General features: G+C 52.3%; 60 protein-coding genes (2 of these 60 only partly in view). 13 read left to right on the forward strand and 47 right to left on the reverse strand.

Annotation, left to right across the window (positions count from 1 at the left end; translation table 11 throughout):
- From murG to KNP80_RS04025, 12 genes are all read right to left on the reverse strand, one after another.
- Nucleotides 1–963, reverse strand: the 5' portion of a protein-coding gene (gene murG / locus KNP80_RS03970; RefSeq protein WP_214719483.1) for an undecaprenyldiphospho-muramoylpentapeptide beta-N-acetylglucosaminyltransferase. The gene continues 114 nt to the left of window position 1, outside the view; the window shows 963 of its 1,077 coding nt (coding positions 1–963); the start codon lies at nt 961–963; its stop codon lies off the left edge, out of view.
- Nucleotides 960–2,297 carry a UDP-N-acetylmuramoyl-L-alanine--D-glutamate ligase gene (murD, locus tag KNP80_RS03975; RefSeq protein WP_251130303.1) on the reverse strand — a complete coding sequence of 446 codons (1,338 nt, stop codon included), beginning with the start codon at nt 2,295–2,297 and terminating at the stop codon, nt 960–962. The genes murG and murD overlap by 4 nt, the downstream gene beginning before the upstream one ends.
- A 15-nt stretch (nt 2,298–2,312) precedes the next feature.
- Nucleotides 2,313–3,272: a phospho-N-acetylmuramoyl-pentapeptide-transferase gene (mraY, locus tag KNP80_RS03980; protein ID WP_214719485.1), complete on the reverse strand. Its 960-nt coding sequence runs from the start codon at nt 3,270–3,272 to the stop codon at nt 2,313–2,315.
- Nucleotides 3,273–3,293: 21 nt separating this feature from the next.
- Nucleotides 3,294–4,601 carry a UDP-N-acetylmuramoyl-tripeptide--D-alanyl-D-alanine ligase gene (locus KNP80_RS03985; RefSeq protein WP_251132322.1) on the reverse strand — a complete coding sequence of 436 codons (1,308 nt, stop codon included), beginning with the start codon at nt 4,599–4,601 and terminating at the stop codon, nt 3,294–3,296.
- A gap of 58 nt (nt 4,602–4,659) precedes the next feature.
- Nucleotides 4,660–6,768 (reverse strand): penicillin-binding protein, encoded by a 2,109-nt coding sequence (locus KNP80_RS03990; protein WP_353047961.1) that lies wholly within the window; start codon nt 6,766–6,768, stop codon nt 4,660–4,662.
- A 38-nt stretch (nt 6,769–6,806) separates the two neighbouring features.
- Complete coding sequence (ftsL, locus tag KNP80_RS03995) at nt 6,807–7,169, reverse strand: cell division protein FtsL (RefSeq protein WP_021067039.1); 363 nt, start codon at nt 7,167–7,169, stop codon at nt 6,807–6,809.
- A gap of 23 nt (nt 7,170–7,192) precedes the next feature.
- On the reverse strand, nt 7,193–8,125 hold the full coding sequence (gene rsmH, locus KNP80_RS04000) for a 16S rRNA (cytosine(1402)-N(4))-methyltransferase RsmH (RefSeq protein WP_021067038.1): 933 nt from the start codon (nt 8,123–8,125) through the stop codon (nt 7,193–7,195).
- 168 nt (nt 8,126–8,293) lie between these two features.
- Complete coding sequence (bshC, locus tag KNP80_RS04005) at nt 8,294–9,850, reverse strand: bacillithiol biosynthesis cysteine-adding enzyme BshC (RefSeq protein ID WP_286038162.1); 1,557 nt, start codon at nt 9,848–9,850, stop codon at nt 8,294–8,296.
- 24 nt (nt 9,851–9,874) lie between these two features.
- Complete coding sequence (locus KNP80_RS04010; protein WP_021067036.1) at nt 9,875–10,234, reverse strand: DUF3397 domain-containing protein; 360 nt, start codon at nt 10,232–10,234, stop codon at nt 9,875–9,877.
- Nucleotides 10,228–11,067 carry a ketopantoate reductase C-terminal domain-containing protein gene (locus KNP80_RS04015; protein ID WP_214832357.1) on the reverse strand — a complete coding sequence of 280 codons (840 nt, stop codon included), beginning with the start codon at nt 11,065–11,067 and terminating at the stop codon, nt 10,228–10,230. The genes KNP80_RS04010 and KNP80_RS04015 overlap by 7 nt, the downstream gene beginning before the upstream one ends.
- Before the next feature lie 108 nt (nt 11,068–11,175).
- On the reverse strand, nt 11,176–11,349 hold the full coding sequence (gene rpmF, locus KNP80_RS04020; RefSeq protein ID WP_015881300.1) for a 50S ribosomal protein L32: 174 nt from the start codon (nt 11,347–11,349) through the stop codon (nt 11,176–11,178).
- 22 nt (nt 11,350–11,371) lie between these two features.
- Nucleotides 11,372–11,899 (reverse strand): YceD family protein, encoded by a 528-nt coding sequence (locus KNP80_RS04025; RefSeq protein ID WP_029595742.1) that lies wholly within the window; start codon nt 11,897–11,899, stop codon nt 11,372–11,374.
- Nucleotides 11,900–12,056: 157 nt separating this feature from the next.
- Between KNP80_RS04025 and KNP80_RS04030 the strand changes: the two genes are divergently transcribed.
- Nucleotides 12,057–13,187: a tRNA(Met) cytidine acetate ligase gene (locus KNP80_RS04030; protein ID WP_214719488.1), complete on the forward strand. Its 1,131-nt coding sequence runs from the start codon at nt 12,057–12,059 to the stop codon at nt 13,185–13,187.
- Here KNP80_RS04030 and KNP80_RS04035 read toward each other — a convergent pair.
- The 5 genes from KNP80_RS04035 to KNP80_RS04055 are packed head-to-tail and all read right to left on the reverse strand — an operon-like array spanning nt 13,166 to nt 15,970.
- Nucleotides 13,166–14,158 carry a SepM family pheromone-processing serine protease gene (locus tag KNP80_RS04035; protein WP_021067032.1) on the reverse strand — a complete coding sequence of 331 codons (993 nt, stop codon included), beginning with the start codon at nt 14,156–14,158 and terminating at the stop codon, nt 13,166–13,168. The genes KNP80_RS04030 and KNP80_RS04035 overlap by 22 nt on opposite strands.
- Nucleotides 14,155–14,652, reverse strand: a complete 498-nt coding sequence (gene coaD, locus KNP80_RS04040) for a pantetheine-phosphate adenylyltransferase (RefSeq protein ID WP_214719489.1) — start codon at nt 14,650–14,652, stop codon at nt 14,155–14,157. Before coaD ends, KNP80_RS04035 begins: the two co-directional genes overlap by 4 nt.
- Nucleotides 14,653–14,656: 4 nt before the next feature.
- Entirely contained in the window at nt 14,657–15,223 is a 567-nt protein-coding gene (gene rsmD, locus KNP80_RS04045; RefSeq protein WP_214719490.1) for a 16S rRNA (guanine(966)-N(2))-methyltransferase RsmD, read from the reverse strand.
- A gap of 53 nt (nt 15,224–15,276) precedes the next feature.
- Entirely contained in the window at nt 15,277–15,540 is a 264-nt protein-coding gene (locus KNP80_RS04050) for a DUF2129 domain-containing protein (RefSeq protein WP_286038161.1), read from the reverse strand.
- Entirely contained in the window at nt 15,524–15,970 is a 447-nt protein-coding gene (locus KNP80_RS04055) for a YlbF/YmcA family competence regulator (protein ID WP_034777059.1), read from the reverse strand. The genes KNP80_RS04050 and KNP80_RS04055 overlap by 17 nt, the downstream gene beginning before the upstream one ends.
- A gap of 130 nt (nt 15,971–16,100) precedes the next feature.
- Between KNP80_RS04055 and KNP80_RS04060 the strand changes: the two genes are divergently transcribed.
- Entirely contained in the window at nt 16,101–16,856 is a 756-nt protein-coding gene (locus KNP80_RS04060) for an ATP-grasp domain-containing protein (protein WP_214719491.1), read from the forward strand.
- Nucleotides 16,857–16,959: 103 nt separating this feature from the next.
- Nucleotides 16,960–17,322, forward strand: a complete 363-nt coding sequence (locus KNP80_RS04065; protein WP_021067026.1) for a YugN family protein — start codon at nt 16,960–16,962, stop codon at nt 17,320–17,322.
- 60 nt (nt 17,323–17,382) lie between these two features.
- Here KNP80_RS04065 and KNP80_RS04070 read toward each other — a convergent pair whose 3' ends face one another.
- The 10 genes from KNP80_RS04070 to cyoE form a co-directional block, all read right to left on the reverse strand.
- Entirely contained in the window at nt 17,383–17,874 is a 492-nt protein-coding gene (locus KNP80_RS04070) for a cysteine hydrolase family protein (RefSeq protein WP_214719492.1), read from the reverse strand.
- Between the two features lie 133 nt (nt 17,875–18,007).
- Nucleotides 18,008–18,280 carry a hypothetical protein gene (locus KNP80_RS04075; protein WP_021067024.1) on the reverse strand — a complete coding sequence of 91 codons (273 nt, stop codon included), beginning with the start codon at nt 18,278–18,280 and terminating at the stop codon, nt 18,008–18,010.
- 5 nt (nt 18,281–18,285) lie between these two features.
- Nucleotides 18,286–18,900 carry an SCO family protein gene (locus tag KNP80_RS04080; RefSeq protein ID WP_214719493.1) on the reverse strand — a complete coding sequence of 205 codons (615 nt, stop codon included), beginning with the start codon at nt 18,898–18,900 and terminating at the stop codon, nt 18,286–18,288.
- Nucleotides 18,901–18,920: 20 nt separating this feature from the next.
- Entirely contained in the window at nt 18,921–19,382 is a 462-nt protein-coding gene (locus KNP80_RS04085; protein ID WP_034777049.1) for a DUF420 domain-containing protein, read from the reverse strand.
- A 23-nt stretch (nt 19,383–19,405) separates the two neighbouring features.
- Nucleotides 19,406–20,329: a cytochrome c oxidase assembly protein gene (locus KNP80_RS04090; RefSeq protein ID WP_214719494.1), complete on the reverse strand. Its 924-nt coding sequence runs from the start codon at nt 20,327–20,329 to the stop codon at nt 19,406–19,408.
- Between the two features lie 134 nt (nt 20,330–20,463).
- Nucleotides 20,464–20,793, reverse strand: a complete 330-nt coding sequence (locus KNP80_RS04095) for a cytochrome C oxidase subunit IV family protein (protein ID WP_021067020.1) — start codon at nt 20,791–20,793, stop codon at nt 20,464–20,466.
- Nucleotide 20,794: 1 nt separating this feature from the next.
- Nucleotides 20,795–21,421 (reverse strand): cytochrome (ubi)quinol oxidase subunit III, encoded by a 627-nt coding sequence (locus KNP80_RS04100; RefSeq protein ID WP_021067019.1) that lies wholly within the window; start codon nt 21,419–21,421, stop codon nt 20,795–20,797.
- A complete protein-coding gene (gene ctaD / locus KNP80_RS04105; RefSeq protein ID WP_051627797.1) occupies nt 21,422–23,260 on the reverse strand; it encodes a cytochrome c oxidase subunit I in 1,839 nt (612 codons plus the stop codon).
- Nucleotides 23,261–23,328: 68 nt separating this feature from the next.
- Nucleotides 23,329–24,345: a cytochrome c oxidase subunit II gene (coxB, locus tag KNP80_RS04110; protein WP_021067017.1), complete on the reverse strand. Its 1,017-nt coding sequence runs from the start codon at nt 24,343–24,345 to the stop codon at nt 23,329–23,331.
- Nucleotides 24,346–24,402: 57 nt separating this feature from the next.
- Nucleotides 24,403–25,329 (reverse strand): heme o synthase, encoded by a 927-nt coding sequence (cyoE, locus tag KNP80_RS04115; protein WP_021067016.1) that lies wholly within the window; start codon nt 25,327–25,329, stop codon nt 24,403–24,405.
- Between the two features lie 331 nt (nt 25,330–25,660).
- Here cyoE and KNP80_RS04120 point away from each other — a divergent pair, with 331 nt between their 5' ends.
- Nucleotides 25,661–26,563, forward strand: a complete 903-nt coding sequence (locus KNP80_RS04120) for a COX15/CtaA family protein (RefSeq protein WP_058763310.1) — start codon at nt 25,661–25,663, stop codon at nt 26,561–26,563.
- 50 nt (nt 26,564–26,613) lie between these two features.
- Here the strand turns inward: KNP80_RS04120 and KNP80_RS04125 are convergent, their stop codons facing one another.
- The 4 genes from KNP80_RS04125 to KNP80_RS04140 form a co-directional block, all read right to left on the reverse strand.
- Nucleotides 26,614–27,969 carry a cryptochrome/photolyase family protein gene (locus KNP80_RS04125; RefSeq protein ID WP_214833730.1) on the reverse strand — a complete coding sequence of 452 codons (1,356 nt, stop codon included), beginning with the start codon at nt 27,967–27,969 and terminating at the stop codon, nt 26,614–26,616.
- 52 nt (nt 27,970–28,021) lie between these two features.
- On the reverse strand, nt 28,022–31,459 hold the full coding sequence (locus KNP80_RS04130) for a pyruvate carboxylase (RefSeq protein ID WP_214833733.1): 3,438 nt from the start codon (nt 31,457–31,459) through the stop codon (nt 28,022–28,024).
- Between the two features lie 31 nt (nt 31,460–31,490).
- A complete protein-coding gene (locus KNP80_RS04135) occupies nt 31,491–32,726 on the reverse strand; it encodes an FtsW/RodA/SpoVE family cell cycle protein (RefSeq protein ID WP_214833736.1) in 1,236 nt (411 codons plus the stop codon).
- Nucleotides 32,727–32,812: 86 nt separating this feature from the next.
- On the reverse strand, nt 32,813–33,091 hold the full coding sequence (locus KNP80_RS04140) for an Fpa/YlaN family protein (protein WP_021067011.1): 279 nt from the start codon (nt 33,089–33,091) through the stop codon (nt 32,813–32,815).
- A 173-nt stretch (nt 33,092–33,264) separates the two neighbouring features.
- Here KNP80_RS04140 and KNP80_RS04145 point away from each other — a divergent pair, with 173 nt between their 5' ends.
- Together KNP80_RS04145 and KNP80_RS04150 are read left to right on the forward strand one after the other, a co-directional pair.
- Nucleotides 33,265–33,732, forward strand: a complete 468-nt coding sequence (locus tag KNP80_RS04145) for a hypothetical protein (protein WP_214833739.1) — start codon at nt 33,265–33,267, stop codon at nt 33,730–33,732.
- Between the two features lie 92 nt (nt 33,733–33,824).
- Nucleotides 33,825–35,036, forward strand: coding sequence for a multidrug efflux MFS transporter (locus KNP80_RS04150; protein WP_353047962.1), 1,212 nt, complete (start codon nt 33,825–33,827; stop codon nt 35,034–35,036).
- 28 nt (nt 35,037–35,064) lie between these two features.
- Here the strand turns inward: KNP80_RS04150 and KNP80_RS04155 are convergent, their stop codons facing one another.
- Nucleotides 35,065–36,381 (reverse strand): PhoH family protein, encoded by a 1,317-nt coding sequence (locus KNP80_RS04155; RefSeq protein WP_214833742.1) that lies wholly within the window; start codon nt 36,379–36,381, stop codon nt 35,065–35,067.
- Nucleotides 36,382–36,413: 32 nt separating this feature from the next.
- Nucleotides 36,414–36,863: a PNPOx family protein gene (locus KNP80_RS04160; RefSeq protein ID WP_214719499.1), complete on the reverse strand. Its 450-nt coding sequence runs from the start codon at nt 36,861–36,863 to the stop codon at nt 36,414–36,416.
- Nucleotides 36,864–36,975: 112 nt separating this feature from the next.
- Between KNP80_RS04160 and KNP80_RS04165 the strand changes: the two genes are divergently transcribed.
- Nucleotides 36,976–37,176, forward strand: a complete 201-nt coding sequence (locus tag KNP80_RS04165; protein WP_128122984.1) for a YlaI family protein — start codon at nt 36,976–36,978, stop codon at nt 37,174–37,176.
- A 41-nt stretch (nt 37,177–37,217) separates the two neighbouring features.
- Here KNP80_RS04165 and KNP80_RS04170 read toward each other — a convergent pair whose 3' ends face one another.
- Both KNP80_RS04170 and typA read right to left on the reverse strand, forming a co-directional pair.
- Entirely contained in the window at nt 37,218–37,562 is a 345-nt protein-coding gene (locus KNP80_RS04170) for a YlaH-like family protein (RefSeq protein ID WP_251132323.1), read from the reverse strand.
- Between the two features lie 86 nt (nt 37,563–37,648).
- A complete protein-coding gene (gene typA / locus KNP80_RS04175; RefSeq protein WP_034777027.1) occupies nt 37,649–39,493 on the reverse strand; it encodes a translational GTPase TypA in 1,845 nt (614 codons plus the stop codon).
- A gap of 163 nt (nt 39,494–39,656) precedes the next feature.
- Here typA and KNP80_RS04180 point away from each other — a divergent pair, with 163 nt between their 5' ends.
- Nucleotides 39,657–39,833, forward strand: a complete 177-nt coding sequence (locus KNP80_RS04180; RefSeq protein ID WP_021067003.1) for a hypothetical protein — start codon at nt 39,657–39,659, stop codon at nt 39,831–39,833.
- Nucleotides 39,834–39,894: 61 nt separating this feature from the next.
- Here KNP80_RS04180 and KNP80_RS04185 read toward each other — a convergent pair whose 3' ends face one another.
- The 3 genes from KNP80_RS04185 to KNP80_RS04195 form a co-directional block, all read right to left on the reverse strand.
- On the reverse strand, nt 39,895–41,148 hold the full coding sequence (locus tag KNP80_RS04185; protein WP_214719500.1) for an inositol monophosphatase family protein: 1,254 nt from the start codon (nt 41,146–41,148) through the stop codon (nt 39,895–39,897).
- Nucleotides 41,149–41,227: 79 nt separating this feature from the next.
- Nucleotides 41,228–41,416, reverse strand: a complete 189-nt coding sequence (locus tag KNP80_RS04190; RefSeq protein ID WP_015881266.1) for a hypothetical protein — start codon at nt 41,414–41,416, stop codon at nt 41,228–41,230.
- 246 nt (nt 41,417–41,662) lie between these two features.
- A complete protein-coding gene (locus KNP80_RS04195) occupies nt 41,663–41,929 on the reverse strand; it encodes a UPF0223 family protein (protein WP_021067001.1) in 267 nt (88 codons plus the stop codon).
- 171 nt (nt 41,930–42,100) lie between these two features.
- On the opposite strand from KNP80_RS04195, the gene KNP80_RS04200 reads away from it, so the two are divergent.
- On the forward strand, nt 42,101–43,582 hold the full coding sequence (locus tag KNP80_RS04200) for an aminotransferase class I/II-fold pyridoxal phosphate-dependent enzyme (protein ID WP_029595757.1): 1,482 nt from the start codon (nt 42,101–42,103) through the stop codon (nt 43,580–43,582).
- Nucleotides 43,583–43,690: 108 nt separating this feature from the next.
- Here KNP80_RS04200 and KNP80_RS04205 read toward each other — a convergent pair whose 3' ends face one another.
- Entirely contained in the window at nt 43,691–44,014 is a 324-nt protein-coding gene (locus KNP80_RS04205; RefSeq protein WP_214832370.1) for a DUF3055 domain-containing protein, read from the reverse strand.
- A gap of 74 nt (nt 44,015–44,088) precedes the next feature.
- Here KNP80_RS04205 and aac(6') point away from each other — a divergent pair, with 74 nt between their 5' ends.
- A complete protein-coding gene (gene aac(6') / locus KNP80_RS04210) occupies nt 44,089–44,532 on the forward strand; it encodes an aminoglycoside 6'-N-acetyltransferase (protein ID WP_214719502.1) in 444 nt (147 codons plus the stop codon).
- Nucleotides 44,533–44,549: 17 nt separating this feature from the next.
- Here the strand turns inward: aac(6') and lpdA are convergent, their stop codons facing one another.
- The 4 genes from lpdA to pdhA form a co-directional block, all read right to left on the reverse strand.
- The gene (lpdA, locus tag KNP80_RS04215) at nt 44,550–45,962 is read right to left on the reverse strand and encodes a dihydrolipoyl dehydrogenase (protein ID WP_214719503.1); all 1,413 of its coding nucleotides are present in this window, start codon (nt 45,960–45,962) and stop codon (nt 44,550–44,552) included.
- 4 nt (nt 45,963–45,966) lie between these two features.
- The gene (locus KNP80_RS04220; protein WP_021066996.1) at nt 45,967–47,259 is read right to left on the reverse strand and encodes a dihydrolipoamide acetyltransferase family protein; all 1,293 of its coding nucleotides are present in this window, start codon (nt 47,257–47,259) and stop codon (nt 45,967–45,969) included.
- A gap of 76 nt (nt 47,260–47,335) precedes the next feature.
- Nucleotides 47,336–48,313 carry an alpha-ketoacid dehydrogenase subunit beta gene (locus KNP80_RS04225; RefSeq protein WP_021066995.1) on the reverse strand — a complete coding sequence of 326 codons (978 nt, stop codon included), beginning with the start codon at nt 48,311–48,313 and terminating at the stop codon, nt 47,336–47,338.
- 3 nt (nt 48,314–48,316) lie between these two features.
- Complete coding sequence (pdhA, locus tag KNP80_RS04230; RefSeq protein ID WP_021066994.1) at nt 48,317–49,402, reverse strand: pyruvate dehydrogenase (acetyl-transferring) E1 component subunit alpha; 1,086 nt, start codon at nt 49,400–49,402, stop codon at nt 48,317–48,319.
- 330 nt (nt 49,403–49,732) lie between these two features.
- On the opposite strand from pdhA, the gene def reads away from it, so the two are divergent.
- Both def and KNP80_RS04240 read left to right on the forward strand, forming a co-directional pair.
- Nucleotides 49,733–50,272, forward strand: coding sequence for a peptide deformylase (gene def, locus KNP80_RS04235; protein WP_021066993.1), 540 nt, complete (start codon nt 49,733–49,735; stop codon nt 50,270–50,272).
- Between the two features lies 1 nt (nt 50,273).
- Nucleotides 50,274–51,899 carry an alpha/beta hydrolase gene (locus KNP80_RS04240; protein WP_214719573.1) on the forward strand — a complete coding sequence of 542 codons (1,626 nt, stop codon included), beginning with the start codon at nt 50,274–50,276 and terminating at the stop codon, nt 51,897–51,899.
- A gap of 111 nt (nt 51,900–52,010) precedes the next feature.
- Here the strand turns inward: KNP80_RS04240 and KNP80_RS04245 are convergent, their stop codons facing one another.
- Complete coding sequence (locus KNP80_RS04245; RefSeq protein WP_214719505.1) at nt 52,011–53,468, reverse strand: phospholipase D family protein; 1,458 nt, start codon at nt 53,466–53,468, stop codon at nt 52,011–52,013.
- Nucleotides 53,469–53,533: 65 nt separating this feature from the next.
- Nucleotides 53,534–55,201: a ribonuclease J1 gene (gene rnjA / locus KNP80_RS04250; protein ID WP_021066990.1), complete on the reverse strand. Its 1,668-nt coding sequence runs from the start codon at nt 55,199–55,201 to the stop codon at nt 53,534–53,536.
- A gap of 219 nt (nt 55,202–55,420) precedes the next feature.
- Here rnjA and KNP80_RS04255 point away from each other — a divergent pair, with 219 nt between their 5' ends.
- Nucleotides 55,421–56,197, forward strand: a complete 777-nt coding sequence (locus tag KNP80_RS04255) for a Cof-type HAD-IIB family hydrolase (RefSeq protein WP_214719506.1) — start codon at nt 55,421–55,423, stop codon at nt 56,195–56,197.
- Between the two features lie 31 nt (nt 56,198–56,228).
- Here KNP80_RS04255 and KNP80_RS04260 read toward each other — a convergent pair whose 3' ends face one another.
- Both KNP80_RS04260 and KNP80_RS04265 read right to left on the reverse strand, forming a co-directional pair.
- A complete protein-coding gene (locus KNP80_RS04260) occupies nt 56,229–56,891 on the reverse strand; it encodes a potassium channel family protein (RefSeq protein ID WP_029595762.1) in 663 nt (220 codons plus the stop codon).
- A 107-nt stretch (nt 56,892–56,998) separates the two neighbouring features.
- Nucleotides 56,999–57,149 carry the end of a cytochrome d ubiquinol oxidase subunit II gene (locus KNP80_RS04265; RefSeq protein WP_214719507.1) on the reverse strand. It continues 881 nt past the right edge of the window, so 151 of the gene's 1,032 nt are visible here — the last part of the coding sequence; its start codon lies beyond the right edge, outside the window; the stop codon is at nt 56,999–57,001.

Below are 57,149 nucleotides of genomic sequence, written 5' to 3' on the forward strand. Positions count from 1 at the left end.
GCGGACGAGCGATTCGCCCGTCAAATCCCCTTCTTTAATCAGTTCGGCCGCACCGCTCTCGACGAGCGCCGAGGCGTTTTTCGTCTGATGGTCAGCCGTCACGTACGGGCTCGGAATCAAGATGCTCGGTAAACCGAGCGCCGTCAATTCCGAGATGGTCGAGGCACCGGCCCGTGACACGACAAGACTTGCACAAGCGAGCAGTTCGGGCATGTCGTAAACGTACGGCAACACGTGGACGTTATCGGCTTTCGGCGCCTTCGCCACGACGTTGTCATAATGGACGTTCCCGGTCACGTAGAGCACGTTCACCGGTTCGCTCGCAAGCTCCGGGATGGCCTCGATGACGGCCCGGTTGATGGCCTCGGCTCCACGGCTACCGCCATAAATCAAGACGATTGGACGTTCATCGATACCGTACTCGGCCCGGACGGCGGCTTCATTCACCGTCGTCTTCAACACTTCGCTCCCGCGCGGGTTACCGATGACACGGACGTTTGCATCGGGGAACTGTGATTCCGAACCTGCGAACGACAAGGCGACCCGGTCGGCTTTCTTCGATAAGAATTTGTTCGTCAAGCCCGGGATGCTGTTCTGTTCATGCAGAATCGTCGGGATGCCGAGTTGTTGTGCGGTGAAGACGACCGGACCTGAGACGAATCCGCCCGTGCCGATGACGACGTCCGGACGGAACGTCTTCATCTCTTTACGCAACATCAGGACGGATTGGACAAACCAATAGGCCGTCTTGACGTTGTCTAGCGACAACGACCGTTTGAGCCCGGCGATTCGAATCGATTTGAACGGCACACCAGCGCGTGGGACGAGATCGGCCTCGAGACCGTTCTCAGTGCCGATGTAGAGCACCTCGAGGTTCGGATGGCGCTGTTTGAGCGTATCAAGGAGAGCGAGTGCCGGGTAGATATGGCCACCCGTTCCTCCACCAGAAATCATGATTTTCATCGATTGGCCTCCTCATATGCATGGACGAGGCGGACAAAATGTTCGCCGCGCTCTTCAAACGTCTTATATTGGTCCCAGCTCGCACAGGCCGGTGACAATAAAATCACGTCGTCTGGGGCTGACTGTTCAAATGCGAGCGGTACGGCTGCGTCGAGCGTATCGACCGCGAACGATGGAATCTGCTCGGCTTCACCGAGTGCTTGGAAACGCCCTGCCGTCTCACCGTACGAGATGATGGCTTTGACGCGTCCGAGCGCCGGAATAAGTGAATCCAATTCGGCTCCACGTTCAAGTCCCCCACACACCCAAATGATTGGGGCATCGAATCCGCTCAATGCCGCTTCGGCCGCCACGTTGTTCGTCGCTTTCGAGTCGTTATAAACCCGGCGTCCGAGCACTTGGCCAAGACTTTCCGTTCGGTGGGCCACGCCACCGAACGTGCGCAACACACGATCGATATGTTCGGCCGGGATATCGAACGGTTCGACGAGCAACAAGGCCGCCAACACGTTCTCCACGTTATGGGCCCCGCCGAGGGCGAGATCCTCGACCCGGATGACCCGCTTGCCGTGCAACGTAATCCAGCCGTCGGTGACATGCGCATCCCCGCTGTCGTAACCGAACGTCGAAGCATCGAGATCGGCCGGGACGCGTTTCATCACTTCGGTGTCACTGCCCTTGACGACGACACGGTCTGTTGCCGTCATGTTCCGGAACAAGTTCCCTTTGGCGTCGGCATACGATTCGAAGTCACCATGATAATCCAAATGCGCCGGTGACAAGTTCAACAGTGCCGCCGCTTGCGGATGGAACTGTTCGACGCCCATCAGTTGGAAGCTCGATAGTTCGATGACGATGATGTCGCCCTGCTTCGCTTTCGATGCGACTTCGATTGCCGGGAAACCGATATTCCCTGCCACATGGACAGGACGACTTCCTCCTTTGAGCAATTCATGGACGAGCGTGGTCGTCGTCGTCTTGCCGTTCGAGCCGGTGATGGCGACAAACTTGGCATCGGTCGCCAAGTAGGCGAGTTCGACTTCGGTATAAATCGGGATCTTCCGCTCAAGCGCTGTTTGAAGGAGCGGGATGTGATACGGGATACCCGGGTTTTTGACGATCACGTCCGTCGTGTCGAGCAATTCGAGCGGATGGGCACCGAAAACACCGTTGATGCCGAGCGCTTCGATTTTCATCCGTTCTTCCGTTGACGGTTCGCTCCCGGTGTTGATGGTCACGTTCGCGCCGACATTTCTTAAGTAAGCGGCCGCGGCGATGCCGCTCCGTGCCGCGCCGAGTACGAGAACTCGTTTATCGTTCCACTGTTGTTGCATGTCTTCCACCATCCATTACATGAGTAGTAACGACAAGACTGCCGTGATTAAGCTAATTCCACCGAACGTCAAGACGATGCGCCATTCTGACCAACCGACCATTTCGAAATGGTGATGAATCGGGCTCATCTTAAAGATTCGTTTGCCCGTCGTTTTAAACGAGAGCACTTGCAAGATGACGCTGAGCGTTTCGATGACAAAGATGATTCCGACGAAGACGAGCAACAGCTCGAGCTTGAGCATGAGCGCGAGGCCGGCGACCGCACCACCGAGGGCGAGCGATCCCGTGTCACCCATAAAGATTTTCGCCGGGTATTTATTGAAGACGAGGAAACCGAGCAAGGCGCCGACCGCACTGAAGGCGAACCAAGCGATGCCCACTTCGTCTTGCCCGAGGGCATAGATGCCGAAGAAAGCGAACGTCGGGATGGCCGAGAATGAGACGAGACCGTCGAGGCCGTCCGTCAAATTGACCGCGTTCGAGAAACCGACGAGCCAGAAGATGACGATGGCGACATAGAACCAGCCCGTATCAAACGCGATCGAAGTGAACGGGATTTGAATCGTCGTATCAAGTGCCCCACCGAGTGAGAGGAACCAAACGAACAAGACCGAGACGACGATTTGACCAATCAATTTCTGAAGCGACGTCAAACCGAGGTTGCGTTTGTTGACGACTTTGATGTAGTCGTCGAGGAAACCGATCACCCCGAAGGCGAGGGTCACGAACAAGAGCGTACCGAACCCGGCGACGGCTTCACCGAAGACGACCGAGACGAGAAAACCGATGACGAGGGCGAGCAAGATGACGATGCCGCCCATCGTCGGCGTGCCTGATTTCTTTTGGTGCCAACCCGGACCTTCGTCACGGATTTCTTGGCCAAACTTTAAGTTACGAAGTGCCGGGATGGCCCGCGGCATGACGACCAATACGGTCAATAACGAACTGATTAAGACGATTAAACTGATTAACATGTTCGTACCTCACTACTCTGTTTATTGAACTAGACGCTCGAGCGCCAGTCCTCGCGATGCTTTTAACAATATCACAGTCTGGGGGCGTTGATAACTGCCGAGGAGGACTTTCGCTTCCTCGACCGTCGGCACCATTGTCACGTTCACACGCGGGTCGGTGATGCCTGCCGCGATCCATTTCGCTTTTTCTCCGATGAGGATGCAATCCGTGACCGGGGCCGTGATGCAATGACCGACTTGTTCGTGCTGAGCAATCTCGTCCGTCCCGAGTTCATACATGTCCCCGAGAACGAGGACGCGGCGTGAGAACCCTTCTAGCGTTTTAATCGTCTCGACGGCGGCAATCATCGACGTCGGGCTCGCGTTATAGGCGTCATTGACCAAGTGGGCATCGCCGAACATCCGTTTCTCCATCCGCATCGACGTCAACTGGACGCGGTCAAGACCACGTTGAATCGTGTCATGCCCTAACCCGAACTTGAGACCGCAGGCAATCGCATAGGCGGCGTTGCGGATTTGATGGGCCCCGAGCACTTTCAACTCATACAGCTCGTTATTGTAGCGAAAAATCGAGGCGTCAAACGTCGCCTCCACGACCTCGAGCTTACCGTCCGCAGTCGAATCGTATCCGACGCGGTACCCGCCTGCCTCATTTAGGAGCGGCTCATCGGCATCAACGATTAAGACACCGTCCGGTTTCAACCCGGCTTTAATCTCGAGCTTGGCCTTGGCGATCCCCTCACGCCCCCCTACTTGTTCGCCGTGTGACTCGCCGATATTCGTGACGAAAGCGATGTCCGGTTTGGCGAGCTTCGAAAGCAACTCGATTTGCCCGAACCCGTTCATGCCCATCTCGAGAACAGCGACTTCGGTGTCGCGTGGCATTCGGAGCACGGTGAGCGGCAATCCGACGTCCGAGTTAAAGTTTCCGGCCGTCTTATGCGTCTTGAACGTCTCGCCGAGCACGACGGCAATCATGTCTTTCGTTGACGTCTTCCCGTTCGACCCGGTGATGGCGACGACTTTCGGATTAATTTCCGCCAAGTAGCGGGCAGCTGCTTCTTGAAGTGCTGTTAACGGTGAGGAGACCGGGATGGCGATAATCCCTTCCGGCAACGGACGGTCTTGTTCCCAAAACGTCACGATCGCCCCTTGCTTGATGGCAGCCTCGATGTAATCATGTCCATCGACGCGCGCCCCGATAATCGGGACGAACAAGCCGTCGGCATTGTCGTCTCGCGAGTCGGTCGCGACGTGTCGGACCTCGCGCGAATCATGTATTTCCATCCCAAACCAAGATGCGAGTGTTTGAATCGTCAACTGTTCCATAACCATTTCCTCCTGTGACAAAGGAAAAGAGAGCCGAGGCCCTCTTCATCCCTTTGCGTTAGTTCGACGGTGACGCGAGCTTCACTTTCAGCGTCGCTCCCGTCTTGACGGGCTTGCCTTTCCCAATCGATTGAGATGTGACAAAGCCGGTGCCGTCTATTTCTAAATTCAATTGATAAAGCGTTGCTAACCGCTTCACGTCACGAAGTGACCAGCCCTTGAGCGTCGGCATCGCGAACGAGTCCGCCGTCTTTAACAGCAATCGCTCACCGACGACGTACGGTTGCCCCTCGACCGGACTTTGCGCCGTGACCGTCTCACCGTTGCCGAGTGCCACCGGTGTGAATGCGGCCGCTTTGGCTTCCTTCACTGCGTCATCACGACCTTGGTCGACAAACGATGCTGTCGTTTTCGTCGAGGCGTCAATCGATTTCGCTTGCTTGTCCGGCTCGACGCTCCGATAGCGGAGCGCGACGTCCATCACATCTTTGAACAACGGTGCCATGATGCGTGGTCCCGTCGTCGATGAGTCACCGTTCGGACGATCGACGGCGATATACATGACGAGTTCCGGGTCGTCCTCAGGCGCCATGCCGACGAACGAGTGAATGTATTGTCCACTCAAGTACTTCCCGTTCTCGGCGATTTGCGCCGTTCCGGTCTTCCCGATGACACGATAGTTGTCGAGGGCATACAATTGCCCCGTCCCGACGTCGCTGTTGACGACGCCATCGAGCGCTTCCCGCGTCTGTTTGGCCGCCTCGGCCGTAATCGGTTGTCCGACGATTTTCGGATTCGTCGTCCGAATCGTCTCACCGGTCTCACGGTTGACGACTTTCTTGATGACGTGCGGTTGCTTCATCGTCCCATCGGTCGCGATGGCCGACGTCGCTTGTAAAATCTGCATCGGCGTGACGGCCGTCGATTGGCCCCATGCCGTGATCAAGACGTTCAACGGGCTCTCGAAGTCGAATTGGCTATTGACCTCGCCCGGTAAGTCGACGCCTGTGCGTTGATCAAACTTGAAGGCGTTGAAATAATCCTCATAGCGGCTTAGGCCGAGACGCTCGTTCGCAAGAATCGAGAACGCGACGTTCGACGAATGCCAGACGCCTTCTACCATAGGAATCGTACCCCATCCGGTAATGTTGTAATCATTGAATACGGTCTTGCCATACTTATATGAACCCGATTTATACAGTTCATTCGGATTATAGACGCCTTCGTTAATGGCGGCGGCCAACGTGAAGATTTTCATTGTCGACCCCGGCTCGAAACGAGACGACACCGAGAAGTTGCTATACGAGCTGATTTCGCGCGTGTTCGGGTCAAACGAAGGACGGTCCGACAAGGCGATGATTTCGCCGGTCTTCGGGTCCATGATAATCGCCGTCGCATTCTTCGGTTTGTATTCTTGATACAGTTCTTCCATTTTCGTATCGAGCAGCTGTTGAATCCGGTGGTCGAGCGTGAGTTGCACGTCAGCCCCGTCTTCCGGGTCGATCTTCAATTGTTCGTCGCTCGAGACGATTTGGCGTCCGGCCAAGTCTTTCTCGAAACGGTACAGCCCATACGACTCACTCAAGACATCGTTGAGTGATTTTTCGATACCAAGCTCACCGACGAGTTCGATCCGACCGTTCTGATCGATTTTCTGGGCATAGCCGACGACACTCGAAGCGAACACTTTGTTCGGATAGTAACGTTTCGGCTCTTCGACGAACGTGACCCCTGGAATCTCGAACGCCTCAATCTCTTCTTTTTGATCGACCGTCAAATCGCGGCCCGGTACGCCGAACTCGATTTGACCGCGATCTTTGTTCTGCTCGAGCCGCTTCAAAATATCGGCCTCAGTCATCGGAATGACGGTCGCGAGTTGCTTGGCGGCCTCGGCGAACTCATCGGGCATGAGCGTCTTGTTCTCGACCCGTTCGCCACCGAGTTTCAATACGGCCACGATGCGGTAAGACGGGATGTTGATGGCGATCGGTTGTCCGAACCGGTCATATATCTCGCCCCGCTCCGCTTTTAGCGTACTGACCGCTTTCCAACGCTCTTCCTCAGCGAACGCGAGCATGTTCTCGCCTTTGTACGTCTGGAAGACGGACAAATAGAAGAACCAACCGACAAAAAATAAAAAGAGCGGTGTGAAGCAAACAATCGCCACCCACGCCACTCTTTTTTTACTCTGTTGTAGAGAATTCATCAGTCAATCACCTTGACGTTGTTCTCATTGAATTGCATTCCGAGCTTTTCAGCAATCGCATAGATTCTCTCAGGTGAGCTTAGTTGGGCGATCTCATACTTCAATTCTTCATTCTCTTTGGCGATCGTGTTCGTCTCTTGTGTGATTAAAGCCGTATCGCGCATGATGTTGTACGCTTCGTTATGTTTCGATACCGTGATGCCACCGAACAGGACAACTGAACCAATCATGGTCGGGTACAGGATGGATTCGAACAAAGTCAACGTACGTCGTTTTGGAGCTGGTATTGGTCGTTCTTGCGGAATCGGATTTCGATTCGGCGTAACTTGAGGCTGCAGAGCCTTGCGAGCAGCTTCTGGCATCAGGTATCCCTCCTACGTACAGTCTATTTTTGTTTTTCTGCGACCCGGAGTTTGGCAGAACGGGCCCGGCGGTTGCCTTCGAGCTCGTCGTCCCCGGCTGTGATCGGCTTGCGCGTGATCAATTTCAGTTCGGGTTCAAACTCTTTCGGGATGACCGGCAATCCGGGCGGTAACGGCGGATGCTGGCTTTTCTCTTTGAACACTTGCTTACAAATTCGATCTTCTAACGAATGGAACGTGATGACGCAAATGCGTCCGTTGATGGCGAGCATGTCGATCGCGTCTTGGACGGCACGGTCGAACACGTTCAACTCATCGTTGACGGCGATGCGGATGGCTTGGAACGTCCGCTTCGCAGGATGACCGCCTTTTCGTCGAGCTGGCGCCGGAATTGCGTCTTTAATCAATTCGACGAGTTCGAACGTCGTCTCGATCGGTTTGACGGCACGGGCCTGCTCAATCTTACGCGCAATCTGTTTGGAGAATTTTTCTTCCCCGTATGTAAAGAAGATGCGGGCAAGATCTCCGAACGGCCATTCGTTGACGACGTGATACGCGGACAGCTCGCGTGAACGGTCCATACGCATATCGAGCGGTGCGTCGTAATTGTAGCTAAAGCCACGTTCGGCCTCATCGAGCTGCGGCGACGATACGCCAAGGTCGAACAATACCCCATCGACCTGAGTGATTCCCCGCGCCAACAGTTCGTCTTTCAAATGGACGAAGTTGCTTTTAATGAACGTAACCCGGTCCTCATATGGAGCCAGCCGCTCACTCGCGTGCTTGAGCGCGACGTCGTCTTGGTCGAAGGCGTATAGATGGCCTGTCGTCAAACGCTTGACGATTTCTTCGCTGTGACCGGCTCCTCCTAACGTACAATCGACATAAATCCCGTCTGGCTTAATATTTAGTCCCTCAATGGACTCCATTTTTAATACCGTTTCATGCTCAAACATACAAAAACCCTCTCAACCTACATTTTTCAACTATTTTATTACGTTTACTTTATCATAAAAATGTCAAGCGCCGCATAGCTTTTTAGCGAAAAGAGGAAACAAAAAGGTAACAAACAAAAAATGGTTCCCACAAATTTCTGGGAACCATCTCAATCGAGCACATTTCGGTTACAATTTGACCAAACATCGCTCGAAATCAGCTTGTTCATAAGTCCGGCGTAAACGCTCGAACAAATCGAGACCGTGACGGTTCAACAAAGGGACCATCGACCAAATCCGTTCTTGCGGGGCGTCCATCGGCAAGAGCCGTGTCGATAGATGAATCCGGCGACTGTTCAAGCGATATTGGTTGCGTTTCGCTTCAGCTCGCATCTCGTCGCCAAGGCGTTCGAGCACATGGCGTGCCTTCGCATCAAACCGGTGGCCGTGTTTGCCTGCCTCGCGCCCGATTGCTTCCGTGAGCGTCCGGTACGCATACAGGTTTTGGTCAAACGCTTCATCATCGAACGTGTGATCCGGTAACGGGTCCGCCAAATAGTCGACGAGCGTCACGCCTTCTTGGGCGAGCTTCTTCTCATCGTTCGCCGAGACGAGCACGGCCCCGAGCCGTGGAAGCAACAGTGGCATCTTCCAATCGAGGACATGGAACAAGGGACGAAGTTGAAGCCAATAGGCGATTTCACCAGGACCTGCGATATAGGCGAGTGTCGGGAACAAGTGGTCCTGCATGAGCGGACGGGACACGACGTTGTTCGAGAACCGCTCCGGGTGCGTTTCCACTTGTTGAATCAGCTCAGCCTCCGTGAAGCGGTGGCCCCGCTTCGTCGTGAAGAGCCCGTCCTGTTTCGTCAACAGTTCGCGTGTCCCATCGTGATAGAACAGGTGGGCCGCTTCCCGATTCAACTCGACAATCGGCATCCCGTCCTCGAACGAATCGTGCAGCGCCGCCTGCAAGCGATCGTGTTCCGTGATCAACCGTTTGAACGCGTCGCGCTCGAGGGCCCGAACTTCCGGCTGGTGCGGGTCGAACAGGATGAAGTCCGTGCCGACAAACCGACGCATCATTTGACCGAAGAATTGGGCGAACGAATGGCTCGCTTGAATCACATCGACGAGCTCATGATAGAGCGTCGTCGTATAACGCGTCTCCGTCTCGGATAACAAGAGGCGTTGCAACATTTGCACGAGTTCGATTTTAAGGCGATCGAATTCCAATTCTCCGACCGACGCCTTCCCGGCGAGCGGGACGGTCGACAACGCCTCTTTGCGCAGTTGACGCGACAGCGGTTGGCTCACGAAGACATGATTGATTTCGGCATAATCATGATCCTCCGTCGCCATCCAAAAGATCGGGAGGACCGGTTTGTTCAATTTCGCTTCCGCCTGTCTGGTCTTCTTCAGCACGGTCAACAGTTTATACACCGCGAACAACGGACCACCGAACACCCCGACTTGTTGCCCGGTCACCATCGTGAACGCCTCACCGGCGGCCAACGCTTCGAGTTTTGATTCGAGCGCCGGAGAAATCGGACCGTGGACGGCTTGTTGGTCTCGCAAAATGTCGACGAGCGCGGGCAAATGCTTGAAGGAACGGTTCATCAGTTCGTCCGCCCTCACCTCGAGCTCATCCATCCCTGTATAGTCCAGCCATTTCGAATAGCCCGTCTCCACTTGCATCATCGGAGACGATGGGGCGTACATGGCGTCTAGCGACTCTATCCTCACGTATAACGACTTCCTTTCAAACGATTAATACATCATCTCTCGTGCGATGCCGATCGTAAACAAGACGATGTGGGCCGGGACGAGCACCAGAAACAATAAGCGCCACCCGTGTACGAACATCTTCGAATAGACGACATCCTCATGGCGAATCCGTTGCCAAATCGCGTTGGCCGGGAAGATGGCGGCACAGACCGCAAGCAACAGCCAGATCAAATCGATCCCGACAATCGCTTCGAGCAGAACCGCACATGCATAAAACCAAAGGATCACGCCGGCGTCACAGGCGAGTTTGAACGTATTAACCGATTTCGGCATAATTTTTCTAAGTATCATATACACCATAAACCAAATGACGAGTGGAAATGAAACGATATACACTAGCACGATACGCTCGCTCCTAAAATTAATTTTTGCATGACCGGAATGACGGTCAATGTGACGCCTCGTTCGTCGGCACGTTTCAAGAGCGGCGTCAAGATGGCGTCGACCTCGGTCTGGCGCCCCGCCTCGATGTCACGTAGCATCGAAGAACGATTGTGTGCCGTCTTGTCGATAATCGTGTCGATATATGTATACGGGACGTGACGGTCGAACAACATCGTCAGTTCTTCGTAAAGCGCCGTCGCGATATCGCGGCAAGGCGGTACGGCGACCGCACCGTTCTCGACACGGCAGAGCGCCGTAATCGGATTGATGATTGCGTTGGCGAATAGTTTCTCGGTGACGACTTGTTCGATATCCGTCTCCCACACGACAGTGAGCGGTGACGCGTTGAACGACATCTCTTCGAGCGAGCCGAGGCTGCCGATGCGGATGCGCCCGAGCCCGGTATGCTGAAGCCGATGGCCATCGCGGCTCACACCATGTTCGACCACACCGAGGTGGAATCCTTTCGTACGTGCATAGTCGAGATGCGCGATTCCGTTCGAACAGATGAATACGGGTACGTCGCCGGACAATCGTTCCGTCGCCGCCTCGACCTGATGCGCTTTCGTCGTCACAAAGAACACGTCCTGCTCCGTCTCAATGATTTTCGTCACCGGACAGAGGCGAACCTGAACCGTTCCCTGCGTGACGCCGGTACGTTCGATCGTCACAGTCGATGCCTCGTCAACACGGCCATAGAGGGTCACCGTATAGTCCGGTTCGAACAGCGAAGCCATCAACATGCCGACGGCGCCGTTCCCGATAATCCCAATTCGTTTAATCGGCTTCATTGGCCATCCCTCCACGTCTAGTCTGCACTGAAAAGTTTACCACAATCTGTTTCCACGACCCAATAATGCGAAAAGAAGCGGCCTCCGAGGAGACCGCTTCTTTTCGCATTATTTGCTTGTTACTTCTTTACCGTTGTAGTGTCCGCAAGATTTGCATACACGGTGAGAAAGCTTCATTTCGCCACAGTTCGGGCACTCGTTCATACCAGGTACGTTGAGTTTGAAGTGAGTACGACGAAGACGTTTGCGAGTTTTCGACGTTCTACGGAATGGTACTGCCATCGTTGTCCACCTCCTTGAAAAGTTAGCCGTTCTCGTCCTCTTTTTTAGAGAACAAGTCAGCGAGCCCCGCGAGGCGCGGGTCAATTTTTGGTTGGTCGTCCGGCTGCTCGTCAATGACGGACCAGCCTTCCCCTTCAACCTGAGTTTTGTCTGTTTCGTTCCCAAAGATTTGCATTGGGACGTCTAACATGATGAGCTCTTTTACGATCGGTCGCAGATCAATCGTATTTCCTTCTGGCAAATTGACATCATCGAATTGCTCCGTATAACGCCCATTCTCCAAAAAGAAAGGCTCGAGCGATTCAATATCGAATTCATAAATGACATCATCCAACGTACGCGCATCTGGCAACGTCAGGTCACCTTGAATCTTCAGATTGAATGTAACTTGATTAGATGTGAACGACGCATTCCCGTGCACATGCACCGGACGAATCGAACGGATATCCGGATGGAGCTGAGTAAGCTCTGGTAGTTCGACCATCTCATCGATGGTAAAACTGTCACCCTGGTTTCGTAGCTTAAGTAGCTGTGCAATAGACCACTTCATCCGAATCACCTCAATTGCAACAATATGAATTATAGATAGGCCAACTTGTTTTGTCAATGTTTTTTCTTTACACTAAAATCAGTTGACGACGGCGCTTTGCCAAAGCGTACTTATCCATCTTACACCAATCCAATCGACAATGCAAAGGAGTAATTTTATGCGAAAAACGGCCATCATTGCCGAGTACAATCCGTTCCATAACGGGCACCTCCATCAGGCGGAACGAGCCCGGATCGAAACAGACGCTGACGCTGTCATCGCCGTCATGAGTGCCCAGTTCACCCAGCGCGGCGAGCCGGCAGCTTTCGACAAATGGAGCCGGGCCCGCGCCGCCGTCCAAACGGGCGCGATCGACCTCGTCATCGAACTCCCGACTCGTTTCGGCGTGCACCGGGCCGACCGGTTCGCGAGCGCCGCGGTCGCCATCGCCGAGCGCGTACGTTGTCAAACGCTGTCCTTCGGTAGCGAGAGCGGCGACATCAGCGACGTTACCCAGGCGGCGGCGGCCAACATCGAAGCGACTCCAGCCTATCAGACGGCGTTCAAAGAAGCGTTGGACAATGGACGTTCTTCCGCCAAGGCGTCGAGCGAGGCGTTCGGGTCACTCTATCCCGACTTTGATTTGACGCTCCCGAACAACATTCTCGCCTATCACTACGCGAAAGCGGCGACGTCCATCGAACTGCACACGATTCGCCGTCTCGGGGCCGGATACCATGACCCGAGCGTCTCAGACGTCATGTCGGCCACGGGCGTGCGCGCCCACTACTTAGAGTCAGGTCTGGTCCGGGCCGTCCCTGACGCCACGAGAACGCTGTTTCAGGACAATCCGATGGCGCATTGGTCACTTTATTGGCCCGTCCTTCAATATAAGCTGCGGACGACCCCGAAAGACGTACTTGAGCAACTCGTCGGTATCGACAGCTCGCTGTCGCCCCGCTTGATTCAAGCCGGGCTCGAGCCGACGTTCGAACAGGCGCTCGCCCGCTTATTGACGAGACGTTATACCCGGACGTCCATCCAACGAGCGCTCGTCGCCATCCTCATCCATTGGCGACAGGACGAGTTGCCGGAACGGTTCGACGACGTACCGTATATCCGTCCGCTCGCGTTCAACACAATCGGGCGCACTGTGTTAAAGGACATAAAAAAAGACGTACCGCTCCTCAGCAAGTACCATCCCGATCTTGCGTTCGAGGCTCGAGTGACCGAGGCGTATCGCCTTCCGCTCGGAAATCGGTCACTCGTCGAACATATGCAAACTCCTCAATTCATCGATTCTAAATAATCGATGGCTTCCTCGACCGTCTTGACGGGAACGACTTCAATGTCGCTCTCGAGTCGGTCGAGCGACTCCATCGCCTCGTCGTAGTTCGACCCGGCCGGCACGAAGAACACGGATGCCCCAGCCTCGTCCGCAGCTACGATTTTTTGCCATGCCCCGCCAATCGGCCCGACGTTCCCTAACTCATCGACCGTTCCCGTTCCGGCAATGACGGCACCGCCCGTCAAATCGCCCGGCGTCAACTGATCAAAAATCTCGAGCGTGAACATGAGGCCGGCCGACGGTCCGCCGACGTTCGTCAGTTCGAACGAGACGTCCGGGTCCGTGCGCACGTCCTGGACGGGCAGCGGCTCATAAATCCCAAGCCCGACCCGGTCCCCGCTCCGGTCAATCGGTTGAATCAGCGTATCGACCTCACGTTCGCGACCGTCACGTTCAAGCGTGACAGAGACTTCATCGCCGGCTTCAAATGAGGCGACGCGTTCGATAAAGTCAAGGCGCGATGCGAACGATTGGCCATCGAGCGCCGTGATGATGTCACCCGGCTTCAAGACGTTCGCGGCGAGCGACCCCGTGATTGGGGCCGAGACGTACATGCCGTCAAACGTCACCGTCACATCGGCGTCCGCCAACTCATAGGCGTATTGAATCGCCGCTTGTTGCGACGACGACATCAACAACTCTTGTCTGCGTTCGTAGTCCGCCTCGCTTTCCCCGTCATACAGATAGCGGCTGGCCGGACTCGCCTCCGTGAACGGGGTGAACCAGCTGCCGACGAGCCAGAGCGGTGTCGCCCGGCGTTGCGAGATGGTCACCATCTTCAGTTCGCCCGGTTCTTTGTCCCCGCCCTCGACCGTCATGAACTCTTCGATCGTCGTCGCCTCGCCCGGATACGTGATGTAATACGGGAGTGGCACGAACAAGAAAATCAGGACAGCCACGAGCAGACCGAAACCGATTTTGAGCGACTTCATTGTCCGGGACTCACTTCATATTTTTGCCGCAACGCGAGTTCGACTTGCTCCGGGACGAGCTCGGCGACGGACGCCCCGTATTTGGCGACTTCTTTCACAATCGAAGAGCTGAGGAACGAGTACTGGCTGTTCGTCATCATGAACAACGTCTCCACGTTCTCATTCAACTTTTTATTGATCGATGCGATTTGAAGCTCATACTCGAAGTCCGAGACGGCCCGCAGGCCACGGACGATGGTCGCCGCCTCACGCTTGGCGGCATATTCGACGAGCAGACCGCCAAACGCGTCGGCGGTGACGTTCGGTAAATGTGTGGTCACCTCACGAATGAGCGACAGACGCTCTTCCACGTTAAAGAGAGGTGCCTTACTCGAGTTTTCGAGCACGGCGACTATAACTTCGTCGAAGATAGCCGCCGCCCGCTCGATGATATCTAAATGGCCGTTCGTAATCGGGTCAAAGCTCCCCGGGCAAATCGCGATACGTTTTGACATGTTCTCACTCCTCGGTCGCTGCATACTCGTAAAAGCTGATCGTAATCACGTCCGAGTAGCGTTGCACCTTGATTTTTTCCAACTGCCCGACTCGGTCCGGCAACGTCACGTCGCTGCCGTGCTCGCAGACGACGACACCGTTGTCCGTCAACAGCCGGTTCGTTTCAATGATTTGTAAAAACGGCACATGTTCCTCCGCATGGTACGGCGGGTCCATGAATATCAGTTTAAACGGCTGACCTTTGAGGACGAGTTGGTCGAGAACAGAGCGAGCGTCTTGTTGGAGCACCGTCGCTTTCGACTCGTAACGTGTCGTCTGCAAATTGTCTGTGACCGTCTGAATCGCCTTTCGTTGCTTGTCGACGAACACGGCATGGTCACACCCCCGTGACAACGCCTCGATTCCTAGACCGCCGCTCCCGGCGTATAGGTCAAGCGCATCGCCCCCGGCGAAATAAGGACCGATGATGTTGAATAACGATTCTTTTACTTTATCTGTCGTTGGTCGTGTGGCCGACCCCGGGACCGCCTTGAGTCGGGTCCCTTTTCTTTCTCCTGAAATCACTCGCATATTCGTTCTCCTTCACCACAAAAGATGAAGGCGGTTCCGCCTTCATCTCTGTGTTATTTCTGCTTCGATTCGTACGTTTCCGCGACGAACGGCCGCTCACTGCGGACGACCGCTTCGACGAACGGCAACGCGCTCACTTGTTCGAGAATCGCCTCATGTCCATCAAGGTCGGTATACAAGAAGGCGTACTTCTCCCGCTTTGACACGTAATACAGGTTCGCATAGCGACGCAACGCCTTCACTTGTTTCAACGATTGGACGTAAACGACGAACCCGATTCGACCATTCAACTCAAACGTCTTAGATGGCACATCCACAGCTTCCGCCTCCACAACTTCCTCCGCCTGAACATCCGCCTTCGTCGAAGAACGGGTTTCCGGTCGGGACTTTGATTTTTGGAGAAACCGAGAAGGCCAACAGCTCACTCACTTCCCCGAGCAGCTTATCTAAACTGCGTTCCGCTTTTTTAAATGCGGCCACTTCTGGCTGGACATCGAGACGCCGTTTGACTAGATGCATCTCTTTTTTAATGCGATCGTGGTCCGGGTGATGTTTCCCGAACCGCTGTACGTACTCGTAATCTTCTTTCATCCGCAAGAACTCACGTTCCACGAGACGCGCTTCCTCTGATTGGGCTCGCGCTTGTTTCGTGGCAATATATGTTTGGAACGACTCGCTCGCTTCAATCAAATCGGCTAACGATTCCGTTTGATCGAGCAGGGCGATCGTCTGTTCAGTAATAATCATGGCTTTCACCCTTTCTGCCATGATTTTAACACATTTGATTCCCTCTGTAAGCAATCGGCTTTATAATTGAATGTGACTGTCAAGCGTCCAACCAGAAAGGAAGTGAACAGGTGCGCACCTGCACCTCGCTATGAAAAAAGTCTCATTCAATATGATTCGCTCGGCCGGCATTAAGACCGACTATGCGAAACCTGAATATTATTACGACCAGCTCGATAAAGTAAGAGCAGCCGACCTCGTCTTGTTCCCTGAATATTGGATGGTTAACTCGATCATCTACGGACTCAATAAACCGATTTTCCCGTCTCCAGCCACGTATCACCTCGGGCACGATAAGATTGAGATGACGCGCGCCTTCAAGGCGACGTTCCCGCACCGAATCCCGAAGACGCTCATCTACGGGAAAAACCCTTATACGATTGAGCGTGTTTTGGAAGAGTTCGAGTATCCGTTCGTCGCCAAGACGGCCAAGTCGTCGATGGGACAAGGCGTCTGGCTCATCAAGCATGAACAGGATTGGCTCAAGTACGTCGACAAGCACGAGACGTTTTACGTCCAGCAATACATCCCGAACGACCGTGACCTGCGAATCATCGTCATCGGTGAAGAAGTCGTCGGTTCGTATTGGCGTGTCAGCGAGGCGTTCTTGAACAACGTCGCCCAAGGCGCCCAGTTCTCATATGATGATATCCCGGAAGACGTCGTCGCGGAAGTGCTCGACATCGCCAAGACGCTCCACATCAATCACGCGGCCTTCGACGTCATCGTCGCCGACGGTGAATTTTACATTTTAGAGTTCAACGTCTTCTTCGGCTCAGAGGGACTCATGCCGCTCGGTGTGAGGCTTACAGACAAAATCAACCATTACCTCGACACCCGCGCTTGAGGCGTTCATCTTTTTTTCACAATTTGAACACACGTTATTCCAAGAACGTTTTCGAATATGATATGATGACATATGAGGTTTATTAGGGAAAAGGGGGATTATGATGAAATTTGAGCAGTTCCACATCGAGGGAAAAGAGATCCGCTTCGGTTTGCTCGAGACGATCATGGATCATCATCATTTCATCCGTGAAGGCGCTTGGGACTATGAGCGTGCAACGTATGACATGAAGTACGAGAAACAATCGACAGGCGAGACGTTCTACCTTCGCTTACCGGTATATGCAATCGAAGGCCAAATCGAGGACCGTCATGCGGTCGTCAAAATGTTGACACCAATTCTCGGAAAACATTACTACCCGCACGGCGTCGAGTACGACGAAGAGTTCCCAGAAGAAATCGTCCGTGATTGCGAGCGTCGTCTAGCCGCACTCGCTGAGACACTCGAAGTAAAACCCCTTGCATAAGCGAAGGGGTTTTTCTTATGGACACATATAACGAACCGAGGTAAGCATCGGCAGAGCAAGTTACGCCGACAAGTCCTCTGATTGGATGATGGTGCAGCCCTTACCCTCGTAATACGCAATCATGTCGTCGATTTTCTTCAAGTCATAGCTCGTGATGCAATCCGACAGGACGCTAACCGTATAGTCGGATTTCCGCAGATTGTAACACGTCGACTTCACACAGGCGGTCGCATCGCCCCCGGTGATATAGAACGTGTCGATGCCGTGCTGTTCAATGAACGTCGCGAACGCCTCGCTCGTCAAGGCGTTGCCCTTGTATTTGGTGAACACGTGATCAGACACAATCTTCAAATCTGGGACTAATTCCGCCCCGCGCGTCCCGGTTTTGAACGTTCTCGTCCCCGCAGATAAGTTCTCATGCCGAATATAGACGACATGAAGTCCCTTGGCGACCGCCCAATCGATTGATGTGTTGATGTTGTCGATGATCGCTTTGTAATTTTTCGTGATGTCATTCTGAATGTCGATGACGACCAACGCTTGCTGTTGCATCTGATTTCCCCCTCGATGAGTCGTGTACCGTAACTACTCTTTTCATCTTACCAGAGTTGAATCTTGGAAAATATAGACAAAATAAATCATCAGCATACAAAAAAGGGAGGACCCGCCGAGGGTCTCCCTTTTGTCATGTCGCGATGACGTTGAGCGTCACATCGACTTGTCCGAGCAACAAGTCGAACTGGTCGCGCACGTACCGATATAAGCGTTCAGCCTCAACGAGTGAGACGGGTGCAACGATTTGATAATCGTATCGCTCTTTCGAGACGGACACGACCTTCACTTCGCGCAATCCGAATTCGATTGCACTGCAAGCAATCAAATCCTCAATCGCCCGCTCGGCGATCGTCACATCTCCATAGGAATAATCATTTCCGATGACAGCCATCGTATCATTCATCTTCTTCACTCCTTTTCTGCCGCGAGTACTAACACGTCCTCCATAATGGTTTCGATATCGACGGGTTTTTCTCCTGCCGTGGCCATTTGGGCGACCGCACGGACGTCGTGCTGACGGTCGATGATATACATCGTCGTCGCATGCGTGACGAGTCCGCTGTTCGCTTTCGAATAATAGAATTGAAGCTGACGCGTGATGCGGTCGATATCGGCCTGGTCCCCGGTCAACATCTTCCAGCCCGTCGGTTCGGCTTGAAACGCCTCCCCATAATTCTCGAGGACCGGCACCGTATCGACTTCAGGGTCGACAGTGATGGCGACGAGCTCGACGTCCGTCCCGTACAGGTCGTTCGCTTTCAACTCTTGCTCGAGCTTCATGAAGTCACGCAACGTGAGCGGGCAGATGTCCGGACAGTTCGTATAGAAGAACGTGACGATTTTGACTTTGCCATTATCCGAATTGTACGACTGACCGTCGAGCGCGTTCGTCAACGTGAACGGGGTCGGCTCTTGGATGACGGGCAGGTCCTCTTCTTTAAAGAAAAAGAAGTACGAGGCCACACCGATTGCCACCAGAATGGCGACCGTCAAGCCGACCGTCATATAGCTGTTCCGTTTCATCCTCATCCCCCTCTCTCGATTCACCCGCCGATAATGGCACGGAAGACGTTCGTCGTCTCACCCGGGTCATAGGCGACATAAAGGAGGACGTATACCGTCACGCCTGTAATCGCTGTGAAAAACCAGACGACCGAGGCTTTCGGTCCGATTTTACGGTGTTTCTCGACTTTATTTTTATAGCCGAGGTAAAGCGTGATCAATCCGAGGACCCCACCCGTCGTCGCGAGCAGGATATGGAAAATCATGAACGCCAAATAGTAAGGCTTCACAGAATCTGGTCCTCCGAAAGCGGTATTGCCGACAAAAATCGTCCGTGAGACGTAAAGAATGAAGAATGTCGTCGCGGCGATTGCGGCGGCCGTCATGACTTTCTTATGCTTGTCGACGTTGCGGCGATCGCGCGCAATGATCGTCCATCCAATCGCTACTAAAATAGCACTGATGACAATGAATGTCACACTGATCAAGGCAAGATAGTTCATCGTAGTTTCCCCTTTGACTTAGTTCATTTTTTCTCTTTTGGTTCTTGCGGTGTGAACGACATGCCTTCGTCAATCGCAAGCGATTTCGTCCGGCGCACCCAACCGAAGAACGTCCAGCCGAAGAAGAAACCGTAGACGACTTCTTGACCGAGCTTCATCAATACCCCGCCGAAACGTTGGTCTTCGAGAGCGCTGTTCGTCGCTCCCATGAGCGCATTCAAATCGAGACCCGACACATCGCCGTTCGGCATACAGTAGCCGAGCACCGTTGCGAACGTCTCCGCGTCCGTATAGGCGTCATACAAGATACCTTGGCTGAAGATGATGAACGCACAGGCCGGTGTCAAGAGCACACCGTTCGCGATGATGTATACCATCCGCTTCAAATCTGACATCCCTTCCTCTTCTTCTGAGAGGAACGGTGCGATGACCGGATACCACATCGTCAAACTGAAGACGACGAGGGCGCCGTGGAAGATACGGTGCACACCATAGTTTGTCAAGACGTAGTCAAAGATGAATGGCATGTGGTAAAACGTGAATAATGCATTGAACAAAACGAGTGCGATCAAAGGTTTTGTCATAAACTTAAGCGTCGGCCCAATCACCTTATAGCTAAATAATTTCTCGAACACCCAATACGGCATCCCGTACACGACGAGCGCCGGTGCGAGAACATAGACGAGCACCATCTGCAACATGTGTACCGAGAAGATGATGTGTGCGAGAACATCGACCGGACTTCCGAAACCGATGTAATACAATAAAATGGCGGATAACATACTGAACTTTTGTAGTAACGTGGTCGACTCGTACCCTCGCTTCGCCATTTTCTCTGTGACGACCGCATAGAGGACGTACAACCCTACCATCAACAATCCGAACCATGGACTCCAAAGTGTCATCCAATCGAACTGTTTGAGTAGCTCTGATGTATTCCAGAGCATCCCTTCACCCCTTTTCTTTCTCTCCCAAACCAATGAAACCGTTCACTTCAAGATTACTATTCCTTTATTTTTGAAGTAAAGCAAAAAGGACTGAATCATCTATGTTTCCACAGATGTTCAATCCTTTGTCACATTTACCAAATGAGCAAGCGAAGTGCAGCGACTGTAATGATGGCGACAAAGATGCCAAGCCACATCATTCCGACGATCCACGTGTTGCCACGGTTGTTCATATGCATGAAGATATACAGCTGCAAGAACACTTGGATGATGGCGAGGATGATTAAGAAACCACCTGCCGCCCACACCGGCATGAGTTCAGCGTATACGGCGCCGAACGCGACGAATGTGAGCAAAATCATCATCGCGAAGCTGATCAACTGGAGTTGATACTCGCGGCGTGACTCGGCTTTTACTTCAAGCTCTAACTGTTTGTGTGATTCGTTGATTGGTTGTTTTTCCATGTTAGCTCACCATCCCTAAGAGGTAGACGATTGAGAAGATGAAAACCCAGACGACGTCGATAAAGTGCCAGTACAGGCTCGACACGTAAAACTTCGGTGCGTTGTACACATCGATTGGACGGTTCCAGTTGCGAATCAACAGCGTCGTGATCCAAAGTAGACCGAACGTGACGTGCGCGCCGTGGAAACCGACGAGCGTGTAGAACGCAGATCCGAACGCGCTCGACGTGAACGTGTGACCGATATGGTAGTAGTGGATGAACTCGTAAATCTCAGCTCCAAGGAAACCTGCCCCGAGGAGAAGCGTAATCACCAACCAAAACTTCATGCGGCCTGGATTGTTCGCTTTCATGTTCATCATGGCGAGAACACTTGTGAGCGAACTTGTGAGGAGGAGCATCGTCATTAAGAAGACGAGCCCCATCTCAAAGATATTGTAAGAACGAAGTTCCTCTGGCGCACCAGAGTTGAGTAGACCGACATACGTTCCGAAGAGCGAGGCGAAGAGAACGGTCTCTCCACCGAGGAAGAACCAGAAGGCTACATATTTATTTTTCCCTTCCAGCGTGGCTTTCTCTGGATTGGCCGGAATTCCGGTCACCGGGTGTTTTTCGACTGCATGTGCCATTTATTGGTCTCCTTTCTCACGAATCGCTTTCAAATCCGCTTCGATCTTCGATTTTGGAATGTAGAAGCCATGGTCGTCAATCCATGAACGGAGGAACATCGACACGAATGTGATGAGCAATCCGATCACGATGAGTGACCAACCGACAACTGCGTTATCCATTTGGAAAATCGCTCCGAGTCCGGCGATGAACAAGCCGAGTGACATGAAGAACGGGATAATCGAGTTGTTCGGCATGTGGATGTCTGCTACTGGTTCAGCGACAGATACCCGTTTGTTGCCCGCCATCTTCTCGAGCCAGAACGTATCGAGACCTTTGACAAGCGGTGTTTGTGCAAAGTTGTACTCTGGAGTCGGTACAGGAAGCGTCCACTCCAATGTACGTCCATCTTCCCAATGGTCCGGCTTGACGCGTTGTTTCGACAAGAATGCTTTCACAACAGCGACGAGCAAGACGATCGTCGACACACCCATGAAGAAGGCTCCGATTGTCGACAGCAAGTTCATCGTCTCAAACCCTTGGTTCGGAAGGTATGTGAAGACGCGGCGTGGCATCCCGAACAATCCGAGGAAATGTTGCGGGAAGAACGTCAAGTGGAACCCGATGAAGAACAACCAGAACTGCCAGTAGCCAAGCTTCTCAGAGAGCGCTTTGCCGAACATGAGCGGGAACCAGTAGTAAAGTCCTGCAAATAGACCGTAAACGACCCCACCTACGATTACGTAGTGGAAGTGAGCGACAACGAAGTAACTATCGTGGTACTGATAGTCGGCCGGTGCGACCGAAAGCATGACCCCTGTCATTCCCCCGACGAGGAATGATGGAATGAATGCGACCGAGTAGAGCATCGCGACGTTGAACTTGATTTGTCCGCCCCATAGTGTGAACAACCAGTTGAAGATTTTGACCCCTGTCGGAACGGCGATGGCCATTGTTGCGACAGCGAAAATCGAGTTGGCGACCGGTCCAAGACCGACCGTGAACATGTGGTGGACCCAAACCATGAATCCGAGGAAACCGATGAGCATCGTTGCGAAGACCATCGTTGTATAACCGAATAGGCGTTTACGAGCGAATGTCGGAATAATTTCCGAGAAAATACCGAACGCCGGTAAAATCAAGATGTATACTTCCGGGTGTCCGAAGATCCAGAAGAGGTGTTCCCAGATGACTACGTTACCGCCGGCTGCCGGGTCGAAGTAAACGGCTCCGAACAAGCGTTCGAACATCAACATGAACAATCCGACTGTGAGCGGTGGGAACGCGAAGACGATCAACGCCGAAGCGACGAACGTCGTCCACGTGAAGAGCGGCATCCGCATGAGTTTCATACCTGGAGCACGCATGTTCAAAATCGTGACGAGGAAGTTAATCCCGGCCATGAGTGAACCGAAACCTGAAATTTGAAGACCAAGGGCATAGAAGTCGACCCCTGATGCTTCCGGTTGTGTCGAGAGCGGCGCGTACGCCGTCCAGCCTGCGTTCGGAGCTGCGCCGAAGAACCAGCTAAGGTTCAACATGACACCACCGAAGAAGAACAACCAGAATCCGAGTGAGTTAATGAACGGGAACGCGACATCGCGTGCCCCGATTTGAAGTGGTACGACGGCGTTCATGAATCCGAATAACATCGGCATGGCCGCTAGGAAGATCATCGTCGTCCCGTGCATCGTAATCAATTGGTTAAACGTTTCGCCGCTGACGAAGTCGTTCATCGGACGAACGAGTTGCCACCGAATAAGTAATGCTTCAATTCCACCGAGAAGGAGGAAGAAGATTCCTGAGAACAAATACAAAATACCGATTTTTTTGTGGTCAACCGTCGTAACCCAATCCATGATGCCATTGTATTTACGCGGTTGCTGCAATGCAGTGGTCTGTGCCACGTGAAATCCCCCTTTTCCCGTTAGTCAATCTTCTGATCGTACAAGAAGTCAACGAGTGCATCTAACTCTTCATCACTGATTTGGCCTTCACCGAAGCCAGGCATTAGCGCGCCTTGTTTCAATTCTTGAGGATCACGAATCCATTCTTTCAATTTCTCTTCGTTGTTTTCAAGATAACCAGCTAACTTTTCGCGATCGCCGAAGTTTGTCAGACTAGGCGCGACTTTCCCGCCGCCGTGACAGCTCAAGCAGCTCTCGACGTAAACGGCCTCACCTGTCGTCAAGTTTTGGTTATCGGCAACAAGTTTTTCTGTGTTCGCGTCTTGCTGTGCTTTCATGTCTTCGAGCCATTTGTCGTAATCTTCTTGTTCGAGTGCGATGACTTTGAAGTCCATGAGCGCGTGTGACGGTCCGCAAAGCTCGGCACATTTCCCGAAGAACGTACCTGGTTCATTTGCATGCAACCACATTTCGTTATCAAGGCCTGGGTTCGTGTCCGTTTTACCAGATAAAGCCGGTACCCAGAACGAGTGGATGACGTCTTTCGATGTCAAGTTGATGCCGACACGTTTGCCGACCGGGATGACAAGTTCTTGTCCCGTGACGACGCCTGCGTTCGGATATTCAAACTCCCACCAGTACAAGTTAGCCGTAACATTGATTTCTTCTTCTTTTTTCGCTTCTTTCGCTTTCGCGAGTTCGACAGTCGTCGTGATTGTCGGTACAGCGAGAATGATGAGCAAGATGATTGGCACGACTGTCCAAATCATCTCGAGCGTGCTGCTTCCTTCGACTTGCTTCGGAATTGAATCGTCTTTACGACGGAACTTCATGAGCACGTAAACGTAAATGATCGATACGATGACGAGTACGAAGAGCATAAGTACCAAACTGATGATAATGATCCGGAGCTGAATTTCAGCGCCTTCTCCCATCGGCTTCAATGCAGACAATCCCTCAACGCCGCACCCTGATAATAGCAGTGCGAACATCATCATCGGGACGATGCCAAACAGAAGCTTTTTAAATGATTTCACAACAATCCCCACTTTCTCCCAAAATGATGTGTAATGGTTTCTATATAGTGAGTGTGATTACGCTAGTGCTGCCGTCAAAATCAGCGCGACAATCCACACGACTAAATAAATTAATGAATAAAAGAACATTTTGTTTGCCCACTTGATTTCATCCTCGGCTTTAAAACCTTTCAACCCGAGATATAACCAGTAGCCCCCAAGACCGGCTGCAATGATTACGTAGACTAACCCGTAATGCATGAACAAGAGCGATGCTGGAATCAGCGTCGCAATCCACCAGATGATTTGACGCTTTGTAATCGCAAAGCCGTTGACGACCGGTAGCATCGGAATGCCGGCCGCTCGATACTCCTCGACACGCCGCATGGCGAGCGCGAGGAAGTGTGGCGGTTGCCACAAGAACATGACGAGGAACATGAGCCACGCGTCGATATGAAGCGCAGGATCGATGGCTGCCCAACCGATGAGCGGCGGTACCGCTCCGGAGATGCTGCCGACGACCGTGTTCAACGTGTGCGTCCGTTTAAGCCACATCGTATAAATGACGACATAAAAAAATGCCCCGATTAAACCGAAGACTGCTGCCACATACGAGACGATCAATAAGAGCAATGTCCCGATCGCAAGCTGCGTTAATCCAAGGAGCAAAATCCGTTCTCCTGAAATTTTACCGGTGACACTCGGCCGATTGTCTGTACGTCCCATCAAGTAATCGATATCACGGTCCACGAAGTTGTTTAGGTAACAACTCCCGGAGATGACGAGTGCGCTTCCTAACATCGTTAATAAGAGCTGCGGCCAAACCTCAAATAAATAAAAGACTGGCGTATCACTCTGATATGTTGCTGCTACAAAGAAACCGGCGAATACCAACAACAAGTTGGCGCGAACGATTCCCATTTTTGCCAGAGCAACATAGTCGCGGAACGAGGCGGATTCTGTATATTCTACTTCTGCCATTGTTCCTGGGTTGACTTTTGTCATACTGACCCCCCTACTAATCACGAAATCCACGTATTCTTTTCACAGAAAAAACACAATATGAACAAAGTTCACCTAACTCATAACAAAGATACCATATTTTCAAAAAGAATACGTCGTTTATGCTTGTAAAATAGCTAGTTTTTTGTGACAAACGTGTGATAATTGTCACAGTAAAAACGCCATGTTAATACTAGAATAACGATTTTGATAGCGATTGCAAGCTTTTCCGTTTCGTTTTTACGGCGTAAAGCCTTATAATAAGTATGGCGAAAAAAATATAAACTTACAAGGCACAATTCTAGTGATTTTTCTCAAAAGCAGGTGGAAACGAATGCATAAAAAACTCGCACTATTTTCAGCGCTCGTCACGCTCGGGATGATGCTCGTCCTGATCATGGGTGGAACCGTGACAAAGACGGACTCCGGCGACGGGTGCGGAACGGATTGGCCGCTCTGCCACGGGAAACTGATCCCGACCAACCCGAGCGTCGAAACGATGATCGAGTACAGTCATCGTGTCGTCTCTGGCATCGAGGGACTGCTCATCATCGCCTTGACGATTTGGACGTTTGCGGTCGTCAAGAACCGGTATGATGTCAAAGTGTTCGCGTTCCTCGCGTTCATTTTCATGCTCATCCAATCGATTATCGGTGCCGGGGCCGTCATTTGGCAACAATCGGACGCGATTCTCGCGCTCCACTTCGGCATCTCGCTCGTCTCGTTCGCATCGCTGCTCATCTTGACGATTCTCTTGTTCGAAGGGGAACGCGTGCATCGGGCCGTCTCCGAACGGTTGAAGGTTCATCTTTACGGCTTGACGATTTATACGATGGTCGTCGTCTATACGGGCGCTTACGTCCGTCACCTCGGCGCGACATACGCCTGTGTCGGCTGGCCGATTTGTGACCAGAACGTGTGGACGTTCGAGTCGTACGTCCAAATGGGGCACCGCATCATGGCCGGATTGCTCGTCTTCTATACATTATACGTCCTCTACTTGGCACGTCGGGAGACGAACCGCCTCGTCGAGACCGGCATGTGGGCCTCGCTGTTCTTCATCCTGCTTCAAGTCGGCACGGGTGCGTGGATCGTCCTTGGGGGACACGCCACGTACGTCCCGCTTCTCCACGCCTTCTTGATTACCTGCTATTTCGGGATTATCTCGTACTTGGCATATCATGCGTATCGGAGTCAGAAACAGACGACCGAGGCCGCACGACAACAATCCATTTAATCACGTACACAAAAAGGAGCGAGGGCATCGCTCCTTTTTTTGATGCCTATTTACTGCGCGTCCTTGAACCGCTCGAGTGCCCGGGCACGCGCTTCCTTATGGTCGACGATTGGGTCGACGTATCCATCCCGCTCGGTCAAGTCAGGGAAATGAATCGCTTTTTTGTCGAGATTCGCGAGTTCGGGCACGTACTTCCGGATGAACGTCCCGTCCCCATCGAACTTCTCGGACTGCGTCGTCGGATTGAAGATACGGAAGTACGGCACCGCATCCGTGCCGACCGAAGCCGCCCATTGCCAACCCCCGATATTCGAGGCTGCTTCATAGTCGATCAGCTTCTGTTCGAAATAGCGTTCCCCTTTCCGCCAGTCGATCATCAGATGCTTCGACAAGAACGAGGCGACAATCATGCGAAGCCGGTTATGCATCCAGCCCGTCTCATTCAATTGCCGCATCGCCGCGTCGACGATCGGGTAGCCCGTCTTTCCGTCACACCACGCCTGGAAGTTCTCGTCATCGTTCTCCCAATCGAGATGCTTATACTTGTCGTTGAACGGACGGTCTTTCAGTCCCGGGAATTGGACCATGATCATATAGTAAAATTCGCGCCATAACAACTCATCGTAATATGTGTCGCGTCCGCTCGATTTCGGCGCCTTCAACACCGCTTCCGTCACGGTCCGGATGGAGAGCACCCCGGTCCGGAGATACGGAGACAGACGGCTCGTGCCGGCGATGGCCGGGATGTCGCGGTCTTCATCGTACGCATCGATCCGATTCGCGACGAAGTCGCTCAAACGACGTTTGGCTGCCGCTTCGCCGAGCGCTTTCCACGAACGCTCACAGCGATCGAACTGACGCTTCAATTCGACCGGGACTTCATGCCCTGTCGTCACGTGACGCTTCAACGCATTCACGTCGACCTCATACGGCGCGGGCGGCGCCTCGGCATAGGCTGCTTTTTTAAATGGCGTGTATACCTTATACGGATCGCCGTCTTTTTTCGTGAACGCATTCGGGGCGAACAAATGGCGGTCGAGCAGGCGAATGACTTTGACCGCTTCCCCGAGCGCCTGGATGACGGCGTCGTCCCGCTGTTTGAACGGTTCGACATACTCGGCGTTGAAGTAGAGCACATCGAGCTCACCGAGCGCTTCGACGAACTGTTCGGCCGTATCGGCCACGATGACCCGAAGTCCGAGCCCGCGTTCTTCCAACTCATCCATGAATTGACGCATCGTCGCGAAAAAGTAATCGTGGCGCGTCTCGAACGGCTCGCAATAGTTCGGATTGAGCCAAAAAACGAACTCCATCTCATCGTCGGAATCAGCGTCTTTCAAGGCCCGGTGTAACATATGATTATCTGTCAATCGAAAATCCGATCGAAACCAGCATACTCGTCTCATCTCTCCCACTCCTATCTAAAAAAGAAGCATAGCGCGGCTATGCTTCTTTCCATTATACAAACTCAATCAATAAGTCGTCACTTTGGATTGTGTCGCCTTCTTTAATATGGACCGCTTTGACTTCACCGTCTTGAGCGGCTTGGACCGTCGTCTCCATCTTCATCGCTTCCGTGACGAGGAGCTGTTCCCCGCGATGGACACGGCTACCAGGTTCGACGAGCACTTTCAACACCGATCCCGGCATCGAAGCACCAACTTGTTTCGGGTTCGTCCGATCAACTTTCGGTCGGCTCGTCGTCGCCGATTTCACGTTCACGTCTTTGATTTCGATTTCACGCGGTACCCCGTTCATCTCATACGAGACAAGACGGATACCGTCCTCGTTCGCCGCACTGATTTGAACGAGTTTGATGATGAGCGTCTTCCCGGTCTCGATCTCGACTTGAATCGTCTCTCCGACGTTCAAGCCGTAGAAGAACGTTAACGTGTCGAGGACGGATACATCGCCATACGTCGTCGAATGGGTGACGTAATCCTCGAACACTTTCGGATACAACGCGTTCGAGAGCAGTTCGAAGTCCGTCACCGGGCGCTCGAGCTTCTCGAACAACTTCGTCTGCGCCGCCTTGAAATCATACGGTTCGATCAGTTTACCCGGACGTACGTCGAGCGGTTTTTCGCCTTTCAAGATGGCTTGTTGCACGTCTGTCGGGAATCCGCCTGGAGGCGTTCCGAGCTCACCGCGCATCATTTCGACGACCGAGTCTGGGAAGTCGAGTTGGTGACCCCGCTCGACCACATCTTGTTCGTTCAAGTTATGTTGGACCATGAACAGTGCCATGTCCCCGACAACTTTTGACGACGGCGTCACTTTGACGATATCGCCGAACAACATGTTGACGCGGGCGTACATCGCCTTCACTTCGCTCCAACGGTCGCCTAACCCGACCGCTTTCGCTTGTTGTTGCAAGTTCGAGTACTGTCCGCCCGGCATCTCATGCTCATAAACCGATGGGTTCGAAGCACGCATATCGCTTTCGAACGGCTCATAGTTATGACGCACGTCTTGCCAGTAGTCGCTGATGACCTCGTAATGCTTCACATCGATTTTCGGTTGACGCTCGTGATGGTCGAGCGCATAAATCAAGCTGCCGCCTGAAGGTTGTGACGTCATGCCTGACATCGAGCTCGCAGCCACGTCGACGATGTCGACGCCCGCATCCGTCGCCCGGGCATACGTGAAGATTCCGTTGCCGGAAGCGTCATGCGTGTGCAAGTGGATCGGCAAGTCGACGGCATCTTTCAAGGCTGAGACGAGCGCGTATGCCGACTCTGGCTTGAGCAGGCCGGCCATGTCTTTAATCGCAAGAATATGAGCCCCGCTCGCTTCGAGTTTCTTCGCCAAATCGACGTAGTACGGCAAGTGGTACTTCGGACGGTTGCCATCGTACAGGTCGCCCGTATAACAAACGGCCGCTTCCGCGACTTTTCCAGTCGGTAACGTCGCGTCGATTGCAAGTTGAATCGACTCGAGGTTGTTCAAGCTGTCGAAGATCCGGAACACGTCGACACCCGCATAGGCCGCCTCATGGACGAACTGTTCGATGACGTTGTCGGCATAGTTTTTATACCCGACCGCATTCGCGCCGCGAAGCAACATTTGAATCAAGACGTTCGGCATCTTCTCGCGGAGCCGCATGAGGCGAACCCATGGGTCTTCCGAGAGGAAACGATAGGCGACGTCGAACGTGGCCCCGCCCCATGCCTCGACCGAGAATAGCTCTGGCATGAGTTTACTCGTCGGTTCGGCGATATTGACGATGTCTTGTGTCCGCATCCGCGTCGCAAGAAGCGACTGGTGCGCGTCTCGCATCGTCGTATCCGTCAACAACAGTTCAGGTTGACGTTTGATCCAATCGGCAAGGCCGTCCGGACCGAGCTCCGTCAAAATCTGTTTCGTACCTGGTTTGGCTTCAGCCGGAAGGTCTTGCGGAATCCGGACCGAGCGGCTAATCGGCTTATCTTTCAATCCGACACCCGGGAATCCATTCACGGTGACGTCGCCGATATAGTTGAGCAACTTCGTTCCACGGTCTTTCCGTTTCGGGAAGACGAACAGTTCTGGCGTCTCGTCGATGAACGACGTGTTGTAGTCACCGCTGATGAAGTTCTGGTGCTTCATCACGTTAATCAAGAACGGAATGTTCGTCTTGATGCCGCGAATCCGGAACTCGTTCAAGTTACGGACCATTTTCGAAGCCGCTTGTTCGAACGTCATGCCGTGTGTCGACAGCTTCACGAGAAGCGAGTCATAATACGGTGAAATCTCGGCCCCGACGTAAGCGTTCCCGCCGTCGAGTCGGACCCCGAAGCCGCCCGGAGAGCGGTACGCCATAATTTTGCCTGTGTCCGGCATAAAGTTGTTGCCCGGGTCTTCTGACGTGACACGTGACTGGATCGCGTAACCGAGCAATTTGATGTCTTCTTGTTTCGGCATATGGATGACGTCGCCGTGGAGCGACTCGCCTTGCGCGATCATGAGCTGGGTCTGCACGATATCGAAGCCGGTCACCATCTCTGTGATCGTGTGCTCGACTTGGATACGCGGGTTGACCTCGATGAAGTAGAACGACTCGTCTTCCGTGACGAGGAACTCGACCGTCCCGGCGTTGATGTAGCCGACGTGGCGCATGAGCTTAACCGCCGCGTCACAAATCGCTTGGCGCGATTCCTCAGACAACGTCACACACGGTGCGACCTCGACGACTTTTTGGTGTCGGCGTTGGACCGAACAGTCACGTTCGAACAAGTGGATGATGTTGCCGTGGTCGTCCCCGAGGATTTGGACCTCGATGTGTTTCGGACGCTCCACTAATTTTTCTATGTACACTTCGTCTGAACCGAACGCTTGCTTCGCCTCTGACTTGGCACGTTCAATCAAATCTTTCATCTCAGCTTCCGTGCGGATGACACGCATCCCGCGGCCGCCGCCGCCCATCGCCGCTTTGACCATGAGTGGGAACCCATGCTCGTTCGCAAACTCGAGCGCGTCTTCGTATGATGTGAGCGGTCCGTTCGAACCTGGAATGACCGGGAGACCGGCCGCGATTGCGCTTTGACGGGCCCGAACTTTATCCCCGAACGCATGAAGATGCGATTCATTCGGACCGACGAAGATGATACCTTCTTCACGGCAACGACGTGCGAGCTCGATGTTCTCAGATAAGAAACCGTATCCTGGGTGAATCGCGTCAGCCCCCGACTGTTTCGCGATTCGAATCACGTCCTCGATATCGAGATAGGCGTCAATCGGCTTTTTATCGAGACCGATCAAATATGCCTCGTCCGCTTTAAAGCGGTGTAACGAGCCGCTGTCTTCTTGTGAATAGACGGCGACTGTGCGCATTCCTAGTTCAGTGGCTGCCCTAAATACACGAATGGCGATCTCTCCACGGTTGGCTACAAGTAATTTGCTAATTGGTTTCAACATAAATCCCCCCATTTAAGTAGTTCGAACCTTCTTACCTGACAACATGTAACGATGAACCTTGCACGTTTTCGGCTGATTTCTCACGAATCTCAGCCCGTCTTGTTGCTTCCCGGTGCCGGTTTCGCATCGAGATGCTACTGAGCACTCCGAGAATGCCCATCGTCATGATGAGTGACGTCCCGCCGTAACTGACGAGCGGGAGCGTGACCCCCGTCCCCGGGAACCAGCCCGACATCGCCCCGATATTGATCCCGGTTTGGACCATGATTTGGGCAGCGATGCCAAATGAGACGAACATCGCGAAGTGATTATCGCTATGATTGGCGATATTGACGGCGCGGAACGCGATGAAAAAGAGCAGGAAGAGGACGACGACGACACCGACAAAGCCGAGCTCTTCCGCGATGATGGACATGATGTAATCCGTCTCCGGTTCGGGCAGATACCCATATTTCTGATAACTGTTCCCGAGACCGACACCGGTCACTCCTCCGTGCACGATCGAGATGATCGACATGAGCAATTGGTGCCCGTAGCCTTCAGGGTCCATGAATGGATTGAAAACGACTTCGATGCGGCTGCGCTGGTTCTCCGAGAAGATTGTCGTGAACATCAAATAGACAAGTCCAACCCCGGCGAGCACAGCAGGCACGATGATCCGAAGCGGCGCCCCGACGGCAAGCCACATGAGGAACATGATGGCCCCGAGGACGAACAAGCCCCCCATATCCGGTTGACCGTTGATGGCGATGGCGTATGGGAAAAAGAAGTAGATGACCGGTATCATGAAGAAGGCACCAAACTGAGCCCGGATTCCTTTTTTAGTGACAGCGGCTCGCCCTAGTCGACCAGGCAACCCTTTCAGCTCCCCATTCCACAACTGGTGATAATAGTTGGCGAGCAGTAGAATCAACACGAATTTGGCGATCTCGACCGGTTGAATCGTAAAGCTGCCGATGATGAGCCAGGCGCGCGCCCCGTTGAGTGGTGGCATCGCCCACGTGATGAACAACAGTACGACCGATATGAAATAGAGGCCGTACAAAATATTAGGTTTTCTAAAGTTCTCATAGCGGAACATCGTCGCAATGAAGTAGACGACAATCCCGATTCCTGCGTAGACGAGTTGGCGATAGAACAAGCCGCTGTTCGCGTAATCGCCGCGATTCCACACGCTCGCACTATAAATCATGATCGAACTGATTCCGACGAGCATGAGCACTGCAATGAACAACGAGAAATCAAAATACCGAAACCGAGTTTTCATGTTTTCACTTCCTTATGTACAACAATCACTGACCCATTATAAAAAAATACTCAAACAGCGCCGCTTGCACAGTTTGAGTATAAGGTTCATAAATCTGAAGCTTCCGCGAGGGCGGACAGCTTTTGTTCCAATGAATCGAGCAGTCCTTTACCTTCAATGTCTGAAATGAGTCCAAGACGGACCGCAAAATCAATTTGGCGTGATAGACCGAACATATGTGTATCAAGCACCTCTTCATAAAGCGGGCACTTCGGCATTTTTAGGTTTTCTAACTGCACTTCAATCAAACAACGGATTTTTTCTGCGTCTGCCTCTAATAGTTGAAGCGCTTGCTCCCGTTGGACTGCAGCCAAATTTGTCGCCACTACGACCCCTCCTCCGTACAATGACAGACTGTTTGTCATAACTCAACTGTACATTATATTTCATCATAATTCAATGAACAGTCTGGATTCACCGCGAGTTTCTCGCAGTTTCCCTTTTTCTGAGAAAGAGCTGTATAATGTACAGTGTATTGTGAATAAAAGGGGGCGTATCCATGATTTTTCCACTAGACGGAGCGGTTCGTCACGCGCTGACGATCGACCCGACCGTTTGGATTTTTGATGACCGCAAGCGAAACGTCGAGGACCTCGACCGCGCGGTAGAAAGTGATAACGACGCATACTATGCCAAGATGGGGAAGGCATGGGATGACGGCTTGACGCAAGGGTCACGCGTCGACCATAACAAACCGATGTCTCGGGCTGATAAGGATGCGGCGCTGCGCGACTCGTTCGCGATGCCGTTCGCGCCATTCCTTCAAAATGCCGAACCGATCGCCACGGCGACGCACGTCAGTTTTTATGGGGAGACGGTGCTCACGTTGCCAATCGACGTGGCCAGAAGTGTTTACTTACAGTTCTCTCGAGACGGAAAAGTACTCGCGGACGGTCCGGTGTACGTCTTGCACAATCAACAAGTATGGCGCGGTGTCCATCACATCGCCGTGAGAACAGAGGCATGATAGAGAAGGCACAGCGCCTTCTCTTTTTTTAGACTTTTTACTTCATAAAGTGTAACATATAGGGTATCGAAAAACTTCAATCTCGAAAGGTCGTGACGCTTACGTACCCTTTATGGAAGAAAAACTTAATCATCGTCTGGATCGGTAGCTTTTTGACGGCGGCCTCGATGAGTCTAGTCCTACCGTTCCTCCCCTTGTTCATCGAAGAACTCGGGGTCACCGATTCCGACCAAGTCGTTACGTGGTCCGCGGTCGCATTCGGCGCCACTTTCCTCGTGGCTGCCATCGTCTCCCCGCTGTGGGGACGGCTCGCCGACCAAAAAGGCCGCAAACTGATGCTCATCCGCGCTAGTCTCGGCATGGCCGTCGTCATGACGCTCATCAGTTTCGTCCAAGATGTGTATCAGCTCGTCGGCTTACGGCTCTTAATGGGTGCCGTATCCGGATTCATCTCGGCGGGGATCACCCTCGTCGCTTCACAAACGCCTAAAGAGAAAAGTGGCTGGGCGCTCGGCACACTGTCGACCGGTGGCATCACCGGCGGACTCCTCGGTCCTTTGATTGGAGGACTCCTCGCAGACTTGATTGGGCTTCGACCCGTTTTTCTCTTGACCGGCAGTGCCTTATTCATCACGTTCCTCATCACACTCGTGTTCATCAAAGAGGACTTTGTGCCGGTGGCGCGCGAGCGGCTTGATTCGACGCGATCGATGATCGCCTCGCTCCGTAACCCGCAACTCATATTTAGTCTGTTTCTGACGACGTTCTTAATCACGTTCTCGGCCCAATCGATTGGCCCACTGATGACGCTGTATGTCCGGGAATTGAACCCGTATACGACGTCGCTCGCTTTTATCGCAGGGATTGTCGCTTCGGCACCGGGTGTGGCCGCCCTCATTTCCGCACAACGTCTCGGTCGGCTCTCCGACCGCTACGGGGCCGAACGCATCCTGTTCTGGGCGCTCATCGTCTATAGTGCCTTCTTGATTCCGCAGGCGTTCGTAACGTCGACGACACAACTCGTCATCATGCGATTCGGTCTCGGCTTCGCCACGGCGGCGCTCATGCCGTCGGTACAGTCGTTGCTCCGCCAACATACGCCGAGTCGGGCGACCGGCCGCATCTTCTCTTATAACCAATCGGCCCAGTTCATGGGCAACTTGCTCGGACCGTTGTTCGGTTCGCAAGTCGTCGCCCACTTCGGATTCTCGGCACTGTTTATCGTAACCGGTCTGATTATGCTGATGAACGCTTTCCTGGAAAAATCGAACGTGCAAGTGGCACTCCATCCGAATACGAAATAAACGCCGAGCGGCCGCTCGGCGTTTTTCGTTATAGTAAATCGGCGGCCAACCGCGCGAGCGACGAGCGCTCCCCTTTGATGAGTTGGACGTGTCCGAATACGTTTTGACCTTTGAAGCGTTCGACAGCGTACGTGAGACCGTTCGAATACTCGTCCAAATACGGATGGTCGATTTGATACGGGTCCCCGACGAGGACGATTTTCGAGTTCTCGCCGACCCGGGTCAGAATCGTCTTAATCTCATGTTTCGTCAAGTTTTGGGCCTCGTCGATGATAATGAACTGATCCGGCATGCTGCGACCACGGATATACGTGAGCGCCTCGAGCTGAATCGATTTGATGCCGGCCAAGATGTTCCCGAGTTCGTCTTTCGAGTTGGCGTTGAACAAGAACTCCAAGTTATCATAAATCGGCTGCATCCATGGCCGGAGCTTCTCTTCCATCTCACCGGGCAAATAACCGATGTCGTTCCCCATCGGGACGACCGGCCGGGCCACGACGAGCTTGTTGAAGCGACGTTCGTCCTCGACGAGCGACAGGCCTGCCGCGAGCGCGAGCAACGTCTTCCCGGTCCCGGCCTTCCCGAGCAGTGTCACGAACGGAATATCGTCCCGCAACAACAAGTCGAGCGCCATCCGTTGCTGGACGTTACGGGGATGGATGCCCCACACGTGTTCGACGTCTAGCGAGAGCGGACGAAGGATCGGTTGCAACCCATCGACGACCGCAAGTGCACTCGCTTTCGAGACGTTACTCTTTAAGACGACGAATGAGTTCGGATATAGCAGTTTTTTTGAAACGGCTTCTAGCGGAAGCTGGCGGACTTTATAAAATTCATCGATGATGGCTTGATCGACTTCGATTTCACGATAGCCGGCGTATAAATTCGTCGTATCGACGATGTGGTCGGTCAAGTAATCCTCGGCTTCAATGCCGATGGCGTCCGCTTTGACACGGACGAGTATATCTTTCGAGACGACCACGACTTTACGGGTCCGGTCGTGCTCGTATTGTTTCATCAGTCCGAGTGCCACGGTCAGGATACGATTGTCGTTCGTCATGACGTCGAACGGGAAATCGACGGTATGCTCGTGACCGATCTCGACGAACAAGCGTCCGCCGTTCTCGAGCGGGACCCCGTCGTGCAGTTTTCCGGTCGTCCGCAGTTGGTCGAGCACGCGTGCCGTTTCTCGGGCGTTGCGGCCGACTTCATCCATGTTGCGTTTTTTACCGTCAAGCTCTTCTAAAACGATGGCGGGGATGACGACATCGTGCTCATCGAATTGGAACAGGGATAGTGGGTCGTGTAAGAGTACGTTCGTATCGAGCACATACGTTTTTTTCATAGACTTTGCCGCCCCTCGAAAATTGTTGGTGATCAAGAATTCAAACTCTCCTTGACTTCACGGTCCAACTTTTCTGCTGCTTCGACATCGTACGTCTTGACGATGTCCGGTTGTCCATACGTCGCCCCATAAAAGGATATATTACGGACCTCCTCGACTTTCCCTTCAAAAAAGCGAAGGTGTAATGCCGGCTTCACGCTCGGCTCGAACTCGTGTACGTGTGACAGGGCGATGCTGTAGGCAAGTCCTCCTTCAAGAAAGATGAGACTCGCTGTCTTTTCCTGCGAGAGCAACGTGATCACATGCGAATTCTTCGTCAACGCCAAGCGAATCGTCCTCTCGTTCGGCGCTTGCACCCAGCTGATCGCATGGGTGATCGGCCACCGTTTCGGCTCATCAAACGTGACTAAAAACGTCAACGGCATCTCGTTCAATACGTCTTGTTGCGCCCTCGAAAGTTCGAACGCAGCTTTACTCGCCATAGACTCCCCTCCTCCCGAACGGGTATACGAAATGGATTCGCCCTTACAATCCTCTTTCCCTGCTTTTCTCTCCTGAAATCATGCTATAATCAACGAAGAGGAAGGTGAGACCATGCGCGTAAAGTGCTCTCTTTGTGACAAAATCGATACGATTGATTCGTGGTCGTTCGAAGCGAAACGACTTCGTAATAAACCTGCTAAAACATATATGTGCCAGACGTGTCAAGAACGCATCACCGCGCGAACCGCGGAACGTGTCGCGACCGGCCAATTCCACCTATATCCATCGTTCCGGCAAAAACGGAGATGGTAATCAAAAATGGACGTATCGCCCGAGGGCGTTACGTCCATTTTTTAATGTGATTCGATGCCTTGTCGACGGTTCCACCAGAGGCGACCCCGGTAGATTGCCAAGACGACAGCCATGACAAGGAGAACTTCTGGAATCGGCCATGTGAAGAAGACGAGCGCCATCGTGCCTGCACCGAGTGCGAGCAACATATAGACGACGAGTGACTTCCACCACGTCAATTGTTTCGCAAAACCTAATTTAAACACAAGGATTGTCAATAAGATGACCGTGACGATTAACGCGTTGAACCCGACCGAGAAGTCGTTCGCGTCACTGCCGACGCCAAGTAGCGAGGCAATCCACGGCACATCGATTTGTGTGATGTCCATCGTTTGAGAAGCTTTCAAGCTGATAATCCCCCTTTATTTCCTACACAACCATTCTACACTATCCAAAACAAAAGGGAACGCCTAGGCGCTCCCTTTTTTCCGACTTATTCTTTACCAAGTTTACGACGCTTGTCAGCTTTCTCGCGCTCGTTCTTGTTCAAGACTTTTTTACGGAGACGGATCGACTCCGGCGTGATTTCACAGTACTCGTCATCGTTCAAGAACGTGAGCGATTCTTCGAGTGAGAAGACGCGTGGACGTTTCAAGACTTGTGTCGAGTCTTTTGCTGAAGCACGCATGTTCGTCAACTGTTTGCCTTTGACAGCGTTGATCGCGAGGTCGACGTCGCGGTTACATTCACCGATGATCATTCCCTCGTATACTTCTACACCTGGCTCGATGAAGATCGTTCCACGGTCTTCAAGGGCACCGATCGAGTAAGCCGTCGACTTACCAGGTTCGATACAAACCATGACACCGCTGCGGCGGCCGCCGATGTCAGCAGAGATGAACGGACGGTACTCTTCGAACGTGTGGTTCAAGATTCCGTATCCGCGTGTCGCTGACAAGAACTCGTTACGATATCCGATGAGGCCACGTGAAGGAACGATGAATTCCATACGTGTTTGACCGTTGTCGTTCGTGTTCATGTTGGCAAGTTCACCTTTACGGAGACCGATTGATTCCATGACTGAACCCGTGTACTCTTCTGGGACGTCAACGATAACGCGCTCAAACGGTTCGATCTTCGTACCATCTTCGTCTTCACGGATGATAACTTGTGGTTTCGAAACTTGAAGTTCGTAGCCCTCACGACGCATGTTCTCGATCAAGATCCCGAGGTGAAGCTCACCACGTCCTGATACGATCCATTGGTCAGGAGAATCTGTGTTCTCGACACGGAGTGAAACGTCCGTCTCAAGTTGTTTCATCAAACGCTCTTCGATTTTACGTGCCGTCACGAAATCGCCTTCGCGCCCTGCGAATGGAGAGTTGTTCGTCATGAAACGCATTTGAAGTGTTGGCTCATCGATGCGAAGGAGCGGAAGTGGCTCTTCTTTACCGACTGGCGTGACCGTCTCACCGACGTTGATATCTTCCATCCCGGCGATGGCGATCAAGTCACCAGCTTTGGCTTCTTCGATTTCAACACGTTTGAGGCCGAAGTAACCGAACAATTTAGTGACGCGCAATTGTTTGATTGATCCGTCTGTTTTGCAAAGTGAGACTGACTCGCCAACTTTGATTTTCCCACGGAAGACGCGACCGACACCGATCCGGCCAAGGTAGTTGTCATAGTCGAGCATCGTGACTTGGAACTGAAGCGGCTCATCCGAGTTATCGATTGGTGCCGGTGTGTTCTCAAGAATCGTGTCGAGCACGTACGTGATTGTATCTTCTTGCTTCTCTGGATCAGGATCGAACGAACTTGAACCGCTGACGGCAGACGTATAGACGACAGGGAATTCAAGTTGATCTTCATCTGCTCCAAGGTCGATCAACAAGTCGACAACTTCGTCGACGACGTCGAGTGGGCGTACCATCGGCTTGTCAATTTTGTTAACGACAACGATTGGACGGAGACCTTGGTCGAGTGCTTTCTTCAATACGAAACGCGTTTGCGGCATGCAGCCTTCACGTGCATCGACAACGAGGATAACGCCGTCAACCATGCGCATGATCCGCTCTACTTCACCACCGAAATCGGCGTGACCTGGTGTATCAACGATGTTGATGCGTGTATCTTTATAATCGATTGCCGTGTTTTTCGCGAGAATCGTGATTCCGCGTTCACGTTCGATGTCGTTCGAGTCCATGGCGCGTTCTGCGACCATTTCGTTTGTCCGGAATGTACCAGACTGTTTCAATAATTCATCGACGAGCGTTGTTTTACCGTGGTCAACGTGGGCGATGATGGCTACGTTCCGAAGGTTAGTTCTTACATTCATGTAGTTAGTCCTCTCTTATTTAAAAAAGTTTCATCTTTTATTCAACTTTAAGAGTATAGCACACGTCCCACCACCTTTGTCGAGTGTTATCAACTGTTAACGTTTTCAAACGCATCATTTTTGACTACAATGAAGAAGACCAGCGAAAGAAGGGGGAATCTCCATGCAACTCATGTTCGTTTTAATCGCGACCGCGGTCGTCGCCGGCTTCGTCGGTATCGGCATCGGTGTCGCTGAAGGAAGTGCCGCCATCATCATCGGCAGTCTCGCCTTGAGCGGTATCGCCACATTTTTTGGAATCAACTTGCGCCGCCGGGTCCTCTCGAACCGACGTCCATAACACAAGGCCCGGGCAAAACGCCCGGGCCTTCTCTATGATTTTGTCCTTTTTGCACCCACGCTTATAGGTCGCGCGTCAGACAGATGCGGTCACGCAGGGCGAGCCCGTCCTCTTCGATTGGCGGATACCCGTGGTCCGGGAAGTAGTCGCGCTCGATCGATTCAAAGCGGAAACCGGCTTGTTGATAGAAGCGCAACTGGACGATGCTCGAGTTGCCTGTACAGACGAGCATTTGCTTCGCCCCGCTGCTCTCGGCCCGACGAATCGCGTCTTGTAGCAGACGCTGCCCGATCGTCTGGTTCTGCCGTTCCGGTTTGACGGCAATATTGACGAGCTCGATTAACGTCTCATTGCGTCTGACGAGCATGTACGCTCCGACACGTTCCCCGCCGAGCGTGGCTTCATATGTCGTCCCTGCTTTGTATTGATCGCGGACCATCGCCTCATTCGGGTTGGCCAGGACGAGCAAGTCACGGACGCGGTCGTAAGACCCGTTGATTCCAATTTGCAAGTCTGGCTTCACTTCAGGTGTTGCGCCCTTTGCGATGACGTAATGCTTCACGACGTCTTTGACGAACGTCTCGCTCCCCGCAAGAACGGACGTCTTCCCGTCATAGCGGACTGGCTCCCCATAAATCGAGACGAGCCGTCCCCCGACTTCTTCGACGAGCAGTTTACCGGCAGCATAGTCCCACGGCATATTGCGCATCGTAATATACCCGTCGACTCGTCCCGCTGCGAGCCAGGCGAGTTCGAGTGAGGCGGCCCCATGCGCCCGCGTGCCGACCGAATCGCGCACAATTGGCGCGAGAACTTCTGGTGCGATTTGCTGGTTCGGCGTCACCCATGTCGCGTTCATACTGAGGAAAGCATCCCGGACATGGTGCTCTTTGATGATCGGGAGTTTTCGGCCGTTCAATGTCGTCCCGACTCCACGGCGTGCGACGAACAGCTCGTCCGCCATCACATCATAGACGAAACCGTACTCGATAACCCCATCGACCATGATGGCAATCGAAATGGCGAACATTCGCTTTTGATGGATGAAGTTTAATGTGCCGTCAATCGGGTCGACGAACCAGACCGTGCCCGACAAATCATCCGGTTCCGTCGAGATGCCCTCTTCCCCGATAATATGATGCTCGGGATACGACTCACGAATCCGGTCGACAATCAACTGTTCGACGGCCCGATCGATTTCCGTGACCAAATCACCTTTCCCCGTCTTGCGTTCGATTCGATAGCTCTCGTCAATCTGTAAGCGGATATACTCCCCTGCCTGTTTAATCAAGTCAATCGCGAACCATTCCAACATGTTTATCACCTCTATTATGTATTGTACCAAACAAAAACCAGTATCCGCATGGAATACTGGTTGAATGGGTGGTTGTGGGTCAGGCTTCGAGACGCAATAGTTCTTGGCGATATTTCTCTAACCGATGCTTGCTAGCCTGGACAGTGGCATCATCTTGTGACGCCATTGCATCGAAGAGCGTTGCCAATTCATAATCAATCTCTAAGCGCAGCACCGGAATCCGTTTTTCTGCGTCTTTTCTTTTGAATGCCTCGATCACTTGTTTCATGAGATGCCACACTCCTTTAGTTGGGCTACAAGTTACGGTTTAGTGAGTTGAATTGAGTATATCAGATGAGATTCAAAAAAGAAAGATAATTGTCTGACTATTTTGAATTTTTTATCTTAGTGAGTATATTCCCATTTCAACTGAGCCTAAACCTGATTGAACTGTTAATGATATGTACCCTATTTATAAGAGAAATAACAAAAAAAGCATGAGAAAACGGTTACGTCCTCCCATGCTTTCCAGCAGTTACAACTTTATAATCTTTGCATTTGATTTTAGGGCCGCTTGGACCGTACGATAGGTAGAGTATCCGGTCTGCTCATCGTGAACGGCACTCAGCTGTTTCTCTTCTGACTTCGACGTCACGATTTGTTTGAACGACCGATACGCGTCCAAAAACGATTCCCGGTCGACACCGCCTTCATTGGCCAAGGCGACTTGGTTATAGAACTCGACGACTTCAATCAGTTCATCTGTCGTCCAGTCCGGATTGATCGGATAGTTGATTTGCATATTCTTCACCTCGACAACCATTGTATCAACAAAAAAAACTATTGCAAGTTGGGATAGAAATCACTATAGTTTTTTTGTTGCATTGTTTTTGAATCGAAATGTTCAGATTGCCCAAAGCTTGAAACCAAACCGACAACCCATATACACACTGTTATCAAGGAGGACTTACTATTGAAACTTAAAGGTGCTACACAGCTCGAGACACCGCTCTTTGACACGTTGCTCACGCACGTGGATACGAACCCGATCGCGTTCCATATCCCTGGCCATAAAGGCGGAAAAGGGATGGACCCTCAATTCCGTGACTTCATCGGCGAAAACGCCTTGAAAATCGATTTGATCAACATCGCCCCGCTCGATGATCTCCATCATCCGAAAGCGTCGATTGCCGAGGCCGAGCGCCTCGCTGCCGAGGCGTTCCGTGCCGACGAGACGTTCTTCTCGGTCCAAGGGACGTCGAGTGCCATCATGGCGATGATCATGGGCGTCGTCGGTCCGAACGAGAAAATCATCGTTCCCCGGAACGTGCATAAATCCGTCATGTCCGCCCTCATCTTGACCGGGGCCCACCCGGTCTTCATCCATCCGGAATATGATGAGACGTACGGGATTGCCCACGGGATCACAGCAAGCGCCGTCGAACGCGCCCTCGAGATGCACCCGGACACGAAAGCCGTCCTCGTCATCAACCCGACCTACTTCGGCATCGCCGGTGACTTAGAGCGTATCGTCGCCGTCGCCCATGCGCAAGACGTACCGGTCCTCGTTGATGAGGCACACGGTGTCCACTTGCCGTTCCACGACGAGCTCCCGCTCTCGGCGATGCAAGCCGGAGCGGACGTCGCGGCCACGAGCGTACACAAGCTCGGCGGCTCGATGACGGGAAGTTCGATTTTGAACGTCCGTCGCGGTCTCGTCTCCCCGGAACGGATTCACGCAATGTTGTCGATGATTACGACGACGTCGACGTCTTACCTCCTCCTCGCGTCGCTCGACGCGGCCCGTCGTCAATTGGCGACGAAAGGAGAAGCGATGAACGAACGTGCCCTCACGCTCGCACGTACGGCTCGTACGGCCATCGACAATATGCCGCACTTATCGGTATATGGTCACGCCGAACTCCATTCAGAGTCGACGTACGCGCTCGACGAGACGAAAATCCTCGTCTCTGTCCGTGAGCTCGGGATCACCGGCTTTGAAGTCGAGAAGTATTTGCGTGAGACGCATCGCATCGAAGTCGAGATGTCAGATTTGTTGAACGTACTGTTCATCGTGACGAGCGCCGACGACGAATCGACTATTCAAGCGTTGATTGACGGCATGCGTGACGTCGTATCGGTTTACGATCAGTCAGGAAACGATTCACTATCGATCATGCTCCCTGAGATTCCACCGCTTGCACTCAGCCCGCGTGACGCGTTCTACGAGGAGACGGAGACGATTCCGCTCGAGAACGCCGTCGGACGCATCTCGGCCGAGTTCATCATGGTGTATCCACCAGGAATCCCGATCATCATCCCGGGAGAACTCATCACGACTTCGACGCTCGACTATATCATGGCGAACATCGAGGCCGGTCTTCCCGTCCAAGGACTTGAAGATGAATCGCTTCAAATGATTAAAGTCATCCAACAGACAAAAGCCATCCGTTAAGACGAAAGCGAGCCGGTCCATATGGACCGGCTCGCTTTGTGTCATCAAAAGAAAAGGTAGCTTATGATGATCGAATTGCTTCCCCTACGTACCATTATAAGAAAACGCTTACATTTTTTCAAGGGTAGAATTTGGCGATTGTTCTTGTTCTTGCCCACTTTCGTCCAGACAGAGTCGTAAAAACTCGGCGACGTAATCTGTATCACGCAACGCGATCCCGAGCATCGGATACAGTTGTCTCGGTTCTTCGAGCGCATGGATGTCAAGAAGGGCAGACTGCCCGGTCTGCATACAGACGACGAGCACTTTTCCCATGAATTGATGCGTATACACAAAGCCGAAATCATAACGTGACGTCTCGGTCTCGATTCCCGTGAAGCGGACACGGCTCGTCTCAGAGACGGTATATAACAATTCTTCATCGAACGCCATCATCGTTCCCTCCTTTCTCACTTCATTCCTTATTTTCCTTTATACTGAACGTATGAAACCTAAGGAGGGTCCCAATGAACATACGAAAAGCTAATGAGCGCGATGGTATCGACTTGGTTCGGCTCATGCGGCAGCTATGGCCCGATGCGCCCGAAGACGAATTGACGTTGGAGGTCCGCCTCGGCATCCGCTCCGGCAAGATGCACTATTTTATCGCGGAGACGGATGAGGCGGTCGGCTTTTGCCAGCTTAGCTTCCGTCATGACTACGTCCCCGGAACGACCTCTTCCCCGTCCGCCTTTTTAGAAGGAATTTACGTCGTTGCATCCGTGCGACAGCAAGACGTGGCGACACTGCTCGTCGAAGCCGCCTCCGCCTACGCCCGGTCGAAAGGATGCGACGAGCTCGCCTCCGATACGGAAGTCGAGAACGACGGCAGCCAACGGTTCCATGAACGCATCGGCTTCCGAGAAGTCGAACGGACCGTCCATTACGTGAAAAAGCTCTCTCGCGAGTAAGCGAGAGAGCTTTTGACTTATTTAACGACGTGGATTGGCATACCCATTGCGATTTCTGCCGCTTCCATTGCCATCTCACCGAGTGATGGGTGAGCGTGGATTGTAAGCGCGATATCTTCTGCAGTCATGCCTGCTTCGATAGCGAGACCAAGCTCGGCAATCATATCTGAAGCGCCAGTTCCCGCGATCTGAGCACCGATCAAGAGACCGTCCTCTTTACGCGTGATGAGCTTCATGAAGCCGTCTGGCTCGTCAAGAGCGAGGGCACGGCCGTTCGCTGCGAATGGGAATTTCGATACAGTGATCTCAAGTCCTTCTTCTTTTGCGAGTGGCTCTGTGTAACCGACTGTTGCAAGTTCAGGGTCAGTGAAGACAACCGCTGGGATTGCTGAGTAGTCGAGGTACGCTGGCTTACCGGCAGCTGCCTCCGCTGCGACTTTCGCTTCGTAAGAAGCTTTGTGCGCGAGCGGTGGTCCAGGTACGATGTCGCCGATTGCGTAGATATTTTCGTTCGACGTTTTGCACTGGTCGTCGATTTCGATGATGCCGCGGTCGCTGACTTTGACTTCCGCGTTTTCGAGACCGATGTCGCCAGTGTTTGGACGACGGCCGACTGTGACGAGGACGTAGTCCGCTTCAACAGACTGCTCTTCGCCGTTCACTTCAAACTTAACTGTTACGCCGTCTTCTGTTTCCTCGACGCCTTTTGCAAGAGCGTTCGTGTGAATCGTGACGTTGCCTTTTTGTTTGAGTTTCTTTTTGACGATTTGCGTCATTTGCGGCTCGAAGCCAGACAAGATGTCGCTTGCGCCTTCAACGACGACGACTTCTGTATCGAAGTTCGCGTACGCTGTGCCGAGCTCCATACCGATGTAGCCGCCGCCGATGACGACGAGTTTCTTCGGTACTTCAGGAAGAGCCAATGCGCCAGTTGAAGAAAGGACGCGTTTTGACCATTTGAACGATGGAATCTCGATAGGTGTTGAACCAGTCGCGATGATCGCTTTTTTGAACTTGTAAGGAGTCGAGCTATCTTCTGTGATGACACGTACTGTGTCTTCAGATGCGAAGAAAGCTTCACCTTGAACGATTTCAATCTTGTTACCTTTCAAAAGGCCTTTGACGCCGCCAGTCAATTTGTTGACGACCGACTGTTTCCAGTCTTGGACTTTTGTGAAGTCGACTGACACGTTGTCAGACGTTATTCCCATTGAAGAGTGACCTTTAGCGTGCTGGAAGTTGTGACCAGCAGTGATCAATGCTTTCGATGGGATACAACCGACGTTCAAGCAGACGCCACCAAAGTTTCCTTTTTCGACGATCGTGACTTTAAGGCCGAGTTGTGCGCCACGGATGGCTGCGACGTATCCACCAGGACCGGCGCCGATGACAAGCAAATCAGTTTCTTGTGCGAATTCTCCTACTACCATGTTCTTATCCCTCCATCATTAGAAGTGCTGGATCTTGAAGCAAGCGTTTCACCATGTTGAGTGCGTTTTGAGCTGTTGCACCGTCGATGAGGCGGTGGTCAAAGCTGAATGAAAGCGCGAGGACTGGAGCCGCGACGATTTCACCGTCTTTAACGACAGCTTTTTCAGCGATGCGACCGATACCGAGAATTGCAACTTCTGGGTGGTTGATGACAGGTGTGAACCATTGTCCACCAGCTGAACCGATGTTCGTGATTGTGATCGATCCGCCTTTCATGTCGTCCCCAGCAAGTTTGCCTTCACGTGCTTTACCGGCAAGCTCATTGATGTTTGTAGCGAGTGCATAGATTGATTTACGGTCCGCTTCTTTGACGACAGGAACAACGAGACCGTTGTCCGTATCAGCAGCGATACCGATGTTGTAGTAGTTTTTGTAGACGATTTCTTCGTTGACATCGTCGATTGACGCGTTGATCGCTGGGTAAGCTTTCGCTGCAGCAGTCAATGCTTTAACGACGAACGGCAAGTACGTGAGTTTCACGCCTTGGTCAGCAGCCACTTGTTTGAACTCTTTACGGAGTGCGACGAGTTTCGTAACGTCGACTTCGTCCATGAGTGTAACGTGTGGAGCTGTGTGCTTCGAGTTAACCATTGCTTTCGAGATTGCTTTACGGATACCACGGATTTTCTCACGCGTTTCGAGTTCAGGGGTTGCTGACTCGTAAGGTTTGATTTCCGTTTTCGCAGCCGCTGCTGGAGCTACAGATTCTGTTTTCTCTGTTGTAGCTTCTGCTGTTGGTGCTTCTCCGTTTGCGAATGCATCGATGTCTTCTTTCAAGACGCGGCCGTTGTCGCCAGAACCTTGGACTTCACGGATGTCGACGCCTTTTTCACGAGCGTATTTGCGGATTGAAGGCATTGCGATGACGCGCTCCGATTTGTGAAGTTGAACTTCACGCGGGCCGTCTTCTTTCACGTCTTCTTTCACATCTTCAGTCTTCTCTTCAGCTTTAGGCTGTTCAGGAGCTGCTTCTTCTTCACCGGCTGGTGCGTCACCTTCGATATCGAACGTGATGAGGACGTCGCCGACGACCGCAACTGTACCTTCAGAGACTTTGACTTCTTTAACTGTTCCATCAACTGGAGCTGGAATCTCAACGACGGCTTTGTCGTTTTGTACTTCAAGAAGAATGTCATCTTCTTTTACTGTATCCCCTGCTTTTACGAACCACTTGACGATTTCACCTTCGTGAATTCCTTCACCGATGTCTGGTAATTTAAATTCAAATACTGCCACTGGTTTTTCCTCCCATCAATTAATCATGTAAACACAATGAGGGAGACAATTCTCCCTCATCGTTAAATGAACACGATCAGAAGTTGATAACTTCCTTAACTTTTGCAACGACATCTTTATGGTCAGGTAACCATGCGTCTTCACCTTGTGCGAAAGCGAAGACTGTGTCTGGTGCAGTTACACGAAGCACTGGTGCCTCGAGGTGAAGAATTGCGCGTTCTTGAATTTCAGTTACGACGTTAGCCGCAATACCTGCTTGACGTTGTGCTTCTTGAACGACGATCGCACGGCCAGTCTTTTTAACAGACTCGACGATTGTATCGATATCAAGTGGGCTCACTGTCATAAGGTCGATGACTTCGACGTTGATGTTTTCTTTTTCGAGCTCTTCTGCCGCTTTGAGTGACGTGTGGACCATTGCACCGTAAGTGATGATCGAAACGTCAGTTCCTTCGCGTTTCACGTCTGCTTTTCCAAGCTCGATCGTGTATTCGCCTTCTGGAACTTCGCCACGGAATGAACGGTAAAGCTTCATGTGCTCGAGGAACACGACTGGGTCGTTGTCACGGATTGCTGAGATCAAAAGACCTTTTGCATCGTATGGCGTTGACGGGATGACGACTTTAAGACCAGGTGTCTGAGCCATCAAGCCTTCAAGGCTATCCGCGTGAAGTTCTGGTGTTTTAACACCGCCACCGAATGGTGAACGGATTGTGATTGGCTGGCTGTAAGCCCCGCCTGAACGGTAACGCATACGCGCCATTTGAGCTGCGATCGAGTCGAACACTTCGAATACGAATCCGAAGAATTGAACTTCCATGATCGGACGGAAGCCTGTAAGACCGAGACCGATGGCAAGACCACCGATACCAGACTCAGCAAGCGGCGTGTCGAAGACACGGTCTTCGCCGAGCTCGTCTTGGAGACCTTCCGTTGCACGGAAAACCCCACCGTTTTTACCAACGTCTTCTCCGAAAAGAAGTACTTTCTCGTCGCGCTTCATTTCAACGCGCATCGCATCAGTAATCGCTTGGATCATTGTCATTTGAGCCATAACTTACTTCGACTCCTTTGCTGTATATTCTTCAAGCTGCTCTTTCAAGTTTGAAGGAAGTGTTTCGAACATGTTGTTGATGAAGTCCGAAACTTTTTGTTTTGGTTCTTTGTCAGCGAGGCTGATCGCTTCTTTCACGTCTGCTTTCGCTTGTTCGATGACTTCGTTCTCCATGTCTTCGCTCCAAAGCTTCTTGCCTTCGAGGAAGAGGCGGAAACGAACGAGTGGATCTTTCTCTTGGTACTCTGTGTCGAGTTCTTTTGTACGGTAACGCGTTGGGTCATCCCCTGCGAGCGTATGTGGTCCGTAACGGTATGTGAGTGCTTCGATAAGCGTCGGAGTTCCGTCAAGTGCGTCTTTACGCGCTTGTTGTGTTGCGGCGAGGACAGCAAGAACGTCCATTCCGTCAACTTGGATTCCGTTGATTCCCGCTGCGACAGCTTTTTGCGCGATCGTTTTAGCTGCAGTTTGCTTCTCAACAGGTGTCGAGATGGCAAAGCGGTTGTTTTGAACGACGAAGATGGCTGGTGATTTGAATGCACCTGCGAAGTTCAATCCTTCGTAGAAGTCACCTTGTGATGAACCACCGTCACCCGTGTAAGTAATGGCGACGTTTGTGTTGCCGTTGCGTTTGAGGCCCATTGCCACACCCGCAGTTTGAATGATTTGTGCCCCGATGATGATTTGCGGCATCAAGACGTTAACGTCTTCAGGAATACGGTTACCTGCGACGTGACCACGTGAGAACAAGAACGCTTGATAAAGCGGAAGTCCGTGGAATACGAGTTGCGGGATATCACGGTAGCCTGGAAGAATCCAGTCTTGTTTGTCGAGCGCATATTGCGTCCCGATCATCGTTGCTTCTTGACCAGCCACTGGCGCGTAGAAACCTAGGCGTCCTTGACGGTTGAGCGAGATGGCACGTTGGTCCCAGATTCGTGTGTAGACCATGCGGCGCATAAGCTCCTGAAGTTGCTCGTCCGTTACATCTGGCATTGCGTCTTGGTTGACGACCTCGCCCTTCTCGTCGAGAATACGGAACGTTTGGAAGTTTTCTTCCACGTTTTGAAGTACCTGAACGTTGTTCATTCGTTTCACCTCATCCTTTCAACTATGAGACAATTGTCTTTTTTGTGATCAAACACTACCTCAAATCTTAAGTGTATCTGTCCAAAAAAGCAATCTGTATTAACGTGATTCAGGAAAGTTACACTTATCCTGCCGTTTCCTAGTCAGTATAAAACGGGTTGTTATAATAACGCAAAAAATATGCTCACTCTATAAAAACGCTTACATCAACACATCTTTTCCCTTATTTCGCCTCTGTATCATTTTCATTTCACCTTCTGTACCATCTAAGCGAAATGACTAATAAATATGATATAATTGGTCATATCGCAATGAGAAAGGAAGTTTTGCATGTTAACGATGAAAGATGTGATTCGTGAAGGAGACGAGCGGCTCCGCGCCCGCTCAATCGAAGTGCCGGTCCCACCGACGGCAGAAGACCTCGCGCTACTCGACGAGATGGAGACGTTCCTCGTCAACAGCCAAGATCCAGAGATGAGCGCGAAGTATGAACTTCGGGGCGGTGTCGGCATCGCCGCACCACAACTCGGCGTCAATCGCCGCTTTTTCACGGTCCTGCTCCATGAAGAAGAAGAGACGTTCAAACTATCCATCTTCAATCCGAAGATTACGAGCCACTCGGTCGAACAGACGTACTTGAATGGCGGTGAAGGCTGTCTATCTGTCGACCGTGTCGTCAAAGGCAACGTGCCCCGATACCGACGCATCACGATTGAAGGGTTTGACCGTGACGGCGCCCCGATTAAATTGCGGCTCCGCGGTATGCGCGCCATCGTCTGTCAACATGAGCTCGACCATTTAGATGGGGTGCTCTTTTACGACCGCATCAACACGACCAACCCGTTAGAGACCTACGGTGAGCCGATTTGAGGTGACGAGCTTGAAGAAAAAGGCACTGTTGTTAGTATTCCCATTTCTGTTTCTTTTAATCGGGGGATGTGTCCGAATCGAATATGATGCGACCGTCCACTACGACCAATCGGTCACGTTAGAGACGACGTATGCTTTCCGCGACCATCCGGTCATGAAGCTGCTCAATTTGCGGCTCGATTGGGATACATGGAAACAACAGGCGAATGAGAACGGGTATGCGACACGTGACTACTCGAGTCAAGACGACTATGAAGGCATGGTGCTCAAGAAGACGTTCGACAACGTCGATGATCTCCAAAACATTAAAGAGGAGTGGAAGACCGGTCCGGCCGGTATCCTCGTCCCACCTGATATGAAGTTTGATGTCGAAAAAGAGGATGGGATTTGGTTTGATTCATACGTCATGAACACGAACCTCGACCTGCGGCTCGAACGCGTCGATTTGCCAGGTCTGAATTTAAGCGGCTCCCCGAAACAACTGGCCGAACGCTATGTTCGACAAGCCGATATCCGGTTCAATCTGACCGTGCCGACCGGGGTGTTCGTCGAAGACGGCACCGGACTCGATGTACGGTCGATGAAACATGTCGAGTGGCAAGTGTACGGTGGCCGTCAAAATAATATGACACTCGTCGCCCACGTGCCGAACGTCAAGGCGTGGATTATCACAGGCGTCATCATCGTCGTCCTTGGCCTAGTCGCTTTCTTTGTTTGGCGAAAATATCGTCAAAACGTCGGTAATCCAGACAAGACGTCGATTCGTTCTCGCATCTTCGGCGGCTTCATCCTCGTCTTGACGCTCGCGTTGATGATCGTGACGATTCGAGACGAGTTGACGACGGAACGGAAATCTGAGGCGATTCGCCAGGCGGCGCAGACGGACGAGTTCATCCCGACGTTCGCCGTTCACGGCTTGCTCGGGACCGACCGCACATTCCTCCGCTTCTCGCAGTATATGGAACAGCGCGGGCTGGCGAAAGATGGAGCCCTCTGTACCGTGACGGTGAAAGGCGCGGTCGATTGCGTCATCAACGACTATAGTTCGAACCGACCGATTGTCCGGATTGAATATGAGGATGCCGAGGCATCGCTCAACAATCAGACCAAGTGGTTAAACCTTGCCATCGAACGCTATAAACAGGAACGAAACCGTTCGTTCGACCGGATGTATTTGATCGGTCACAGCATGGGCGGTGTGGCGGCAGCGAACTATATCTTGAATCAAGACGAATACATCGTCGATAAGTTCGTGACGTATGATAGTCCGTTCGCCGGAACACGACTTGCCAACTTCGGTCTGTCCGCCAGTAATTTCGGGATCAATACCGGCAGTCCTGCCATCCGGGATTTGTCCCCGAGTTCTGACGGGTTGCAGGCGTTCCAAGAAAAACTTGAGACGTGGCCACGCTCCGTCCAAGTGTTCTCCTTCTCGGGACGCGGCGGCGAGTTCAACTTGATTGAGCCAGCGAGTTCGCTCTTGCTAGAAGAATATACGAACAACATCGAGACGGAAACCGTCCCATACGATCATTTCTCGCTCCACCGGAAGACAGACGTCCTCCGCGACACGGGCAGATTCCTTTATGAGTTTACGAACGAGTTCAATCCCGTCGAAACGAATTGATGCAAAACCCGCTTTCACGTGTGAAGGCGGGTTTTGTTCGTCATCATGCTTTTGATGTCTCGTCCGCTCAGCAACCAACAAAGCCCAACTTCAATCGAAGGTGGGCTTGTGTCAGTAAGTCATTGTCCAAGTAAGTTTCTGAAGCCAATAAATCACATACTTTCCGATTGGCAAATCGGTCTGAATCTCATCATAGGCGAGCGTATACGTTCCTTGCTCGTTGTTCCAGAGACGCTTGAAGTATCCATCGATCTCGCGGATGAACTCTGTCTCCTCGGTCGTGACGACTTCGACATCAGCTTCCAAGTTGTAATCGTTCATGTTGCGGGTCGTATAGTTTCCTGACCCTATGACGACGACGCGACGGTCCCCTTCCACGTACAGCATCTTCGGATGATACTGCTCTTCACTGACATCATACCACCTAATCTCGATTTGTTCCGGGTTCACTGTGTTCAACTCCGCGGCGACTGGCAAGTTCGGCAACCCCGACTTGTCGCGCCCGAACGCGTTCGTGTTCGGGTCAAGAATCAGTTTGACGAACACGCCGCGCTCGGCGGCCTCATGAATGGCTTGAATGATGTTGCGGTCGGCCAAATAAAACATGCCGATCCAAATCGTCTCGCCTGATTCCGCTTCTTCCATCGCATTGATGACCGCGTCCTGAATCTTGGATTCTGTGACGTAGCGGATTTGCATCGGGCCCTCCGACGGCTCGTCGCGCAGATTCGCGAGCTTCTCTTCGCTCGGGAAACGTTCGGCATCCCCTTTCGAGAACGTCGCGATCGCTTCTTCCCCTTCGAGAATGTCCGCTAAAATCGGACCATCGAGCCGCACCCCGACGTTCGAATGATAACCGCTCGCATCATGCGGGTTGGCCGATAAGACGAAACCGTCATTTTCGGTCACCATCACTTTGCGGTGGTTCGCTTTCACGTTCAACAGGCGTAAATACGACCGGATTGTGATGTCCGGGGCCGTTTTGACCATCGGGTTCGGCAACCAGCCGTTCTGACTGTCCCCGAACCATTGGAACCCGATGCGATAGAGCGTCGAGTATAAGATGTTCGGGTCGCGGAGCGCATCGAGGTTCGTGTAGACGATCTCCGCGCCCGCTTCCTTCAAGACGTCGAGATGATCGGACGCGTGTCCGTTATAGGTCGTATTGATTTCATCCGTGATTAAGACGACGTTCATGTCCGGATAGGCTTCCATCTGTTCGAGCAAAGCCGATGACAGACTGGCCGTGATGTCCGGATATTGCCGGTCTTCATTCGAATATGGGTTGAATAAGAAAAAGTCCATGACGATATATTCCCGCGCCTCGCGGATTGACCGCTCGACGTCTTGAAAGATCTCTTGCTCGTTCACTTCCGTGTCTTCCCCTTGATACGTCAAATCAAATAAAAAATCGATTTGGTCATCCGAAATCGCGACCGGTTCCGACGCACGCGACACGCCGTCCGGCAACGGTTTGACTTGATGGTATACCATCGTGATGAGGAAGAGTAAGGCGAATACGGCCAGGCCCCATTTCAGCCATCCTTTCTTCCGTTTCTTGCGTTCCATCTAGCACCATCTCCTTTATTATTGACCTCTAAAAAACGGGCTGTAGTCCCCTACAGCCCGCTCGTTCATACTTCCATGATAATCGGAAGAACCATTGGGTGTCTTCGTGTTTTTTGTGCCAAGTATGGCGTGAGTGTATCTGAGACGAGTTGTTTCAACTCCGACCATTTCATCTGCTTGTTCGACAAGCCTTGCTCGACCGTCTTCTTGAGCAAGCGCTCGCCGTCACGAATCAAGCTGCCCGATTCACGCATATAGACGAAGCCGCGTGAAATGATATCTGGACCTGAGACTAGTTTACGCGTCTTGCCGTCGATGCTGATGACGACGACGACGAGTCCGTCTTCTGAGAGGATGCGGCGATCGCGCAAAACGATATTGCCGATGTCCCCGATACCGTTCCCGTCGACGTACACGGCGTTGGCCGAGATTTTCCCGGTGATGGCAGCCGAGTCAGCGTCGACAGCTAGCACTTCACCATTGTCCATGATGAAGCTGTTCTCTTTCGGGATGCCGACCGATTCGGCGAGTTCGGCGTGTTTCACCAACATGCGATACTCCCCGTGAATCGGCATGAAGAATTTCGGGTTAAGCAAGCGAATCATGAGCAATTGTTCTTGTTGCGACCCGTGACCCGACGTGTGAATGTTCGTCAATTTTCCATAAACGACGTCCGCTCCGGCTTTATACAATTGGTCGATCGTCTTCCCGACCGAGATGGCGTTACCCGGAATCGGAGACGACGAGAAGATGACCGTGTCGCCAGGAATAATCGATACTTGACGGTGTGTCCCGTTGGCGATGCGGCTGAGCGCAGCCATCGGCTCACCTTGTGAACCGGTACAAAGAATCGCCACTTCATGCGGCTCGTAGTTTCGTAACTGATTGGCTTCAACGATCATGCCTTTCGGGACGTTGATGAAGCCGAGCTCTTGCCCGATCGTCATGACCTTGTCCATCGAACGGCCGAAGATGGCCAAATGGCGACCCGTCTCGGCACAAGCGTCGACGACTTGTTGTAGTCGATAAATGTTCGAGGCGAACGTCGCGAAGATGACGCGCCCTTCGGCTTTCCGGAACGTCTCACTGATCGTGCCGCCGACAACTTTTTCACTCATCGTGAAGCCTTCGACTTCTGCGTTCGTCGAATCGGACAAGAGGCAAAGCACGCCTTCTTTCCCGATGTCTGCCATCTTGGCGATGTCAGCCGGTTCGCCGACCGGTGTGAAGTCGAACTTAAAGTCACCGGTATGGACGATATTCCCTTGTGGCGTCTTCACGACGACACCGAGCGAGTTCGGAATCGAGTGAGTTGTGCGGAAGAACGAGATGCTCGTCTTTCTGAACTTGACGATGGCGTCCTCATCAATCTCATGCAGTTCCGCTTCCCGGAGCAAACCGTGCTCTTCGAGTTTCACTTTAATCAAGCCGAGCGCGAGTTTTGTCGCGTAAATCGGAAGCTTCACTTGTTTCAAGAGAAACGGGATTCCGCCGATGTGGTCTTCGTGACCGTGGGTGATGAACACCCCTTTGACTTTATCTTTGTTTTTAATCAAATATGAGTAATCAGGGATCACGTAGTCGATTCCAAGCAAGTCATCCTCCGGGAACATGACGCCCGCATCGATGACGATGATTTCATCTTGGAATTGAACAACGTACGTGTTCTTCCCGATTTCTCCGAGTCCGCCTAGTGCGAACACAGCTGTTTGGTGGTTCTTTACAAACTTCATTTAATCTCTCCTTACTACAAGTAGTTGATGTTCATCTATGTGAAACATAAGTGATTCTCGCAATATAATTACGTTCCGTAAGATTCTTTCTTCATTATAGCTTATATTGTGACAATATTTCACTATTGACGTAAGATTGAGGGCGGTTTCTCGATTTCGTGATATGCTTTTTAGTATACAACTGACTTAATCAAGACAGAGAAAGCATGGTGAAGAAAAATGGAAGATAAGAAAGTAGTCTTTTTTGACATCGATGGCACGTTGCTCCATGAAGGGTCGTACATTCCCCCTTCGACGATCGCGGCCATTCAGCAGCTACGCCACAACGGCGTCGAGACGTTCATCGCGACAGGGCGTGGCCCGGCGATGCTGTCTGATATCCCCGAACAGCTCGGCATCGACAGCTTTGTCTGCTACAACGGACAAATCGTCGTCCACCAAGGCGAAGTCGTCTATCGGAACACGTTGCCGACCGACGCGCTCCGTCGCTTGACCGAACATGCCGGCTCAAACGACCATACGCTCGTCTATCTCGGACAACACCGTGGCGGTGCCACAAAAGCGAACGACCATGTCGTCGAACAGTCACTCGGAGAACTTGATATGCCGATTCCGACATATGATCCGAATTTCCATATCGAACAGGCCGTCTATCAGACGCTCCTATATTGCACGCCTGAAGAAGAACATCACTATTTGGACGCGTACGGCGAGTTTGATTTCATCCGCTGGCATCCGCACGCCATGGACGTCATCAATCGTGGCGCCAGTAAAGCCGACGGTATCCGCCACTTCATCGAGACGAACGGCTATCGGCTCGAGAACACGTACGCGTTCGGCGACGCCTTGAACGATTTGGCGATGCTTCAATACGTCGGAACGGGCATCGCAATGGGCAATGCCCGGGTCGAAGCGAAAGAAGTCGCCGACTTCGTGACGAAATCGATTCTCGAAGATGGAATCGAGTACGGCTTAAAATCAATGAAGCTCATTTAATAAAAAACGAGAGGCGCGCGCCTCTCGTTTTTTATCTGGACCGAAGTGTGCGTTCGAGTCGATCCAAGTCCGTATCTTTCCCGATGATGATCAAGATGTCCTCTGGCAAAATCATCTCGTCGGCTTGCGGTGAGATGATGACGTCATCATTGCGGCGGACCGCGACGATGTTGACGCCGTATTTGGCGCGAAGGTCCAAATCGATGAGCGACTTGTTCGACAGTTTGTCCGACGCCTTGATTTCAACAATCGAGTGCTCGTTCGAGAGCTCGAGGTAGTCAAGGATGCTTTGGCTCATCAATCCGTTCGCAATCCGGATGCCCATGTCGCGCTCTGGGTGGACGATGTTATCGGCCCCGATGCGGCGCAACACTTTCTCGTGATAATCATTCGTCGCCTTGACCGTGATGATTTGAACGCCGAGCTCTTTTAAAATGAGTGTCGTCAAAATCGAGGCTTGAATGTTTTCACCGATGGCCACGATCACGTGTTCAAAGTTGCGAATGCCGAGACTTTTCAATACGTTCTCGTCGGTCGTGTCCGCGATGACCGCATGCGTCGCCAATCCCATAAACTCGTTGACGCGTTCTTCATCCGCATCGATCGCCAACACGTCATAACCGTTCGCCGACAATTCACGAACAATCGAGCCGCCAAACCGTCCTAATCCGATGACTGCAAATTCACCTGTCATAATTTCATACATCCCTTTCCTACGCTGTTTCTGTTCCCGATTCTTCGTACAGTGTAACCGATTCCCCTCAAAAAAACTATATAAAAAAAGACCGGAATATCCGGTCTTTACGCTTTACCACTCGAACGCTTTCCGCGTACATAGTCATTGTCGAACAAGAACAGGCGTAACAAGAGATACAGCGCCGGTACGAGCAAGAGCAATCCGAGGATGAAGACGACGACGAGGGCGATGGCCATCGACTCGTTGACGACACTT

This window comes from Exiguobacterium sp. E4787 (assembly GCF_018618375.1).
In the GTDB taxonomy this organism is placed as follows: Bacteria; Bacillota; Bacilli; order Exiguobacteriales; family Exiguobacteriaceae; genus Exiguobacterium; species Exiguobacterium chiriqhucha.

What these genes read in the sequence shown, in the direction of transcription:
- ftsL (WP_021067039.1), bottom strand. Translation starts at nt 7,169, where the DNA reads ATGCCAGAAGCTGCTCGCAAGGCTCTGCAGCCTCAAGTTACGCCGAAT.
- KNP80_RS04075 (WP_021067024.1), bottom strand. Translation starts at nt 18,280, where the DNA reads ATGAATGATACGATGGCTGTCATCGGAAATGATTATTCCTATGGAGAT.
- KNP80_RS04090 (WP_214719494.1), bottom strand. Translation starts at nt 20,329, where the DNA reads ATGCTCTGGAATACATCAGAGCTACTCAAACAGTTCGATTGGATGACA.
- KNP80_RS04030 (WP_214719488.1), top strand. Translation starts at nt 12,057, where the DNA reads ATGCGAAAAACGGCCATCATTGCCGAGTACAATCCGTTCCATAACGGG.
- rsmH (WP_021067038.1), bottom strand. Translation starts at nt 8,125, where the DNA reads ATGTTTGAGCATGAAACGGTATTAAAAATGGAGTCCATTGAGGGACTA.
- pdhA (WP_021066994.1), bottom strand. Translation starts at nt 49,402, where the DNA reads ATGAACAACGTTCAGGTACTTCAAAACGTGGAAGAAAACTTCCAAACG.
- KNP80_RS04225 (WP_021066995.1), bottom strand. Translation starts at nt 48,313, where the DNA reads ATGGCTCAAATGACAATGATCCAAGCGATTACTGATGCGATGCGCGTT.
- KNP80_RS04255 (WP_214719506.1), top strand. Translation starts at nt 55,421, where the DNA reads ATGGAAGATAAGAAAGTAGTCTTTTTTGACATCGATGGCACGTTGCTC.
- KNP80_RS04100 (WP_021067019.1), bottom strand. Translation starts at nt 21,421, where the DNA reads ATGGCACATGCAGTCGAAAAACACCCGGTGACCGGAATTCCGGCCAAT.
- KNP80_RS04085 (WP_034777049.1), bottom strand. Translation starts at nt 19,382, where the DNA reads ATGAACTATCTTGCCTTGATCAGTGTGACATTCATTGTCATCAGTGCT.
- KNP80_RS04145 (WP_214833739.1), top strand. Translation starts at nt 33,265, where the DNA reads ATGATTTTTCCACTAGACGGAGCGGTTCGTCACGCGCTGACGATCGAC.
- rsmD (WP_214719490.1), bottom strand. Translation starts at nt 15,223, where the DNA reads ATGCGAGTGATTTCAGGAGAAAGAAAAGGGACCCGACTCAAGGCGGTC.
- def (WP_021066993.1), top strand. Translation starts at nt 49,733, where the DNA reads ATGTTAACGATGAAAGATGTGATTCGTGAAGGAGACGAGCGGCTCCGC.
- KNP80_RS04135 (WP_214833736.1), bottom strand. Translation starts at nt 32,726, where the DNA reads ATGAAAACTCGGTTTCGGTATTTTGATTTCTCGTTGTTCATTGCAGTG.
- KNP80_RS04125 (WP_214833730.1), bottom strand. Translation starts at nt 27,969, where the DNA reads ATGAGACGAGTATGCTGGTTTCGATCGGATTTTCGATTGACAGATAAT.
- rpmF (WP_015881300.1), bottom strand. Translation starts at nt 11,349, where the DNA reads ATGGCAGTACCATTCCGTAGAACGTCGAAAACTCGCAAACGTCTTCGT.
- KNP80_RS04195 (WP_021067001.1), bottom strand. Translation starts at nt 41,929, where the DNA reads ATGCAAATCAACTATCCGATCAATCCGGACTGGACGACAGATGAACTG.
- KNP80_RS04120 (WP_058763310.1), top strand. Translation starts at nt 25,661, where the DNA reads ATGCATAAAAAACTCGCACTATTTTCAGCGCTCGTCACGCTCGGGATG.
- KNP80_RS04185 (WP_214719500.1), bottom strand. Translation starts at nt 41,148, where the DNA reads ATGTTGGAATGGTTCGCGATTGACTTGATTAAACAGGCAGGGGAGTAT.
- KNP80_RS04065 (WP_021067026.1), top strand. Translation starts at nt 16,960, where the DNA reads ATGAAATTTGAGCAGTTCCACATCGAGGGAAAAGAGATCCGCTTCGGT.
- KNP80_RS04165 (WP_128122984.1), top strand. Translation starts at nt 36,976, where the DNA reads ATGCGCGTAAAGTGCTCTCTTTGTGACAAAATCGATACGATTGATTCG.
- KNP80_RS04080 (WP_214719493.1), bottom strand. Translation starts at nt 18,900, where the DNA reads ATGAAACGGAACAGCTATATGACGGTCGGCTTGACGGTCGCCATTCTG.
- murD (WP_251130303.1), bottom strand. Translation starts at nt 2,297, where the DNA reads ATGCAACAACAGTGGAACGATAAACGAGTTCTCGTACTCGGCGCGGCA.
- KNP80_RS04130 (WP_214833733.1), bottom strand. Translation starts at nt 31,459, where the DNA reads ATGTTGAAACCAATTAGCAAATTACTTGTAGCCAACCGTGGAGAGATC.
- KNP80_RS04060 (WP_214719491.1), top strand. Translation starts at nt 16,101, where the DNA reads ATGAAAAAAGTCTCATTCAATATGATTCGCTCGGCCGGCATTAAGACC.
- KNP80_RS04205 (WP_214832370.1), bottom strand. Translation starts at nt 44,014, where the DNA reads ATGGCGTTCGATGAAGAATTGTTATATACCGTCTCTGAGACGAGCCGT.
- KNP80_RS04070 (WP_214719492.1), bottom strand. Translation starts at nt 17,874, where the DNA reads ATGCAACAGCAAGCGTTGGTCGTCATCGACATTCAGAATGACATCACG.
- KNP80_RS04025 (WP_029595742.1), bottom strand. Translation starts at nt 11,899, where the DNA reads ATGAAGTGGTCTATTGCACAGCTACTTAAGCTACGAAACCAGGGTGAC.
- KNP80_RS04155 (WP_214833742.1), bottom strand. Translation starts at nt 36,381, where the DNA reads ATGAAAAAAACGTATGTGCTCGATACGAACGTACTCTTACACGACCCA.
- rnjA (WP_021066990.1), bottom strand. Translation starts at nt 55,201, where the DNA reads ATGAAGTTTGTAAAGAACCACCAAACAGCTGTGTTCGCACTAGGCGGA.
- KNP80_RS04095 (WP_021067020.1), bottom strand. Translation starts at nt 20,793, where the DNA reads ATGGAAAAACAACCAATCAACGAATCACACAAACAGTTAGAGCTTGAA.
- KNP80_RS03985 (WP_251132322.1), bottom strand. Translation starts at nt 4,601, where the DNA reads ATGGAACAGTTGACGATTCAAACACTCGCATCTTGGTTTGGGATGGAA.
- typA (WP_034777027.1), bottom strand. Translation starts at nt 39,493, where the DNA reads ATGAATGTAAGAACTAACCTTCGGAACGTAGCCATCATCGCCCACGTT.
- lpdA (WP_214719503.1), bottom strand. Translation starts at nt 45,962, where the DNA reads ATGGTAGTAGGAGAATTCGCACAAGAAACTGATTTGCTTGTCATCGGC.
- ctaD (WP_051627797.1), bottom strand. Translation starts at nt 23,260, where the DNA reads ATGGATTGGGTTACGACGGTTGACCACAAAAAAATCGGTATTTTGTAT.
- KNP80_RS04260 (WP_029595762.1), bottom strand. Translation starts at nt 56,891, where the DNA reads ATGACAGGTGAATTTGCAGTCATCGGATTAGGACGGTTTGGCGGCTCG.
- KNP80_RS04245 (WP_214719505.1), bottom strand. Translation starts at nt 53,468, where the DNA reads ATGGAACGCAAGAAACGGAAGAAAGGATGGCTGAAATGGGGCCTGGCC.
- KNP80_RS04055 (WP_034777059.1), bottom strand. Translation starts at nt 15,970, where the DNA reads ATGATTATTACTGAACAGACGATCGCCCTGCTCGATCAAACGGAATCG.
- KNP80_RS04160 (WP_214719499.1), bottom strand. Translation starts at nt 36,863, where the DNA reads ATGGCGAGTAAAGCTGCGTTCGAACTTTCGAGGGCGCAACAAGACGTA.
- KNP80_RS04035 (WP_021067032.1), bottom strand. Translation starts at nt 14,158, where the DNA reads ATGAAGTCGCTCAAAATCGGTTTCGGTCTGCTCGTGGCTGTCCTGATT.
- KNP80_RS04180 (WP_021067003.1), top strand. Translation starts at nt 39,657, where the DNA reads ATGCAACTCATGTTCGTTTTAATCGCGACCGCGGTCGTCGCCGGCTTC.
- KNP80_RS04190 (WP_015881266.1), bottom strand. Translation starts at nt 41,416, where the DNA reads ATGAAACAAGTGATCGAGGCATTCAAAAGAAAAGACGCAGAAAAACGG.
- mraY (WP_214719485.1), bottom strand. Translation starts at nt 3,272, where the DNA reads ATGTTAATCAGTTTAATCGTCTTAATCAGTTCGTTATTGACCGTATTG.
- coaD (WP_214719489.1), bottom strand. Translation starts at nt 14,652, where the DNA reads ATGTCAAAACGTATCGCGATTTGCCCGGGGAGCTTTGACCCGATTACG.
- cyoE (WP_021067016.1), bottom strand. Translation starts at nt 25,329, where the DNA reads ATGACAAAAGTCAACCCAGGAACAATGGCAGAAGTAGAATATACAGAA.
- KNP80_RS04015 (WP_214832357.1), bottom strand. Translation starts at nt 11,067, where the DNA reads ATGAAGCCGATTAAACGAATTGGGATTATCGGGAACGGCGCCGTCGGC.